Below are 55,856 nucleotides of genomic sequence, written 5' to 3' on the forward strand. Positions count from 1 at the left end.
CCCCCCCCCCCCCCCCCCCCCCCCCCCCCCCCCCCCCCCCCCCCCCCCCCCCCCCCCCCCCCCCCCCCCCCCCCCCCGCGACGATTTTAGGGACGCGATTCCCCAGCTATAAGGATCGCCCTCATGAGCACCCTCCCCGCGATCCTCCTGGCGATCCCGTATCCCGAGATCGACCCCGTCCTGGTCCAGCTCGGACCCTTCGCCATCCGCTGGTACGCACTGGCCTACATCGCGGGCCTGGTGATCGGCTGGCAGGTCATGCGCCGCGTCTGCGACCAGCCGCCCAAGGTGCTGTCGCCGCTCAAGATCGACGACTTCCTGCTGTGGGCCGCGATGGGCGTGATCCTGGGCGGGCGCATCGGCTACGTGCTGTTCTACAAGCCGGGCTTCTACATCGAGCATCCGCTGTCGGCGCTGACCCTGTGGGAAGGCGGCATGTCGTTCCATGGTGGGTTGTTGGGCGTGATCGCCGCCATCCTGCTCTTTGCGAGGCGCAACAAGGCCGATCCCTTCATGCTGTCGGACCTGGTGGCGCTCGTGGCGCCGCTCGGCCTGTTCTTCGGGCGCCTCGCCAACTTCATCAACGGCGAGCTGTGGGGCCGCATCAGCGACGTGCCGTGGGCGATGGTGTTCCCGAGAGGCGGCCCGCTGCCGCGCCATCCCAGCCAGCTCTACCAGGCCTTCTTCGAGGGCGTGCTGCTGACCCTGATCGTGGTGGCGGTGTGGAAGCTCACCGAGGGCCGCCGCCGGCCGGGCCTGCTGACCGGCGTGTTCTGCGCCGGCTACGGCCTTGCCCGCATCGTTGGCGAGATCTTCCGCGAGCCCGACGCGCATCTCGGTTATCTCTGGGGACCGATCACCATGGGCATGCTGCTGTCGCTGCCGGTGCTGCTGTTCGGCCTCTGGGTGATCGTGCGGGCCTATCGCAAGCCCGCCCTTCCGTGATCGAATCGCCGTGACCGAGCGCTCATGACCGAGTTGGGCGGGCTGATCGCGCGCCGCATCGCGCTCACCGGCCCGATCTCCCTCGCCGACTTCATGGCCGAGGCACTGGGCCATCCGCGCCTCGGCTACTATCGCCGCGCCGTGCCGGTGGGCGCCGCCGGCGATTTCACCACCGCACCCGAAATCTCGCAGATGTTCGGCGAGCTTTTAGGTGCGTGGCTGGCCGAGCGCTGGCTGGCGATGGGCCGGCCCTCGCCGGTGCGGCTGGTCGAACTGGGACCCGGTCGCGGCACGCTGATGGCCGATGCGCTGCGCGCGACGCGCGGCGTACCGGGCTTTCATGCCGCGATCGACTTGCATCTCGTCGACACCAACGCACCGATGCGCGAGGCCCAGCGCGTCGCATTGCAGGGCTACGTGCCGACCTGGCACGAGCGATTCGACGAGGTGCCCGACGGACCGCTGCTGCTGGTCGCCAACGAATTCTTCGACGCGCTGCCGGTACGCCAGTTCCATCGCACGGCGCAGGGCTGGCGCGAGCGCATGGTCGGCCTCGACGGGCAGGGCGCGTTGCGGCTGGCGCTCGCGCCGGGCGCCACGCCCTTCGCCCCGGTGTTGCCCGAGGCCGGGGAAGGCGCGGAAGCCGAATTCAGCGAGGCGGGCCGCGCGCTGGCCGGCGCGATCGGTGCGCGTATCGCCCGCGACGGCGGCTGGGCGCTGATCGTCGATTACGGCCTGGAGAGCGCGGGCCGCGCGGCATCGCTGCAGGCGGTACGCGGCCATCAAGGCGCAAGCATCCTCGACCGCCCCGGCGAGACCGACCTCAGCGCACATGTCGATTTCGTTGCACTGGCTGCGGCCGCGAAGGTCCCCGCCTTCGGACCGGTCGGCCAGGGCGACTTCCTGCGCCGGCTCGGCCTGTTCGAGCGTGCGCAGGCGCTGAAGCAACGTGCAAAAGCGGCGCAGGCCCATGCAATCGATGCGGCATCGGCCCGCTTGATCGCGCCCGATCAAATGGGCACCCTCTTTCGCGTGCTGGCCCTCGGCGACGGCAAGAGCGCTCCACCAGCCGGTTTCACGGATGCCCCCTCGGACGCGTAAATGATTCAGGCCCAGACACTCGCCGCCCTCGACGGGGTGCAGCATCGCTTTTTCACCCGCCGCGGCGGCGTGAGCACCGGTCTCTTTTCCTCGCTCAACTGCGGCTATGGCTCGGCCGATGCGCCGGAGAACGTGCGCGAGAACCGGCGCCGCGTGGCCGAGCAGTTCGGCCTCGACGAGCCCGACCTTCAGACCGTGCACCAGATCCACTCGACCGACGTGCTCACGGTCGCCGACGAACGCTGGACGTCGCCGGGCGCGCCTCGCGCCGACGGCCTTGTGACCGACCGGCCCGGCGTCGTGCTGGGCGTGATGGCGGCCGACTGTGCACCCGTGCTGCTGGCCGACGGCGATGCCTCGGTGATAGGCGCCGCGCATGCCGGCTGGAAGGGCGCGCTGGGCGGCGTCGTCGACACGACGATCGCGGCGATGGAGAAGCTCGGCGCGCGCCGCGAACGCATAAAGGTCGTGGTCGGTCCCTGCATCGGTCCGGCCTCGTACGAAGTCGGCCCGGAATTTCCCGCGCCGTTCCTCGCGCAGGACGAAGCCAACGCGAAGTTCTTCCGCACCGCCACGCGCGCCGGTCACTTCATGTTCGACCTGCCGGGCTATCTCGTGCACCGCATCGCGCTGAACGGCGTCACGGTGAGCGCCACCGGCCACGACACGCTGACCGCCACCGAGGATTTCTTCAGCTACCGCCGCAACACGTTGCAAGGCGTGCGCGACTACGGGCGCGGCCTTTCGGCGATCGCCCTCGCGGACTGACGTGCCCTACTTCGTCATCCTGATGTTCTGCTGCCTGCTCGGAGTCATCGCGACATGCGCCATGTTGTGATGCTGCTCTGCCTGCTCGCCCTCGCGGCGTGCGGTGGAACGCCGAGACCCTTCGAGCACGATTCATCGCAGGTCTCCTACGGCCGCCAGTTGCGCGACAAGGTCGAGGTCGCGATCAGCCCGCCGCGCAACATGCCGGCGGAGATGGGCGAGCGGGTCGCCGCATCCCTCGCGATGGAACTCCAGTCCTACGGCATCAATGCCGCCGTCGCGCCGGCGGAAGCGCCGATCCAGGTCGACGGCGTGATGAGCACGCGCGACGCCAGCATGTCGATCGAGGTCCAGGTCGACTGGCGCGTCCGCGGCCGGCCCCGCACCGACGAGCCCGCGACCGTGAAGACGCGCGCGCCGCCCGAGGACTATGCCGAGCAGGCCGAGCGACTGGTCTCGCGCATCGCGCAGCAGGCCGCCCCTCGCGTCGCGACCTTGATCGGCAAGCCGCCGAACTTCATCCCGAAGGCGCCGGGCCAGGTCGCCGCGGGCGTGACCATTCCTTACGAGTTCCCGCCCGATCCCGCCGCCCCACCGCCGCCGGACGGCACCGTGCCGACCAGCACGACGACCCCGACGCCGGTCGCCGCCAAGCCCTCGGAACCGCAGGTGAAGGTGTTTGTGGCGCAAGTCACAGGCGCGCCGTCAGACGGCAACCGCCAGCTCACCTCCGGCATGCGGCGCGCACTGGGCTCCAGCAAGCTTGTGATCGTCGACCAGGCAGACGGCGAGGCCTTCACCATCGTGGGCACCGTGAGCCTGACGCAGATCGACGAACGGACCGGCAGGCTCGTCGTCAAATGGCTGGTCAAGGACCCCGCCGGCAAGAGTGTCGGCGACATCGAGCAATCGAACCCGGTGCCGATGGCGGCCGCGAAAGGCTCGTGGGCGGGGTTCGGCGACATCGTCGCCTCCGCTGCATCCGAGGGTGTGCTCGAGCTTCTCGAGAAGGCGATCAATAAGACGCGCTGAGCTGCGCGGTTCGTGAATCGGCTTGTCAGAGGGGGGTTCCCGGCTGCTACTGTCCGCACGGGGCGGCTCGATTCTTGCAAGACTTCACAACGCACGAACGGGGCGCGCGACAGGGAGTAAAAAAAGCATGTTCTCATTCAAGAAATCGGCTTTGGCGATCGTCGCCGCGGCGGGCGTCAGCGGGCTGTTGGCCGCTGCACCGGCGGAGGCGCAGACGCTCAAGGTCGTGATGCATTCGGACGTCAAGATCCTCGATCCGATCTGGACCACTGCCTACATCCAGCGCAACCACGGCTACATGGTGTGGGACACGCTCTTCGCGATGGACGAGAAGTTCGAAGTGAAGCCGCAGATGGTCGACAAGTATGACGTGTCGGCCGACAAGCTCACCTGGACCTTCACTCTGCGCGACGGACTCGAGTGGCACGACGGCAAGCCCGTCACCGCCGAGGACTGCATCGCCTCCATCAAGCGCTGGGCCGCGAAGGATTCGATGGGCCAGAAGTTGATGGCCTCGGTCTCCGACCTCAAGGCCACCGACGCCAAGACCTTCGTCATGACGATGAAGGAGCCCTACGGCCTCGTCCTGCAATCGCTCGGCAAGCCGAGCTCGAACGTCCCGTTCATGATGCCCAAGCGCGTCGCGGAGACCGACCCCAACACGCAGATCAAGCTCGAGGACGTGATCGGCTCCGGCCCGTTCATCTTCAAGGCCGACGAGTGGAAGCCCGGCGAGAAGACGATCTACGTCAAGAACACCAAGTACAAGCCGCGCGCCGAGCCGCCCTCGGGCCTCGCCGGCGGCAAGGTCGTCAAGGTCGACCGCGTCGAGTGGGTCTGGATTCCGGACATCCAGACGCAGATCGGCGCGCTGCAGAACGGCGAGATCGACATGCTCGAAGCGCCAGGTCACGACCTGCTGCCGATCCTCGCCAAGGACAAGAACATCACGCTGCTGAACTTCAACCCGACCGGCAACCAGTACGCCTTCCGCTTCAACTCGCTGGCCAAGCCGTTCGACAACCCGAAGATCCGCCACGCCGTGTTCGTCGCGTTCGCCCAGGAGGATTTCCTCAAGGCCACGATCGGCGATCCGCAGTGGTTCAAGGTCTGCAAGGCGCCGTTCGTGTGCGGCACCCCGCTCGCCACCGACGCCGGCATGGCCGACGTGCTGAACGGCAATGCCGCCAAGGCCAAGCAGCTCCTCACCGAGGCCGGCTATGACGGCACGCCGATCGTGCTGATGCAGTCGACCGACCTGCAGGTCCTCACCAATCTCGCGCCGGTTGCCAAGGCGCAGATGGAGAAGGCCGGCTTCAAGGTCGACATGGTGTCGATGGACTGGCAGACGCTGGTCGCCCGCCGAGTCAAGAAGGACCCGCCGAGCCAGGGTGGCTGGCACGCGTTCCTCACCTCGTGGGTGGCCGCCGACATCCTCAACCCGGTGATGGCCGGCTACTTCAACGCCTCCTGCGACAAGGCGATGTTCGGTTGGCCGTGCGACGCCGAGATCGAGAAGCTGCGCGATCAGTTCTCGAAGGAAACCGACCCGGCCAAGCAGTTCGCGATCGTCGAGGCCCTGCAGAAGCGCTGGGTCGACTATCCGACTCACATCAACGTCGGTCAGTGGTACGCTCCGCTGGCGCGCCGCAACAACGTCGAAGGCAACCTGGTCGCCCCGGCGCCGGTGTTCTGGAACGTCACGAAGAAATAGCTCGATCCGCGCGCGGGGCCTTTGGCCCCGCGCGCCCATCGACAAAGGCGGGCGATCCCTGCCTTTCTCGATGGGGAAGAAACCCGGAGGGGGCGCTATGAAAAAAGTAATGAGGCGTACGCTCGCGGCCTTGGCCGCTGGTGCAATTCTATCGAGCGTCGGGCCGGTGATGGCCCAGGGCAAAGTCGTCAAGTTCGTGCAGAACGGCAACCTGACGATCCTCGATCCGATCTGGACGACGGCCTACGTCACGCGCAACCACGGTTACTTCATCTACGACACGCTGTTCGCGGCCGACGAGAACAACGCCGTCAAGCCGCAGATGGTCGACAAGTACGACGTCTCCGCCGACAAGACGGTCTGGACCTTCACCCTGCGCGACGGCCTGGAATGGCATGACGGCAAGCCGGTGACCTCCGAGGACTGCATCGCCTCGATCAAGCGCTGGGGCGCACGCGACGCGATGGGCCAGAAGCTCATGGACTTCGTGAAGGAGTTCAAGGAAGTCGATCCCAAGACCTTCCAGATGGTTCTGAAGGAGCCGTACGGCCTGGTGCTCGACTCGCTCGGCAAGCCGTCGTCGCAGGTTCCGTTCATGATGCCGAAGCGGGTCGCCGACACCGATCCCTTCAAGCAGATCGACAGCCAGATCGGCTCCGGCCCGTTCATCTACGTGAACGCCGAATCCAAGCCCGGCGAGAAGCACGTCTACAACAAGAACCCCAAGTACAAGCCGCGCGCCGAACCGCCCTCGGGCCTGGCCGGCGGCAAGGTGGTCAAGGTCGATCGCGTCGAGATCATCGAGATGCCCGATCCGCAGCAGCAGGTGAACGCGATCGCCGCGGGCGAGATCGACGTCATCGAGCAGCCGCCGCACGACCTGATCCCGATCCTGAAGAAGGAAAAGGGCGTCACGCTCTTCAACTGGAACCCGCTCGGCCACCAGTTCATCTACCGCATGAACTGGCTTCAGCCGCCGTTCAATAATCCGAAGATCCGCGAAGCAGCGCTGCTGACCATCCGCCAGGAGGATTACCTCAAGGCAACCGTCGGCGAGCCGGAATTCTATAAGGTCTGCACGGCTGCCTTCATCTGCGGCACGCCCAATGCCGTCGATGCACCCGGCGACCTTCTGGTGAAGCCGAACTTCGAGAAGTCGAAGGCGCTGCTCAAGGAAGCCGGCTACGACGGCACGCCGATCGTGCTGCTGCAATCGACGACCTTGCCGGTGCTGACCAACGTGGCCCCTGTGACAAAGGCGCTGCTCGAACAAGGCGGCTTCAAGGTCGACATGCAGTCGATGGACTGGCAGACCGTCGTGACGCGTCGAACCAACAAGGGTCCCGTGAGTCAGGGCGGCTGGAACATCTTCCACACTTTCTCGGTGGCTGCGGACATCCTCAATCCGATCTCGACCTCCTACATGGTCGCGAACGGCGACAAGGCATGGTTCGGCTGGCCGACCGATCCGGAAATGGAGAAGTTGCGCGACGACTACGCGAAAGAAACCGATCCGGTGAAAAATAAGGCGCTCGCCGCAGCCGTTCAGGCCCGCGCCTTGCAGACGGCCCAGTATGGCTGGATCGGTCAGTGGTACGGACCGGGCGCCATGCGCTCCAACATCTCGGGCTGGCTGAAGGCGCCGGTGCCGGTGATGTGGAACATCGAGAAGAAATAACAGCGAGGCCATCTGGCCAAGCTGTGATCCCGAGCGGAGCGCCATGCCTCGCTCGGGGTGACACGTAGAGGGAAAATGCTCGACTTTATTGCCCGTCGTCTCATAGCCATCATCCCCGTACTGGCGGTGGTGGCTATCTTCGTCTTCCTCATGCTGCGATTGACGCCGGGCGATCCCGCCGCGGTCATCGCCGGCGACAATGCCACCTCGGACCAGATCGCCGACATCCGCGCCAAGCTCGGCCTCAACGAGCCCATCTGGACGCAGTTCGCCATCTGGATCGGCAATATCCTCCAGGGAAATTTCGGCGAGAGCTTCTTCTTCAAGAAGACCGTCGCCGAGCTGATCGCCCAGCGCGTCGAGCCGACGCTCGCCCTCGCGGTCTGCACCCTGCTGTTCGCCGTCACCGTCTCCGTGCCGATCGGCGTCATGGCCGCCTACCGCCAGGGCTCGCTGCTCGACCGTGCGGTGATGGGCTTCTCGGTATTGGGCTTCTCGGTGCCCGGCTTCGTGATCGGCTACTGCCTGATCTATGTCTTCGCCATCGAACTGGGCTGGCTGCCGGTGCAGGGCTATGTCCGCATCGGCGTCAACTTCTTCCAGTTCCTCGAACGCATGGTGCTGCCGTCGCTCACGCTGTCGGTCGGCTTCATCGCCCTGATCTCGCGCATCACGCGCGCTTCGGTGCTCGAAGTGCTGAACGAGGATTACATCCGCACCGCCCGCGCCAAGGGCCTCAGCAACCGCGTGGTGCTGATGCGCCATGCGCTGCGCAATGCCGCCGTGCCGATCCTCACCGTGATCGGCCTCGGCATCGCCATCCTGATCGGCGGCGCGGTGGTGACGGAAAGCGTGTTCGGCCTGCCCGGCCTTGGCCGTCTCACGGTCGAAGCGGTGCTGAGCCGTGACTTCCCGACCATCCAGACCGTCATTCTTCTCTTCTCCGTCGTCTATGTCGTGATCAACCTGCTCATCGACATCAGCTACACCCTGTTCGACCCGAGGATCCGGTATTGAGCGCGATCACCGAAGAAGTCGTCGATTCCGCCTCCATTGCCGCGGCGTCGACCAAGCGCAAGAGCCTCTGGCTCGTTGCTCTCCGTAACCCGAACGTGATCTTCGGCGGCGTCATCCTGTTGACCATGCTGATGATCGCCATCCTGGCGCCGTTCCTCGGCACCGTGGACCCGACTCGCATCGACCCGGCGGCCCGCAACAAGAAGCCGGGCACCGAGATCACCTACCGCCTCGACGACGGCCAGACGGCCAAGCGCGTGGCGATCATGGGCACCGACAGCCTGGGCCGCGACGTCTACAGCCGCGTCCTCTACGGGGCGCGCGTGTCGCTGGCCGTCGGCGTCGCCGTTTCCATCATCGCGGTCGCCATCGGCATGGTGATCGGCCTTGTGTCCGGCTACATCCGCTGGGCTGACGGGATAATCATGCGTGTCATGGACGGATTGATGGCGATTCCGGGCATATTGCTCGCGATCGCCCTCGTCTCGATCTGGCGCGCCGGTCTCATCACGGTGGTGTTCGCCATCGTCGTGCCCGACGTCCCAAGAGTCGTGCGCCTGGTGCGCTCGATCGTGCTGACGGTGCGCGAAGAGCCCTACGTCGAAGGCGCGATCTCGGTCGGCACGCCGACCTGGGTGCTGATGTTCCGCCACATCCTGCCCAACACCGTGGCGCCGCTGATCGTGCAGGGCACCTTCCTGGCCGCCGCGGCGATCCTGACCGAAGCCGCGCTGTCGTTCCTCGGCATCGGCATCCCGCCGGAAATCCCGAGCTGGGGCAACATCATGGCCGAGGGCCGCACGCTGTTCCGCGTGTTCCCGCACAACATCCTCTATCCCGGCATCTTCCTTGCCTTGACGGTGCTGGCCATCAACATCATGGGCGACGGTCTGCGCGACACGCTCGATCCGAAGATGAGCAAGAAAGTCTGATGTCGACCGAAACCAAGAAACCCGTCCTCGAAGTCCGGAACCTCAGCGTCGCCCTGCCCAAGGGCGGTGACCGTGTCCATGCCGTCGAGAAGGTGAGCTTCACCGTCAATCCCGGCGAGATCGTCTGCCTCGTGGGCGAATCGGGCTCGGGCAAGTCGGTGATCGCCTTCACGGTGATGGGCCTGCTGGCCAAGGCGCTGAAGCCGACTTCGGGCGAGATCCTGCTGCAGGGCGAGAACATCCTGACGGCCAGCGAGAACCGTCTGCGCGAGCTTCGCTGCACGCGCATGTCGATGATCTTCCAGGAGCCGATGACGGCGCTCAATCCCGTCATGACCTGCGGCGACCAGATCGACGAGGTGCTGAGCACGCACACGCAACTCGACGCGGCGGCGCGCAAGGCCAAGATCATCGCCATCCTCGCCCGCGTGAAGCTGCCGGAGCCGGAGCGCATCTACGGCTCGTTCCCGCATCAGCTCTCGGGCGGCCAGCGCCAGCGCATCATGATCGCCATGGCGCTGGTGCTCGATCCGGTGCTGTTGATCGCCGACGAGCCGACCACCGCCCTCGACGTCACCACACAGGCCGAGATCCTGAAGCTCGTCGCCGAGTTGCAGACGGGCCAGGGCACCGGCGTGCTGTTCATCACCCACGATTTCGGCGTCGTGGCCGAGATCGCCCATCGCGTGGCCGTGCTGCGCTGGGGCGAGTTGGTGGAGATGGGTCCGACCGAGCAGATCCTGTCGCGGCCCGTGCAGGGCTACACCAAGATGCTGATCTCGTCGGTACCGTCGATCACGCCGGCCCATCGCGGCGTGCGACGTGACGGCACCACGATCCTGCGCACCGAGAAGCTCGGCAAGACCTACTCCGGCAATGCCTTCTTCCAGAAGGCGCGGGTCGTGAAGGCCGCCGTCGATGTCGACCTCGACATCCGCCGCGGCGAGACGCTGGGCATCGTGGGTGAATCCGGCTCGGGCAAGTCGACCGTGGCGCGCTGCATTGCCCGCCTGATCGATCCGACCGAGGGCAAGGTCTATATCGGCGATACCGAGATCGCGACCATGTCGGCGAGCAAGCTGCGCCCGCATCGCCGCCGCGTGCAGATCGTCTTCCAGGATCCCTACCGCTCGATGAATCCGCGCATCACCGTGGGCGATTTCATCATCGAGGGGCCGATGAACTTCGGCATCAGCCGAAATGAAGCGATGGCGCGCGCGCGCAAGCTGATGGAGACGGTGCGCCTCGATCCGAATGCGCTCGACCGTTACCCCCACCAGTTCTCCGGCGGCCAGCGCCAGCGCATCTGCATCGCGCGCGCGCTTGCCATGGAGCCCGAACTGCTGATCGCCGACGAGGCGGTCTCCGCACTCGACGTGTCGGTGCAGAAGCAGGTGCTGGAGCTGCTGGACGAGATCCGCGTCCGCCTGAACCTCGCCGTGCTGTTCATCACCCACGACCTGCGCGTCGCCGCCCAGATCTGCGATTACGTCGCGGTGATGAGCAAGGGCCGCGTCGTCGAATACGGCTCGGCCGAACAGGTCTTCGGATCGCCCCAGGCCGACTACACCAAGGCGCTGTTTGCCGCCGCGCCCGGCCGCCACTGGGAATTCGGCAAGTTCGCCGCCTGATCTTTGGCGCTCCTCTCCGCCGCAAGGCGGAGAGGAGCGCGAAGCGGCTTATTTCTTCGCGAGAACGCCGGCCAGGCCGGTATAGGTTTCCGGCCGCAGCACGCGCAGCCGGGCCTTGAGTTCGGCATCGACCTCGAGCCCGTCGATGAAGGTCGCGAAGTCCTCGAGCGTCACCTGCCGGCCGCGCGTCAGCGCCTTCAGCTTCTCGTAGGGCATCTCGACTTCGGCGACGCGCAGCATCGTCTGGATCGCCTCGGCCAGCACCTCGGGATGTGCCATCAGCGCCTCGGTGAGCGCTGCCTCGTTCACGCTCACCTTGCCGAAACCGCGCAGCAGCGCGCCGTAACCGATCAGCGCGTGGGCGAAGGCGGTGCCGAAGGTGCGGGCGACCGTCGAATCCGAAAGGTCGCGCTGCAAGCGTGAGATCGGCAGCTTGCGCGACAGATGCTCGAACAGCGCGTTGGCGACGCCGAAATTGCCCTCGGCATTCTCGAAGTCGATCGGGTTCACCTTGTGCGGCATCGCCGACGAGCCGATCTCGCCTTCCTTCGGCTTCTGCGTCACCCAGCCGTCCGAGATGTAGCGCCACATATCCTGCGACAGGTCGATCAGGATGGTGTTGATGCGGCGCAGCGCATCGAACATCTCCGCAAACGTATCGTGCGGCTCGATCTGGGTCGTCACCTCGTTGAGTTCGAGGCGCACCCGATGCACGCCGCTTGAGCCCGGTGCATTCAGCCGCTCGACGAAAGTGCGCGCGAAAGCCAGCCAGTCGACCTGCGGCAGCGACACCATCTGCGCATTGTAGTTGGCCGTGGGGCCGCCCCACTTCACCAGCACCGGATTGCTGCCGAGATAGGCGACCTGGCGGGCAAGGCGCGTCGCGAAGACGTTCATCTCCTTGCCGAAGGTCGTGGGCGTGGCGCTCTGGCCGTGCGTGCGCGCCAGCATGGCGGTGTCGGCGTGCTGGCGGGCGAGGCCCTCGATCGCCTTCGCGACCTTCCCGAGCGACGGCAGCATGACGCTCTCGACGGCGCCACGCAGGCAGAGCGCGTGGGCGGTGCTGTTCACGTCCTCGGAGGTGAGCGCGAAGTGCACCCATTCCAGCACGTCGGCGAGGCTCGAACCCTTGAGCTTCAGCTTGATGAAGTACTCGACCGCCTTCACGTCGTGGTTGGTGGCCGGGATGCCGGCATGGCCCTCGCGCTCGAACTTGCGGATGATCCGCGCATCCTCGACCGTGATGTCCGGCAGCGCCTTCAGCATCGCCGTCTCGGCCGCCGTGAGCGCGCGCATGCCGACGCCCTGGGTCTCCGCGAGGGCGGCTAGATATTCGCACTCTACGGTGACGCGCGCCTTCATGAGCGCGTATTCGCTGAAATAGCCGGCCAGCGCTTCGGAGGTCGTGCGGTAGCGGCCGTCGACGGAGCTGACGGCGGTGAGGGAATCGAGCTGCATGGCGGCCACATAGCACAGACGGCGGGCGGCTGCTTGCCGTCCCGGGGATGGCAGGTTCAGACTGGCCTCATGGCTTCCGGTTTCCTCGAAGACGCGTCCTTCAATCAGTCCCCCGCCCTCGGCGATCTCGACCTGTTCTCGGCCGACCGGCCCCTGGCCGACGCGGCCGGCCGGGCCGGGCTCGATCTCGCCGCCCTGTCGGCTTGTGGAAAGGACTACGGCGCCGCCGACACGCTCGATCTCGGCCGGATCGCCAACGAGAACCCGCCCCGGCTGCGCACCATGGACGGCAAGGGCAACCGGCTCGACCTGGTCGAATTCCACCCCGCCTATCACGCGCTGATGCAGAAGAGCATCGGCCACGGCATCCACGCCTCGGCCCATGACGGCAGCGACCCGCCGGCGCCGATGTCGGCACGCGCCGTGCGCCTCTATCTCGCGACCCAGGCCGAGAGCGGCCATATGTGCCCGATCACCATGACGCATGCCTGCATCGGCGCGCTCCGGTCCGAACCGGTGCTGCTCAAGAAGTGGCTGCCGAAGATCCAGACCCGCACCTACGATCCGCGCCCGCTGCCATGGTGGGAGAAGAACGGCGTGACCCTGGGCATGGGCATGACCGAGCGCCAGGGCGGCACCGACGTGCGCGCCAACATCACGACGGCCACGGCGCACGGTGATCATGCCGAAATCAGCGGCCACAAATGGTTCATGTCGGCGCCGATGTGCGATGCCTTCCTCGTGCTCGCGCAAACCGAAGGCGGTCTCACCTGTTACCTGATGCCGCGTTACCGGCCAGACGGTTCGCAGAACGCGATCCGCTTCCAGCGGCTGAAGGACAAGCTCGGCAACAAGTCGAATGCTTCCTCCGAGGTCGAGTTCCATGGCGCCTGGGCGGAGCGGCTCGGACCCGAAGGCGCGGGCGTGCGCACCATCATCGAGATGGTGAACCTGACGCGCCTCGACTGCGCCATCGCCTCGGCCGGCCAGTCGCGCATCGCGCTCAGCCAGGCGCTGCATCACATTCGCAACCGCTCGGTCTTCCAGCGGCGGCTGGCCGACCAGCCCGCGATGCGCGCGGTCGCCGCCGACATGGCGCTGGAACTCGAGGCGCAGGTGGCGCTGGTGTTCCGCCTGATCCGCGCCGCCGAGCATGCCTCGCACGATCCGCGCGAGGCCGCCTATGCGCGGCTGCTGACGCCCGCGGTAAAGTTCCTCGTCTGCAAGAGCACGCCGCAGCTCGTCTACGAATCGCTCGAGTGCCTGGGCGGCAACGGCTACACCGAGGACCTGCCGATGGCACGCTACTTCCGCGAATCGCCGCTCAACGCCATCTGGGAAGGCTCGGGCAACGTGATGGCGCTCGACGTGCTGCGCGCCGCCGGCCGCCATCCCGAGGCCGCGACCGACACGCTTTCGCGCCTCGTGCGCACCGCCGACCAGGCTTTTAGAGCCGCACCGCTGGCTCAGGCGCTGGAGCAAGTGTTGAAATCGGGCGACGCCGAACGCCGCGCGCGCTTCCTGTGCGAGGGTCTGGCCAAGCTCGCCGCCGTCGCGGCATTGGTCGAGGCGGGCTCACCCTTCGCCGCGCTCTATGCCGAAACCCGCCTCGCCGGCTCGCCCTTCGCCCAGTTCGGCAGCGCCGATCTCGGCGGCAGCGAGACCGCGCTGATGGACCGCGCGCTGGCCGCGTGAGCGACACGCCGGTAGACTTGGCGCCGCAGTGTTTCTTCCCTTGCAGAGTATCCGGACATCTAGATGAAAAAGATCTTCACGGCGTGCCTCGGCACGGAGACCAATACCTTCGCGTCGATCCCGACCGGTCACGGCCTGTTCGAGGAGACCTGCCTGTTCCGCAAGGCCAGCTACGGCGACAAGGTGCCCATGTTCGGCGCGCCGCTCGACGTCTGGCGCAAGCGCTCCGAGGCCAAGGGCTGGCAGGTGGTCGAGAGCCTCTGCGCCTTCGCCCAGCCCGCCGGCAAGACCGTAAAGAAGGTCTATGAAGCCTTCCGCGACGAGATCGTCGGCGACCTCAAGGCCGCGATGCCGGTCGATGCCGTGTTCCTCTCCATGCACGGCGCCATGGTGGCCGAGGGCTATGACGATTGCGAAAGCGACCTGCTCGCCCATGTCCGCAAGGTCGTCGGACCGGACATCCCGGTCGGCGTCGAGCTCGACCTCCATTGCAACATCGGCGAAGGCACGATGCGCGACGCGACGGTGCTGGTCCTGTTCAAGGAATACCCGCATGTCGACGTATCGGATCGCGCCGACGACCTTTTCAATGTCATGGAAGGCGCCATCGAGGGCCGCACCAAGCCGGTGATGGCGACCTGGGACTGCCGCATGATCGGCGTGTTCCACACCACGCGCGAGCCGATGCGCGGTTTCGTCGACAAGCTGATGGGCATGGAGGGCAAGGACGGCGTGCTCTCGCTCTCGATCGCCCACGGTTTCCCGTGGTCCGACATCAAGGAGATGAGCAGCCGCATCATCGCCGTCACCGACGGCGACAAGGCGAAGGCCGAGAAGCTCGCGAAGGAGCTGGGCCAGGAATTCTTCGCCATGCGCGAAGTCACCCAGCCACCCTATGTCACGCTGGGCGCCGCCATGGCGCGCGTCTCCTCGCACAACCTGCCCAAGCCGATGGTGCTGGCCGACGTCTCGGACAATGCCGGCGGCGGTGCGGCCTCCGACTCGACCTTCATCCTGCAGGCGCTGCTCGACGGCAAGGTGAAGGACGCGGCGATCGCCATGTTCTGGGATCCCGGCGCCGTGAAGCTCGCCTTCGAGGTGGGCGAAGGCGCCGAGCTCGACATCCGCCTCGGCGGCAAGCTCGGCCCGCAATCGGGCCCGCCGATCGACGCCCGCGCCAAGGTGCTGAAGCTCGAGAAGGACGTGTTCATCCAGTTCGGCGGCGCCCGCAAAGGCACCAACCCGATCGGCGACGTGGCGGCGCTGCAGATCGACGACGTCACCGTCATCGTGAACTCCAAGCGCTCGCAGTGCCACAGCCTCGACTGCTTCACGAAGCTCGGCATCGATCCCTCGACCAAGAAGGTCGTGGTGGTGAAGTCGATGCAGCACTTCCACGCGGCCTACGCGCCGATCGCCAGCGAGGTGGTCTATGTCGCCGCGCCCGGTGCGCTGGTGCCGGACTGGTCGCTGCTGCCCTACACCAAAGCCGACAAGACGCAGTGGCCCTTCGTCGCCAACCCGCACGCGTGAGGCTTTCAGCTCTCGCAAGCCTCGCGGTCGCGGCGACGACAAGCGTCGCGGCCGCGCAATCGCCGAACGGCGTTCGCACGCTCGATCCGCCGGGCGCCATCAAGGCCGAGGGCACCTGGAGCCTCGGCGCAAGAGCCGGCGATTTCGTCTTCGTCGCCGGCATGCAGGGTGTCGATCCCAAGACCAACAAGCTGGTCGAAGGCAACGAAGCGCGCATCCGCCAGGCCTTCCTCAACATTCAGCTGATCGCCAAATCCGAAGGCGCCACCCTGCAGGATTGCGTGCGTCTCACCATCTACGTGAGCGACCTCGCCACGATCGCGCCGCTGGTCGACAAGGTGCAGGCCGAACTCTGGGGCAAGCCGCCCTATCCGCCACGCACCATGTTCGAGGCGAAGAAGCTGTTCGACGGCGACATCATCGAGATCGATAGCGTCTTTTATGCGCCGCTGAAGAAGTAGCGACTACAAACACACCCGTCGTCTCGACCGAAGTGCCGTAGGCGCGTAGCGGAGAGACCTTCCCTCCACCAAAAGCCGGCTATGTGTAGAGAGAAGGTCTCTCCGCTACGCCTCGCTGCGCGAGGCTCCGGTCGAGACGACGGATTTATTTTCAGCGCGGCAGCGCGGCCTGCTCGACGGCGGGCAGGACGCCCGGCGCATCTTTCGTCGTCTCCTTGGCCTGCGCCGTCCGGGTCGGATCGTAGCGGCGTTCGAGCCAGCGTTGGGCGCGGTCCCAGAGCGTCGTCAGGACCAGGTAATAGACGGCGGCGGCGGCGAAGACTTCGAGCACGTCGAACTTGATCTGCATGATCATCTCGGCGCGCCGCATCAGCTCTTCCATCGAGATCACCGAGGCGATCGACGTGGCCTTCAGCAGGCCGTTCACCGAATTGCCCAGTGCCGGCAGGATGATCCGCGTGGCCTGCGGCAGCAGCACCTTGCGCAGCGCCAGCGAGCGCGAAAGGCCCAGCGCCTTGGCGGCGTCATGCTGGCCGGCCGGGATGGCCAGAAAGCCGCCGCGGATGATCTCGGCCATGTAGGCCGCCTCGTTCAGGATCAGCGTCACGATCACCGAGGTGAGCACGCCGAACTTGATGCCGAGCTGCGGCAGGCCGGAATAGATCATCACCATCTGGATCAGGAGCGGCGTGCCGCGGAAGAACCAGATGTAGCCCTGCGCGATTCTGCTGACCGCGCCGTTGTTCGAGGCTCGCATCAGCGCGATGGCGAGACCCAGGATCAGACCGCCCGCCAGGCCCGCCACGGTGAGACCGGCGGTCACCAGAACGCCGACCAGCAGGAACTGGTTAGTCAGCGCCGCATAGAAGTCACCGACGTCGAAGCCCCTCATGATGCGATCACTTCGATTTCAGTCAGGTCGGACCGGGGCCGCGGATGGCGAAGGTCTCGACCGGCAGCTTGGTGAGACCGTACTTGTCGAACAGCTTGTCGTAGTAGCCGTCCTTCTTGAGTTCGTTGAGTGCGCCCACGACCTTCTCCGCGACGTTCTTGTTGCGATACATCTGCGTGGTCGGCGCACTGCCGAGACCAGTCGCGGTGATCTCGATCAGGCCGCGACGCTTGATCTCGACCGCCGTCACGTCGATCAGGATCGCCGTCTCGACCTGGCCGGCGCGCAACGCCGCCAGCACCTCGGTGGCGGTCTTGAAGGTCAGGACCTCGATCGGCTTGGCGCCCTTGGCGACCTGTTCCTTGTCGACGCCGCGCAGCCAGCGCTCCTGGTAGGAGTTGACCTCGACGCCCGCCTTGCGGCCGGCGAGCGACTCCGCATCGGTGAGCTTCAGAGGCGAATTCGCGGTGACGGTGAGCGCGATGGTCTGCTGCGCATAGGGCACCGTGTAGGCGATCTTCGAGCGTTCCTCGGTCCAGAACATGCCGGTGTTGATGCCGTCGAAGCGGCCGCCCTGCATGGCGGGGATCATCGGCGGGAAATCCATGCGGATCAGCTCGAGCGGGATGCAGAGCTTCTTGGCGATCTCGCGCATCAGCTCGACGTTCAGACCCTGCAGCTCGCCCTTCTCGTCGACGAACTGTTGCGGCGGCAGGGTCGGGTTGATCGACATCTGCAGCTTGCCGGGCGCAACGAGGTCGGCGTCGGCAATGGCGGGCTTGCAGCTTTGCGCCGCGGCCGGGAGGGCGGCGAGGCACAGCGGGAGAAGCACAGCCGAGATCAGTGGAACACGCATGACATCCATCCTCGATAGGCCTGCCACCGCGAGGGTCCGCGGCACAGCGCTTGCAGTGGTGTTGGCCCAGAGGTCGGTCCAGGTCCGTGCCTGGGAAACTGCAATAACGGTGCCACTGAAGGAGTCCGCCATGCCCGCACAGGTCGATCAGTCGTTCGATTGGCGCAGCGCCGCCGCGGCGCGCGGGCTCGTCGTCACCGATCTCGCCGAGAACGTGGCGACCTCGATCGAGGGCATCGACCTCAGCGACGACCATGATGAGGAGATGATCGCCATCATCCGCGCCGCCTGCGTCGCACGAACCCTGCTGCTGTTCCGCGGGCAGGAGAAGCTGTCGCCCGCCGGCTATCTCGCCTTCGCCAACCGCTTCGGCGGCCGTCCCGACCTGCACTCGCTGCGGCACTACTGCCTGGCCGATCACCATGAGATCTTCGTGGTCGGCAACGTGCACGAGGAGCAGGCCAAGGTCGGCTCGCCCAAGGTCGGCCTCAACTGGCACACCGACCACTATCACCTGCCCGAGCCCGGCCTGTTCACCTACCTGCACGCGATCCAGGTGCCAGAGGGCCAGGGCGACACGCGCTACGCCAACGGCATCGCCGCCTACGAGGCCCTGCCCGACGCCAAGCGCGCCGAGATCGACGGGCTGAAGGTCCTGCACAGCCGGGCCCGCCTGTTCCGCAACCTCTTCCCCGAGGCGAGCGAGGAAGAAGCCGAGGCCGAGCGCCTGAAGATCCCCGACGTCGTGCATCCGCTGGTCCGCACCCATCCCGAGATCGGCAAGCGCGGCCTTTATCTCGGCGGCGAATGGGGTTCCTGCATCGACGGCATGGAGGCGGAAAAGGCGCAGGCGCTCTACGACGAGCTGCTGCACCACATGATCCAGGACCGCTTCTCCTATCAGCACCGCTGGCAGCCCGGCGACGTGCTGATGTCGGACAATCGCTGCAGCATGCACCGGGCCAGCGAATGGGACGAGGCGACCCAGGTCCGCCGCCTGCACCGCATCATCATGATCGACGACAAGGTCCCTTACTGAAGCGACAAAAAGCCCGATATTTCCGAGCGTTTACAGACCTCCGACTCATTGGTATGTTCCGCCCCGTCGCGGCCCGGGATGGCCGTTTTGTCGTTTTAGATCAATGACTTAACCAATCCCGCCCCGGCGCGAGGGACGCGATTCATGAAGATTCTCACCGGCAACAGCAATAAACCGCTGGCCGAAGCCATTTCCGCCAAGCTGGCCCTGCCGCTGGTGAAGGCCAATATTCGCCGGTTCTCCGACAACGAGATCTTCGTCGAAATCCTCGAGAACGTGCGCGGCGAGGATGTGTTCGTCATCCAGTCGACGAGCTTCCCGGCCAACGACCATCTGATGGAACTGCTGATCACCATCGATGCCCTGCGCCGCAGCTCGGCGCGCCGCATCACCGCGGTGATCCCCTATTTCGGCTACGCCCGCCAGGACCGCCGCACCGGCTCGCGCACGCCGATCTCGGCCAAGCTGGTCGCCAACCTGATCACCCATGCCGGCGCTCATCGCGTCCTCACGCTCGACCTGCATGCCGGCCAGATCCAGGGCTTCTTCGACATCCCGCTCGACAATCTCTACGCCGGGCCGGTCTTCTCGAAGGACATCAAGGAGACCTTCTCGAACCGCAGCCTGACCGTGGTGTCGCCCGACACCGGCGGTGTGGTCCGTGCCCGCGCGATTGCCAAGCGCATCGATGCCGACCTCGCCATCATCGACAAGCGCCGCGAAGCCGCCGGCGTCAGCGAAGTCATGAACGTGATCGGCGACGTGAAGAACCGCGACTGCATCCTGATCGACGACATCGTCGATTCGGGCGGCACGCTGTGCAACGCGGCGGTCGCGCTGATGGACCAGGGCGCCACCTCGGTTTCGGCCTACATTACGCACGGCGTGCTGTCGGGCGGCGCGGTTGCCCGCGTCGCGGCCTCGCCGATCGAGAAGATGGTCATCACCGATTCGATCATGCCCACCGAGGCGGTGCGCGTGTCGCCGAACATCCGGCCGCTCAGCATCGCGACGCTGATGGCCGAGGCGATGAAGCGCATCACCGACGAGGCATCGGTTTCGAGCCTGTTCGACTGAGAAATTTAGGAATTTAAGAGATCCGGCGATGGGCACCCCTGGAGGCCACGCCGCGATAACAGAGCAACCCAAGGAGATGTGAGATGGCAGAGACGACCAAAGTCGTCGCGAAGATGCGAGATCGGGCCGGTAAAGGGGGCGCCCGTTCCAGCCGTCGTGATGGACTGATTCCCGCCGTGATCTACGGTGACAAGCAGGCCCCGGTGATGATCGCCGTCGAACCGAAGACGATCGAGCGCGAGCTTCACAAGGAAGGCTACTTCAACCACCTCATGAAGATCGCCGTCGATGGCAAGGACTACGACGTCCTGCCGCGCGACGTGCAGGTCGATCCGGTGACGGACAAGCCCCTCCATCTCGACTTCCTGCGCATCGGACCTGAGTCGGTCATCACCGTGCAGGTGCCCGTGCACTTCCGCAACGAGCTGGCGTCGCCCGGCATCAAGCGCGGCGGCGTGCTGAACGTGGTGCTACACGAGATCACCGTGCGCACCAAGGCCAGCGCCATTCCGGAGTATTTCGAGGTCGACCTGACCGGTCTCGAAATCGGCCACTCGATCCACATGTCGACGCTCAACATTCCCGAGAGCGCGCGCGTGGTGACCCGCGACAAGAACGCCACCGTGGCGTCGATCGCCGCCCCGACCGTGGTCCGCGAGACGGCCACGACGGATGCTCCGGCCGAAGGCGCTGCGCCGGCGGCGGGTGCGGCCCCGGCGGCGGGTGCTGCGGCTCCGGCAGCGGGTGCGAAGGCTCCCGCTCCGGCGAAGAAGTAACGAGCGGGCGAAGGCTCGGCTCCGTCGATGCTTCTGCTGGTCGGGCTCGGCAATCCCGGGCCGCGCTATGCGGGGCACCGGCACAATGTGGGATTCATGGCGGTGGACGAGATCGTCCGCCGCCGTGTCTTCTCCCCCTGGCGTGCGCGTTTCAACGGCGAGGTGGCCGAGGGCCATCTGGGCGGCGAACGCGTCATCGCCCTGAAACCCATGACGTTCATGAACGAGTCGAGCAAGGCCGTGGGCGAAGCCGTGCGCTTCCTCAAGGTGCCGCTCGACCGTCTGGTCGTCTTCCACGACGAACTCGACATTGCGCCCGGACGGGTGCGCATGAAGAAGGGTGGCGGCGCCGGCGGGCATAACGGCCTGCGCGACATTGACGCCCATGTCGGCAAGGATTACCGCCGGGTCCGCATCGGCATCGGCCATCCCGGCCACAAGGACCTGGTGCTGCACTGGGTGCTGCGCGACTTCGAGCGCGACGAGCGCGACCCGAAGGACGGCTGGGTCCCGAAGGTGCTGAACGCGCTGGCCGAGGAATCGGCGCTGCTGATCGAAGGCGGCGCCAAGGCCGACGAGAAATACATGAGCCGGGTGGCGCATCTCGCGCCGCCTCCCGACCTTCCGGCCCGCCTCGACATCAAGGGCGCCCTGAACGGCAAAGAACACAGCAAAGAGTAGAACATGGGTTTCAATTGCGGAATCGTCGGCCTGCCCAATGTCGGCAAGTCGACCCTGTTCAACGCGCTGACCGCCACCCAGGCGGCGCAGGCGGCCAACTACCCGTTCTGCACCATCGAGCCGAACGTCGGCCGCGTCGCCGTGCCCGATCCGCGCCTCGAAAAGCTCGCGGGCATCGCGAGCTCGGCCAAGATCATCAACACCCAGCTCGAATTCGTCGACATCGCGGGCCTCGTGAAGGGCGCCTCGCAAGGTGAAGGTCTCGGCAACCAGTTCCTCGGCAACATCCGCGAGGTCGACGCGATCGCCCACGTGCTGCGCTGCTTCGAGGACGGCGACGTCACGCATGTGAGCGGCAAGGTCGATCCGGTGAGCGACGCCGAGGTCGTCGAGACCGAGCTGATGCTGGCCGACATGGACAGCCTCGAGAAGCGCCTGCCCAACCTCGAGAAGAAGGCCAAGGGCGGCGACAAGGATGCGGGCGCCGAAGTGCCGGTCGTGAAGAAGGCGCTCGAGGCGCTGCGCGACGGCAAGCCGGCCCGCGAAGCCAAGATCACCGACGACGAGCGCCTGATCTTCTCGCGGCTGCAGCTCATCACCGCCAAGCCGATGATGTACGTGCTGAACGTCGAGGAAGGCGCAGCCGCCACCGGCAACGAGCACAGCGCCAAGGCCGAAGCCTTCGCCAAGTCGCGCGGCATGCCGTCGGTCGTGATCTCGGCCGCCATCGAGGCCGAAGTGGCGCAGCTCCCGGCCGAAGACCAGAGCGACTACCTGTCGTCGCTCGGCCTCGAGGAGACCGGCCTCGCCCGCGTCGTGCGCGCGGGCTACTCGCTGCTCGATCTCGTGACCTTCTTCACCGTCGGCCCCAAGGAAGCCCGCGCCTGGACGGTGCGTCGCGAGGCCAAGGCCCCGGAAGCCGCCGGCGTCATCCATACCGACTTCGAGAAGGGCTTCATCCGCGCCGAGACGATCGCCTACGACGACTACGTCACGCTGAACGGCGAGGCGGGCGCGCGCGATGCCGGCAAGCTGCGGCTGGAAGGCAAGGAATACGCCGTCAAGGACGGCGATGTGTTTCACTTCAGGTTCAATGTTTAACGCGCCTGCGGCGCGCTAAACATTGAACCGGTGAGCGGCAGCGCTTGTAATCAAGCGCGAGAGCTCACACGGCGCAGAATAGATAAGAAAAGAAACTCGACGCTTCTCAACGGAGCGCGCCACTCCAGTGGCGCTCATATCTCGTTGCTTTAACGACGCATGAGCGCCACTGGAGTGGCGCGCTCCAATGAGTCCTATCCGCCGATCTGCCCCCCACCCTTCTTCGTGATCGCGATCACCGAAGGCCGCGGCGGCATGCCGTCCTTGAAATCCGGCCAGCGCGTAGAAGGCTTCTCGAAGGTCGAGTTGCGGTCTTCGCCGGGATGCTGGATCGACAGGAACAACGTGTTGTCGTCGGGCGAGAAGATCGGCCCGCACACTTCGGCGCCGGTCGGCGCCTGATAGAAGCAGCGCGTCAGCGCGCGGCCGAAGCCCGTCGTGTCGGCGCCGTACACGCCGTCGGCAACGCCGGCCGCCGACGGCGCCCCGTCGGTCACGATCCAGATGCGGCCCTTGCTGTCGAAGGCGATGTTGTCGGGGCAGCTCAGCCAGCCATTGTCCGAGGTCGCGCGATGATAGCGCGCGCCGGCATCCTGGCCCGGCTTCCCGGCCAGCAGGAAGATCGACCAGGCACCTTCGTTGGCGGCGTGGTCGCCGTCCTTCGGCGTGATCTCGAGGATGTGGCCGTGATCGTTGGTGGCGCGCGGGTTGGCCTTGTCGACCTGGTCGGCCTTGCGCGAGCCGTTGTTGGTCAGCACGACATAGACGCGGCCGTTGACCGGATTGGTCTCGATATCCTCCGGCCGGTCCATCGGCGTGGGCTTCAGCAGGTCGGCGGCCATGCGCGTCTTCACCAGCACGTCGCCCTGCGTCGCAAAGCCGTTCGCGGCGGTTAGCGGGCCCTGGCCCTGCACCAACGGCAGCCACTCGACCTTGCCGTCGGCATTGAAGCGCGCGACCGAGAGCGTGCCCTCGTCCAGCAGGTTCTTGTTGGCCGCTCGGTCGTTCGGGTTCCACGGCTTCGAGGTGACGAAGCGATAGACATACTCGAAGCGCTCGTCGTCGCCGCTGTACAGCACCACGCGGCCATCCTTGGCCAGCGCGTAGGTGCAACCCTCGTGCTTGAAGCGGCCCAATGCCGTGCGCTTGATCGGCGGCGAGTTGGGCTCGTACGGATCGGTCTCGACCACCCAGCCGAAGCGGTTGGGCTCGTTCGGCTCCTTGTCGAAGTTGAAGCGATCGACATGCCGCCCCCAGGCATTGGTCGCCCGCGCCACGCCGTAGCGCTTGCCGAGTTCGGTATCGGCCGCACGCGCGGCATCGCCGTCGAAGTAGAAGTGGAAGTTCTCCTCGCAGGTGAGCCACGTGCCCCACGGCGTGCTGCCGCCGGCGCAGTTGCCGAAGGTGCCCAGCACCTTGGTGCCGGTCGGATCGGCCGAAGTCTTGAGCTTGTCGTGACCGGCGGCGGGGCCTGAGAATTCCATCGGCGTCGTCGCGGTGAGTCGGCGCGCGAACTTGCTGTCGGGCACGACCTTCCAGCCGGCGTTATCCTTCATGATCTCGATGATCGCGCCGCCGACCGACGCCATCTCGACCGCGACCTGCTCCTTCGTGGCCTGCAGCGCCGCGTCGCGGCCGCTGCCGAGGCCGGCGAACATCAGGTTGGGGTTGGTGTATTCGTGGTTGGCGACCATCAGGAACCGGTCGCCGCTGCGGCTGCCGGCCGGCTGCGGATAGAGACCGAGATAGTCGTTGTTGTAGCCGAAGCGCTTCTCCTGCTCGGCGGCGGTCAGCGCCTTCGGATCGAAGTCGGCGCCGCCGCCGATGATCGGATCGCCCCAACGGATCAGCACCTGCATGTCGTAGCCTTCGGCGACGTGCTGGTTGGTGTCGAGCGTGTGGGCCAGCTCCTTGAAGGTAAGCGTCGAGGGACCGGCCGTCTGCGCCTCCGCATCGCTGCTGGCGAAGGGGCTGCCGAGCGACGCCGCGATGCCGACACCCGCGAGGCCCCGCAGCGCATCGCGCCGGCTGAGGCGGCGCTCGATCAGCTCGCCGATCGACGGCTCGGTGCTGGCGTTCACGCCGATATCGTCGGGATCCGTGTAATCGTCATTTTGAGCGGCGGCCATGCGATCTCCTGGAAACACCGCGTCTGGGTAGCGGGCAATAATGGCGTTTCCGTTACGATTTTGCGCGCGACCCCGCGCCGTCCACAAGGGACCGTCAGCAAACCGTAGCGCTCAGCCTGTAGCAGGCAGATGTCACAGCTAATGAAGAGACAGACATGAAAACACATCTGCTGCTTGCGACCTCTGCCGCTGCCCTGCTGCTGGCCGCGTTCCCCGCCTCTGCCCAGACCAAGTTTCCCGCCACCTTGGAAGGCCACGCGGTCCTGCCGGCCATGACCCTCGTGCCGGCCCCGGCCGACGCGCCGCAGGAGCTGCAGATTTCTGGCCGCTATGCCGGCCCGACCGGCCAGCGGGTCGACGCGCCCGAGAGCGTGCAGGCCTTCTCTGCCCTCTCCGATAAGGCCGCGCCGCGTCCCACCGGCCTCATGCTGCCGCTGAAGGGCCAGGCTGTGCAGGGCCTGTCCGGCATCAAGAACCTCAAGGACGGCACCTTCCTCACCATCACCGACAACGGCTTCGGGTCGAAGGCCAACTCGCCCGACTCGATGTTGATGTTCCACGTGCTGAAGCCCGACTGGAAGAGCGGCGCCGTCGAGCGCGTCTCGACCACCTTCCTCAGCGACCCGGATCGCAAGGTGCCGTTCCGCATCGTCAACGAGAACACGCCCAAGCGCTACCTGACCGGCGGCGACTTCGATCTCGAGTCGGTGCAGCCCGTCGGTGACTTCCTGTACTTCGGCGAGGAGTTCGGTCCGTTCCTGATCAAGACCGACAAGAGCGGCAAGGTCCTGCAGGTGTTCGAGACCAAGGTCGACGGCAAGGTCGTGCGCTCGCCCGATCATCCGTCGGTCACCATGCCGGGCGCGCCCGGTCCGGTGAAGTTCGAGGTCCGTCGCAGCAAGGGCTTCGAGGGCATGGCGCAGTCGCCCGACGGCAAGTTCCTCTATCCGTTGCTCGAAGGCCCGCTGGTCACCGAGTCCGGCGAGATGGAAGCCAAGGACGGCAAGCGCTACCTGCGCATTCTCGAGTTCGACGTGGCCAAGGGCGAGTACACGGGCAAGAGCTTCAAGTACACGCTCGAGGCGCCCGGCAACGCCATCGGCGACTTCAACATGATCGACGCCACCAGCGGCCTGATCATCGAGCGCGACGACACCGAGGGCGACGTGGCCCAGGCCTGCGCCGAGGGTGCGCCGAAGCCCGATTGCTTCAACGTGCCGGCCAAGTTCAAGCGCATCTACAAGATCGACCTCGCCCAGGCCGATGCCGACGGCTTCGTGAAGAAGGTCGGCTACATCGACCTGATGGACATCCAGGACCCGAACAAGGTCGCGCGCCAGGGCGGCAAGGACGGCAAGCTCACCTTCCCGTTCTTCACCATCGAGAATGTCGACCTGATCGACGCCGACCACATCATCGTCGGCAACGACAACAACCTGCCCTTCTCGTCGGGCCGCGCGCTCGGCAAGTCGGACGACAACGAGCTGATCCTGCTCAAGGTCACCGACCTCCTGAAGGCGAAGTAGTCCAAAGGGACAATGCACGCCCAAATTGCGTGCTAGGCTGCCGGTTCAGCGGACCCCACAAGGGGGTCCGCCTAGCCGGCAGGACAATCGAGTGCCCCTTCAAACCGCGTCGACGCAGACCATCGGGTTTCTTCGGATCACCATTGGCCTGCTGCAGGGGCTGGCGCTCTATCTCATCAATGAAGCGCTCCGGTCGTCGCATTGGCTCGCGGCCGACAAGGACCTTCTGAAGGCGGCGACAGCGGTCGTCGTGTTCGTTCCGACGATCGCCATCGTGAGCCTGGGCAACCTGCAGCGGCGCAGCCTGGTCGCCTGGTGTCTCGCAGCGACCTTGTTGTGCGCGTCTCTCGGCTTCTACGCCTCCTATCGCAATCCATATCCCGCGCCCAATTTCCTGTTCTCGTTCCTCCATGAAACGGCGGGCCTTGGCGGCCTGGCCGGCCTGCTTTTCGTCCTGCAGGCCCTGATTGCCTCGGGCGACAACGACCGCAAGCCGATCGCGTCCTTTGCCACCTATTTCGACACGACCTGGAAGCTGGGCGCCCAGATCGTGCTGGCGTCGCTCTTCGTCGGCGTGTTCTGGGCCGTGCTGTGGTTGGGCGCCGCGCTGTTCGAACAGATCAATCTCACCTTCTTCTCCGAATTGCTGCAACGTGCCTGGTTCGGCATACCCGCCACGACTGTGGCGGCCGGCGCCTCCCTTCACCTGACGGATGCGCGTGCGAGCCTCGTGCGCGGCGCCCGAACCCTGACCTTGAGCATGCTGTCGTGGCTGCTGCCGATCCTGACCCTGATCGCCATCGGCTTCCTGTGCGCGCTGCCCTTCACCGGCCTGCAGCCCTTGTGGAACACGCGACACGCCACGCTCAGCCTGATCGCGGCCTCGATCTTCCTGATCGTGCTGATCAACAGCCACTACCAGGATGGAGGCCCCGGCACCGACAGCCCCCGCGTGCTGGCCTATTCGAGAACCCTGGCCGCCGTCGTATTGATGCCGCTGACCGTCATTGCGGTGATCGGCTTGAACCTGCGCGTCCAGCAATACGGCTGGACCCCGAGCCGCGTGACGGCCACGGCGGCGCTGGTTGCCATCGCCTGCCACGCCGTGGGCTACACGATGGCGGCGCTTCGAAGCGGCCCGCGCCTCACCCTGCTGCCCGCGACCAACATCATGTCGGCCTTCGTCATGGTGGCGATAATGCTCGCGTTGCTGTCACCGCTCGGCGATCCGGCGCGGATTTCGGTGTCGAGTCAGGTGGCCCGCCTCGAGGCCGGCCTCGTGCCCGTCGGCAAGTTCGACTTCAATTTCCTGCGCTTCGATAGCGTCAGATACGGTCGGACGGCCCTGGAGAGGCTGAAAGAGAAGACCGAGGGCACGAATGCCCGCGAGATCGCGGCCAAAGCCGACGAAGCGCTCAAAACCGAAAACCGTTACGCATCGAGGCCAAGGACGGACGCGACCCCGGCCAGCCGCGTCGCCGACATTCAGGTCGTCCTGCCCGCCGGCGCCACACTGCCGCAGGCCTTCGTCGACAAGGACTGGAGCACCACGCCGCCGGCAACGCCCGTGCCAGCCTGCCTGCGCGAAGCCGAATCCCGGCAACGGTGCCAGGCGATGATCGTCGATCTCGACGACGACGGCCGGCCGGAGATCGTCATCATCGATGGCGTGCAGGTGGTGGTCTTCGCGACCGCCGCGGACGGTCAATGGGCCAACATCGGCCGCTATCAGGGGAACATCTATTGTTCAGGCGCCACGGGCGCGCTCCGGGCGGGCAACGTGCAGTTCGTCCCACCCAAGTTCAAATCGATCGATGCCGATGGCCAGATTCTGACCTACGTGCCACCCTGCGCGCCTGCCCGGCGTTGAGAGGTATCGCGAGATGACCATCACGATCACGGCCTTCGAGCGCTCGCCCGACGGCGGCCAGGGACTGGCGCGGGACACGCGCGTCCGCTGGGCGCTGGAGGAAGTGCGCCAGCCCTACGAGGTCCGGCTCGTTTCCTTCAAGGCGATGAAGGAACCTGCGCATCTGGCGCGGCACCCGTTCGGCCAGATCCCGACCTATGAGGAGGGCGATCTCGCCCTGTTCGAGACCGGGGCGATCGTCTTCCATATCGCGGAGTGCCATGCCGGCCTGCTGCCGGACGGCGCGACGGCGAGGGCGCGCGCGATCTCCTGGATGTTCGCCGCGCTCAACACGGTCGAACCGCCGATCCTCGAACTGCAGACCGCGAGAATCCTGGAAAACGACAAGCCCTGGACGCCTGAGCGCCTGCCGCTGGTTAAGGACCGCATCCGCGTCCGGCTGAAGCAGCTCGCCGCGCGCCTGGGCAGTGCCGACTGGCTCGACGGCGGCTTCAGCGCGGCCGACCTGATGATGGTGTCGGTGCTGCTGCGGCTGCGCCCGTCTGGCCTTTTAGACGAATTCCCGACCCTGGCCGCCTATGTCGCCCGCGGCGAGGCGCGGCCTGCCTACAAGCGCGCCTTCGCCGACCAGCTGGCGATCAACGCACCCCGCTGACAAACCCCCTCAGGGCAGGACGCGCTTCATCCAGTTGGCGGTCGCCTGCGCGTCCTGATTGTCGCTTTCTTCCAGCTTCGCGATCACGCGGGTCCGGTCCTCGAGGTCACGATTCTGGCTGAGCTTGATCTTGGTCTCGAGCCGGGTGAGCGGCATGCGGAAGGCGACGATGCCGCGTGTCTGGGCCTCGGCATTGCCCGGCGGCAATTTGTCGAGGTTCCAGGACGAGGGATCGACGCCCTCATAGACCGTCGAAAGCTTCGTCAGCACGTCGAGTGCACCCTGCGTGTCGGCGATGACCTGCGGCCGGCCGTAGGCATGCACCGTGACGTAGTTCCAGGTCGGCACCTTCGGTCCGGGCGCATACCAGGTGGGCGAGACATAGGCGTGCGGGCCCCAGAACAGCGCCAGCGACTCGGCCGGGCGCTCGAACAGCTTCCAGTGCGGGTTGGCGCGCGCCAGGTGGCCGACCAGCGAGCCATGCTCGCTGCCGTCGTCCTGCCAGAGCAGCGACAGGTGGGTGGCGAAAGGCGCGCCGGCCTCGTCGGTCGTCATCAGCAGCGCCCAGCTATGGGCCTGCATGACCTCCCGTCCGACCGCTTCATCGCCTGCGAAATGCTTAGGGATATACATGGCTTGGATTCCTTGAACGGCGCGGGCTTACCATGGTCCAATACTGGCCACAGAGGGAGGAATATTCATGGGCGAAGATATCCGTCTTAAGTCTGCCGCCGGCGAGATCGGCGCGTACCTGGCCACCCCGAAGGGCACGCCCAAGGGCGGCATCGTGGTCATCCAGGAGATCTTTGGTGTGAACCATCACATCCGGGCGGTAACCGACAAATTCGCAGCCGAAGGCTATCTCGCCCTCGCGCCGTGCTTCTTCGACCATATCAAGCCCGGCATCGAGCTGGGTTACACGCCCGACTCCATCGCCGAGGGCCGCGGCTACGTCATGACGCCGGGCTTCACCGACAAGGCGGTGCAGGACGTTCAGGCGGCGATGGACGAGCTGAAGAAGCGGGGCGTGAAGAAGGTCGGCGTGACCGGCTACTGCTGGGGCGGCACGATCAGCTGGCTGGCCGCGACCCGGCTCAAGCCCGACGCGGTCTCGGCCTACTACGGTGGCGGCATCCATGGCGCCAAGAACGAGAAGCCGACCGTGCCGACGCAGCTGCATTTCGGCGACAAGGACATGCACATCCCGATGGCGCATGTGAACGAGCTGCGCGAGCTGCATCCCAACATCGAGATCTTCGACTATCCAGCCGACCACGGCTTCCATTGCGACGAGCGCGGAAGCTGGGACGCGGCCGCCTCGAAGAAGGCGATGGAGCGCACGATGAAGCTGTTCGACACGTTCGTGGGCAACGGCTGACCTTGGCCAAGAAACCCGCGAAGAAGGCCTTCACCCCCGGGGCGCGCGGCCCCCTGAATGGGGTCCGCGTCGTCGACCTGTCGCGACTGGTTGCCGGCAACGTGCTGACCCTGCAGCTCGCGGACTTCGGCGCCGAGGTCATCAAGATCGAGCCGCCCGAGGGCGACACCCTGCGCTCGTGGCGGGTAAAGGGCGTCGAGACCGCCTGGAAGGTCTATAGCCGCAACAAGAAGAGCGTCGCGCTCGACCTGCGTTCCGATGCCGGCCGCACCATCGTGCGCGAGCTGGCGAAGACCGCCGCCATCCTGGTCGAGAGCTTCCGGCCGGGCGTCATGGAAGACATGGGTCTGTCGCCCGACGAGCTGCACGCGATCAACCCGAAGCTGGTGATCGTGCGCATCTCGGGTTGGGGCCAGGACGGGCGCTATCGCCACAAGCCGGGCTTCGGCACGCTGATCGAAGGTTACAGCGGCTTCGCGTCGATGAACGGCTTCGCCGACCGCGAGCCGGTGCTGCCGCCGATGTATCTGGCCGACTGCATGGCCGCGCTGAACGGCTACGGTGCCGTCATGGTGGCGCTGCGCGAGGTCGAGATGAACGGCGGCAAGGGCCAGGTGCTCGACCTGCCGCTGTTCGATCCGCTCTACTCGATGCTGGGTCCGCAGGCCGCCAACTACAAGCTGACTGGCGAGGTGAAGATCCGCACCGGCAGCCGCTCGACCAACGCAGCACCGCGCAACGTCTACCAGACCAAGGACGGAAGCTGGGTCTGCCTCTCGGCCTCGACGCAGGGCATGGCGATGCGCGTGCTGACCAAGATCGGTCGCCCGGAGCTGACCGAGGATCCGCGCTTCTCGACCAACATCGAGCGGGTGCGCAACGGGCTCGAACTCGACCGGATCATCGGCGAGTTCATCGCCGCCCGCGATCTCGACGAGAACCTGCGTTACTTCGACGAAGCCGGCGTCACCATCGGCCCGGTCTACGACATCTCGCAGATCATCCAGGACGATTACGTGCTGGAGCGCGAATCGCTGATCGAGATCGACGACGAGGACATGGGCGAGCTGCCGACCCATCCGGTCGTGCCGCGCATGTCGGGCACACCGGGCGCGCTGAAGAGCGCCGCGCCCAAGGTCGGCGAGCACAACGAGGCGCTGCTGAAGCCGATGCTGGGCGCCGCCGAATACGACAAGCTCTGCGCCGCGGGCACCATTTCGAAGGGTAAGAAGAAGTGAAGCGTCCCGTTCCGCCCGTCTGGCGTTCGATCCTCTACGTTCCGGGCAACGTCCCGAAGTTCATCGACAAGGCGCACGAGCGCGGCGCCGACTGCGTGCTGGTCGATCTCGAGGACAGCGTGCAGCCCGCCCAGAAGCCCGAAGCACGGGCGATGCTGCCGGAGACCATGCAGAAGGTAGCGCGCGGCGGCGCCGATGTGGCCGTGCGCATCAACCGGCCGCTGCGGCTCGCCATTCCCGACATCGAGGCGGCGGTCCGTCCCGGCCTTTCGGCGCTGTTCGTCACCAAGACCGAGGGCGTGCAGCACCTGCGTCTGCTCGACGAGATGGTGACCGAGCTGGAGCGCGAGCGCGGCATGCCGGTCGGCAGCGTCGGCTTCTCCGCCATGATCGAGCATCCGCGCGCGCTGCCCGAGCTGAACGACATCGCGGAGCGCGGCCCGCGCGTCATCGCCATGATGCTGGGCGGCGAGGATTTTGCGCTGGAGACCGGCTCGGTGCCGGGCGACGAGACGCTCGAACTGCCCAAGCGCATGGTGGCGTTCGCGGCCCAGGCGCACGGCGTGTCGATGATCGGCATTCTAGGCACGGTCGCCGACTACTCAGATCCGACGGCTTACAGAAAGAGCGCCGAGCGGGCGCGCCGCTTCGGCTTCTCGGGCGGCACCTGCATCCATCCCGGGCTGGTGACCACGCTGAACGAAGCCTTCACGCCCAGCGCCGACGACGTCGCCTACGCGAAGAAGCTGATCGCGGCCGACGAAAAAGCCGCGGCTGAGGGCCGCGGCTCGTTCTCGGTCGATGGCAAGATGATCGACATTCCGGTGATCGATCGCGCCCGCCGCCTGCTGGAGCGGCACGAAGCGATCGAACGGCGCCTCAAGAGATAGTCGGTTGAACGACGAGCCTTGCGGCCCGTCGTCCGACAATCAGTGCTTCTTGTCGGCCCACACCATGCGCTTCACGGCGTACATCATGCCGGCCAGCGCGATCAGGAACAGGATGACCCGCACGCCGGTGCGCTTGCGGTCTTCCATGTGCGGCTCGGAGGCCCAGGCCAGGAACTCGACGACGTCGGCGGCTTCCTGGTCGAGCGTGGCCTTGGTGCCGTCGGCAAAGGTCACCTTGTCGTCGCTCAGCGGCGGCGCCATGGCGATCTTGTGGCCCGGGAAGTACTTGTTGAAGTTGTCGTCCTTCTTGACGTCGAACTCCTTGATCTGCTCCGGCGTCAGCTTGTCGTAGGGCACGTAGCCCGTGAGGATGCCGTAGATGTAGTCCGGGCCTTCCTCGCGCGCCTTGACGATGACGCTGAGGTCGGGCGGAGCCTTGCCGTTGTTGGCGGTGGCCGCGGCGGCCTCGTTGGGGAACGGCTTCTTGAAGCGATCGGACAGGCGCGCCGGCCGGTCGGCGACCGCACCCTCGTCGTTGAGATCGGAGACGGAGATGTCCTTGATCAGGCCCTTCACCTGGTTCTCGGTCAGGCCGAGCTCGGTCAGGTTGCGGTACGACATCAGCGACAGCGAATGGCAGGCCGCGCAGACTTCCTGATAGATCTGGAAGCCACGCTGGGCGGCCGCGCGGTCATAGGTGCCGAACGGGCCCTGGAAGTGCCAGTGCTTGTGCGGCGGATGCTCGGTCCCACCGGCCGCGATGGCGATGGTGCCGGTGGTCAGGGCCGCGAGCGCGATGGCGCCAGAGACCAGGAGATTGCGGGCGAACGGCTTGCGCATGGCTCTTAGACCGCCTTCTTCTTGAGCACCGAGTCGGCGATGCTGGGAGGCAATGGCAACGGCCGTTCGATCTTGCCCAGGATCGGCAGCAGCACGAGGAAGTGGGCGAAATAGTAGAGCGTCGCGAGCTGCGACAGCGGCACCCAGAAGCCTTCCGGCGGCTTGGAACCGCAGATGCCCAGGACGATCACGTCGACCACCAGGAACATCATGAACCACTTGTAGATCGGCCGGAACGTGCAGGACCGGACGCGCGAGGTGTCGAGCCACGGCAGGATGAACAGCACCGCGATGGCGCCGAACATCGCCAGCACGCCGCCCAGCTTGTCGGGGATGGCGCGCAGGATCGCGTAGAACGGCAGGAAGTACCATTCCGGCACGATGTGCGCGGGCGTGACCAGCGGATTGGCCGGGATGTAGTTGTCCGGATGGCCCATGTAGTCCGGCGCGAAGAAGACGAACGCGGCGTAGACGATCAGGAAGCAGACGACGCCGAAACCGTCCTTCATCGTGTAGTACGGATGGAACGGGACGGTGTCCTGCGGGCCCTTCGGATCGATGCCGGTCGGGTTGTTCGAGCCGTGGATGTGCAGCGCCACGACGTGCAGCGCGACCACGCCCACGATCACGAACGGCAGCAGGTAGTGCAGCGCGAAGAAGCGGTTGAGCGTCGGGTTGTCGACGGCGAAGCCGCCCCACAGCCAGGTGACGATCGATTCACCGACCAGCGGGATCGCGGAGAACAGGTTGGTGATGACGGTGGCGCCCCAGAAGCTCATCTGGCCCCACGGCAGCACGTAGCCCATGAAGGCCGTCGCCATCATCAGCAGGAAGATTACGACGCCCAGGATCCACAGCAGTTCGCGCGGCGCCTTGTAGGAGCCGTAATACATGCCGCGGAAGATGTGGACGTAGACGGCGATGAAGAAGAACGACGCGCCGTTCATGTGCAGGTCGCGGATCAGCCAGCCCTGCGGCACGTCGCGGTCGATGCGCTCGACCGAGTCGAAGGCCATCAGCACGTGCGGCGTGTAGTTGGTCGCGAGCACGATGCCGGTGGCGATCATGAGGACCAGCATCACCGTGGCGATCGCGCCGAAGTTCCAGAAGTAGTTGAAATTCCGTGGCGTCGGGAACGTGTGATATTCCTTCTCGATATACGAGAAGATCGGCAGGCGGTGATCGACCCAGGCGATCACCTTGTTATTGAAGACCGGCGGCGTGCCGTGTGACGAGGCCATTCTGGAACTCCAGCGAGATCTGAGGCGGACGACCTGGGTCGATCAGCCGATGCGAACGAGCGAGTCGGAAGTGAACAGGTAGTCCGGAATCACGAGATTCTTCGGCGCCGGTCCTTTGCGGATGCGGCCCGCCGTGTCGTAGCTCGAACCGTGGCAGGGGCAGAACCAGCCACCGAACTCGCCCTTGGGGTCGCCGGGCTTGTTGCCGAGCGGCACGCAGCCCAGATGGGTGCAGACGCCGATCATGATCAGCCATTCCGGGCGAACCTTCTTCGCGGTGTCGGTGACACGCGCGTTGTCGGTCTGCGGGTCCGGAAGCTGCGACATCGGCACAGCCTCGGCTTCCTTGATCTCGGCCTCGGTGCGGTGCCGGATGAACACCGGCTTGCCGCGCCACTTCACGGTGACGGCCTGGCCGACGGCGATCGGGGTGACGTTCACCTCGATGGTCGACAGAGCCAGCGTATCCGCGGCGGGATTGAGGTTATTGATGAACGGCCACGCAACGGCCGCAGCGCCGACGGCGCCAAGAGCGCCAGTCGCGACCATCAAAAAGTCGCGCCGAGTCGGTTCGCCGTGCCCATTGGCCGGAATACTTGAAGAAGCCATGATTACTCTCTTCCGTCCCCCCGAGGAGATGGCGGGTATATAGCCGGGAAAGCCCCTTTTGTTTCAAGGCTCTGTTGGTCGCAGGGCCGATGCGCGGCATTCTGTGACGGCGTGCCGCAGAAGGAGCGTTCCGCGACGCGGACGGGAATGGTGAAGTTCATGCGGTTGGCCCTTTTTGAGCCCGATATCCCTCAAAATCTAGGGGCATTTATCCGCCTGTCGGCTGGGTTGGGCGTCCCGCTGGACGTCATCGAGCCCTGTGGGTTCCCGGTGGACGACAAGCGGATCCGCCGGGCGGCCATGGATTACTACGATCTGGCCACTCTGGTCCGTCACGCGTCCTGGGCGGCTTTCTGCCGGGATCGGCCGCCGGGACGGCTGGTTCTGCTGACGACGCGCGGCGCCGAACGCCTTCCGGAAGCGGTTTTCCGGCCCGACGACACCCTCCTGATGGGCCGGGAAAGCGCCGGCGTGCCGGAAGAGGTCCATGCGGCGGCCGATCTCAGGGTGCGGATCCCGCTGCAGGCTGGGGCAAGGTCGCTCAATGTTGCCGTGGCGGCCGCGATGGTATTGAGCGAGGCCCTTCGCCAGACCTCGGGATTCGAAAAGCTCGCATGACCGCCAAATCCGCCCGCACCGCCACCGGCCCCAACGGGCCCTCGCCCCTGCCCGACGAGGCCACCATCGCCCGGCAGAAGAAGGAGGCGCAGACCTGGTTCGCGGGCCTGCGCGACCGCATCTGTGCCGAGTTCGAGAAGATCGAGGACGAGTTGCAGGGCACGCATTGCGACAAGCCGGCGGGCCGCTTCGAGCGCAAGACGTGGGAGCGCGAGAAGGGACCGAACGGCGAGGATCGCGGCGGCGGCACGATGGGCCTGATGCGCGGCCGCGTGTTTGAGAAGGTCGGCGTCAACATCTCGACCGTGTTCGGCGAGTTCAGCCCCGAGTTCCGCAATCAGATTCCCGGCGCCGCGCAGGACCCGCGCTTCTTCGCGGCCGGCATCTCGCTGGTGGCGCACATGCAGTCGCCCAAGGTGCCGGCGGTGCATATGAACACGCGCTACATCGTGACGACGCGCAGCTGGTTCGGCGGCGGCGCCGACCTGACGCCGATGGTGCCGCACGAGCCCGACACGCGCGACTTCCATGCAGCGCTGCGCGCCACCTGCGACGCGCACGATCCGGCCTACCATCCGAACTTCAAGGAATGGTGCGACGAGTATTTCTTCCTGCCGCATCGCAACGAGCCGCGCGGCGTCGGCGGCATCTTTTATGACTATCTCGACAGCGGCGACCATGCGCGCGACTTCACCTTCACGCGCGCCGTCGGCGAGACGTTTTTGGACATCTATCCGAAGCTGGTGCGGCGCCACATGAACGAGCCGTGGACCGAAGCCGACCGCGCCCATCAGCTCGCGCGCCGCGGCCGCTATGTCGAATTCAACCTGCTGCACGATCGCGGCACGCGGTTCGGACTCATGACCGGCGGCAATGTCGAAGCGATCCTGATGTCGCTGCCGCCCGAGGTGAAGTGGCCTTAGTCATGCGGACCGCGGGCCTCCGGCCCGCTCATGATGCGGGCCTGGAGGCCCGCGGTCCGAAGAGATTAACGACCCGGCCAGTTCCACATCGGCCGCTCCTCGCCCTCGGCGATCGTCTCGCCGAGTTCCTTGGCCAGGGTGATGCGCCGACCGCCGGCTTCGGTCAGCGCGGAGACCAGACGCTCGGCGTGCGAGACCACGATGACCTGCGATCGTTTCGCCGCGTTCGCGATCAGTCGGGCAAGCGGCGCCAAAAGATCGGGATGCAGGCTGGTCTCGGGCTCGTTCAGGATCATCAGCGACGGCGGGCGCGGCGACAGGAGAGCGGCGACCAGTAGGAGGTAGCGCAAGGTTCCGTCCGACAGTTCGGTGGCCTTCAGCGGACGCAGCAGCCCGTGCTGCAGCATCTCGACTTCGAAATAGCCGTCGCTCACCGCGACATCGACCGAGCCGCCGGGAAAGGCATCGGCGATGGCGGTTTCGAGTTCGCCCTCGATGCCAATCTCCTGGATGGTCGCGAGGGCGGCCGCGAGATCGGCGCCGTCGCCCGCGAGCACCGGCGTGCGCGTGCCGACCTGACGACGACGGGCCGGCGCATCGATATCGGTGCGGAAGTGATCGTAGAAGCGCCAGTCGCGCAGTTGTTCGCGCAACGACAGCAGCTCGGCGCCATCCTCGGGATTGGCACAATGGGTCAGCATGCTGTCGAACGGCTGGAGATGCGTATAAGCCTGCCGGCGCTGGCCCTTGCGGTCGCGTAGCGTCACCGACGGGCCCAGCCGTTCGGCAAAGGCATTGGCGCGCTGCAGGACCAGCCCGTTCCACAGCGTCTCGGTCTTGATCACCGGATCGCGACCGAACAGCCCGCCCGGGATCGGCAGGCCGAGATCGATCGCATAGCCGTAATCCTCCGAGGAGAAGCCGAGCTTCAGGCTGACCGGCCCCTTGCGCACCGTTCCCTGCACCGGCTGCTCGCCGCGCTTCATGCCGCGCGAGAACTGTTCAGGTCCGGCCCACAGCACGGAGGAGATGCCGCCTTCGAGCGCCAGCGACGGGATGATGCGACCCTGCGCGACATCGGCCAGCAGTCGCAGGGCGCGATAGAGGCTCGATTTACCGCTGCCGTTGGCGCCGGTCACGACAGTGAGCGGCTCGACTTCCAACCGGACGTCGCGCAACGAGCGATAGCCCGACACGCACAGCCGCGTGACGATGCTCACGGACGCTTTGCCATCAGCTTGCCCGCCAGCAACGGCGCGGCGAACAGCACGAGCAGCAACAGCGGATAGGGCGCGCCCCACCAGATTCCGAAACGATCCAGGAAGGCTTCGGTGCCCTCTTCGTAGGCCAGGCGCGCATAGAGAAAGTCGGCCAGCGCCGTCGAGGTCGGCCACAGCAGCGCCGCCAGCAACGCCGCCTCGAACCAGTTGCCGCCCGCGGTGCGGCGCGCATGGAAGATCGCCATCATCACGACGTAGGGCATCGGCACCAGCGCCTTGTACCACTCGACGGTGCGCACCGAGAGCGTGGCCGCGATCCAGGTGTCGCCCACGAAATCGTTCAGCACGACGAGGATCGCGATCGCCAGCCACAGCGAGAAGGTGACAGCGGGGCGGATCATTGCGCTGCGCGCACCAGCCGTTCGAGCTCGGCGAGGCAGGCGGCGCGATCGGCGGCGAAGTCGCCGTCGATCCACCAGCGTTCGACCGTCTCGATCAACGCGCCGACTTTCGGTCCCGGCTTGAGGCCGAGCTTCAACGCATCGCCACCGCTCACCGGCAGTTCCGGCGGCGTCCACCCTCGCGCCATCGCCAGCGCCGCGCGCCAGTCGCCCGGCGCTTCGGTCGCGAGCAGCAGGCGGTCGGCATAGAGGCGATTGCCCAGCGCATAGATCTGCGCGCGCCACGCCTTGGGGCCACCGGCCACGTCGATGACGGGATCGGCCGCCAGCATGACTTCCAGCCGCAGCGATTCCTGCGTCGAGAGTTTCAGGCGCTTGCCGATCGCCGTCGCATCGGCGTCGGCCGACAGGGTCGATGCGAGGCGACGCACAGCCACGACCTCGTCCTCGCGCGCGATCAGCGCCCGCAGGCGGGCCACGCCGATGCATTCGGGCAACCAGTGATCGAGGATCGCGGCGGCGCGCATCGCCTCGACCGTGTCGGCCGGCGCCGGCGCTTCGAGCAGGCGCAGGAACTCGTTGCGCACCCGCTCGCCCGAGAGACCGCGCAGACCACCGGCATTGCGGCGGCAAGCGGTGAAGCCTTCGGCATCGAACGGCGGCCGTCCGTACCAGGCATGGAAGCGGAAGAAGCGCAGAATACGCAGCTTATCCTCAGCGATGCGCTGATCGGCATCGCCGATGAAGCGCACGCGGGCATTGGCGAGATCGGTCCGTCCGTCGAACGGATCGTAGAGCGTGCCGTCGAGATCGGCGTAGAGCGCGTTGAAGGTAAAGTCGCGGCGGCTGGCATCCTCCAGCCAGTCGTCGGTGAAGGCAACGACCGCATGACGCCCGTCGGTCTCGACGTCGCGACGCAGGGTGGTGAGTTCGTAAGGCGCGCCGCCGATCACCGCCGTCACGGTGCCGTGCTTCAGGCCGGTCGGCACGACTTTGATCTTGGCCGCCTTGAGGGCGAGCATCACGGTCTCTGGCGCCTTGTCCACGGCAAGGTCGGGCTCGCCGCGCAGCGGCGCGCCGCGCACGGCATCGCGCACCCAGCCGCCGACGAAGCGCGCCGAAATGCCGGCACCGCGCAGCACATCGAACAGCTTGCGGACGCCCGTGTCGTCTGCCCACGGCGCCGCGTCGAGACGGCCCGAGGGCGTCATGGCCGATGGCTTCATGGCGCGAAGAGTCCGCCGTAGCCCTGATTCTGGGTGAAGAACATGACGATGAAACCAGCGATGGCGCAGAGCAGCCCGATGATCCCGAGCCAGGTCATCGGCAGGTCCTGCCACTCCGGCAGGGTCCCGGCGAGCTTGCGCTCCTGTTTGATCTTCACCGCCCACGCCCACAGGAAGAAGGCGCAGAACGGCACCAGCACCAGGCCGACAATCATGAGGACGACGCGCATGGAAGGCTCCGGGCCTGCGTCAGGGGCTGGCGGTCAGGATGAAATGCAGGTTCTTCAGCATACCCGCCGTGGCGCCCCAGATGTAGCGCTCGCCGTAGGGCATCGCGTAGTAGCGCCGCTCGCGACCCTGCCAGACCCTGCTGTCGATGCGGTGATTGCGCTCGTCGAGGAAATGATCGAGCGGCACCTCGAAGACATCGGCGACCTCGCGCGGGTCTGCACGGGGCGTGAATCCCGGCGTCACGATGCCCACGATCGGCGTGATCTCGTAGCCCGTGCCCGTACGGTACTGGTCGAGCGGCCCGATGACCTCGATGAAATCGCGGGTAAGCCCGACCTCTTCCTCGGTCTCGCGCAATGCCGTGGCCGTCGCATCGGCATCTTCCGCCTGCCGGCGGCCGCCGGGAAAGGCGATCTGCCCGGCATGGCTCGGCATATCCTCGGTGCGCTGGGTCAGCAGCACCGTGATTCCCGGCTCGCGTCGCACCAGCGGCACGAGCACGGACGCCGGACGCCACACCTCGGGCATCGCCGTGACGCCGTTCAGCGAAAAGTCGCTCCCGATGGGTGGCGTAGCGACGGGCAAACCTGATGCCAAACGCCTGCTGCGCTCACCGACCCGCCGCACAATTTCGTCAACCGTCATGCCCTTGTTCCGGCCTCAATTCTGGGCTTCCCTCAATTATAATTCCCATCGACGACAGGAGCGCCCTGGTGGCCCCCGATACATCGACTGCTACCGACGCCGACGCCCAGGCCGCCCTCGCCGACATCGAACGGCTGGGCGGGCAACTTCGCGCAGCCCGCACCTCCATCGGCAAGGTCATTTATGGCCAGCAGGACGTGATCGATCAAACGCTGGTTGCTCTCCTGTCCGGCGGACACCTTCTCTTGATCGGTGTTCCGGGTCTCGCCAAGACCAAACTGGTCGATACGCTGGGCGTCGTGCTCGGCATGGAATCCAAGCGCATCCAGTTCACGCCCGACCTGATGCCGGCCGACATCCTGGGCTCCGAAGTGCTGGAAGAGAGCGACGGCGGCCGCCGCTCGTTCCGTTTCCTGCAGGGTCCGGTCTTCGCCCAGCTGCTGATGGCCGACGAAATCAACCGCGCCAGCCCGCGCACCCAGTCCGCCCTGCTGCAGTCGATGCAGGAGCGGCACGTGACGGTGGCCGGCAAGCGCTACGACCTGCCCGCGCCTTTCCACGTGCTGGCGACCCAGAACCCGCTGGAGCAGGAAGGCACCTATCCGCTGCCGGAAGCCCAGCTCGACCGCTTCCTGTTGCAGGTCGACGTCGGCTATCCCGACGAGGAGGCCGAACGCCAGATCATGATCGGCACCACCGGCGCGGAGCAGGCGGTCGCGACGCAAGCCCTGTCGCCGGGCGACCTGATGGCCGCCCAGGCCCTCGTGCGTCGCCTGCCGATCGGCGAGACCGTGGTCAACGCCATCCTGAAGCTGGTGCGTGCCGGCAGGCCTGAGCACACCGACCTCGATGTCGTGCGCCAGCGCGTCGCCTGGGGCCCCGGCCCGCGCGCCAGCCAGGCCTTCATGCTGGCCTGCCGTGCCCGCGCGATCATCCAGGGCCGCCTCGCGCCGTCGGTCGACGATGTCGTGGCGCTCGCGGGTCCGATCCTGCGTCATCGCATGGCCGTTAACTTCTCGGCCCGCGCCGAAGGCGTGACCGTCGAGTCCGTGATCGCCCAGATGTGCGCGCGCCTCGGATAAACCTCTGGCCTAGGCATTGCACAGCGGGAGTTCATGGCTGCGCCTTCAACCCTTCATCGTTCGCTCGAGCTTGCCGGCACGCTGCCCGCCTTGATGGTGGCCGCTGACCGCGTCGCTGCGACCGTCATCCAGGGCGTGCACGGCCGTCGCCGCGTCGGCCAGGGCGACGCCTTCTGGCAGTACCGGCCCTTCCGCGACGGGGACAGCGCCAGCCAGATCGACTGGCGGCAGAGCGCGCGCAGCCGCAACCTGTTCGTGCGCGAGACCGAATGGGAAGCCGCGGCCAGCATCTGGCTGTGGCGCGATGCGTCGCCGTCGATGCAGTACGCCTCGCTGAAGAACATCGACACCAAGGCGGTGCGCGGCGAGCTGATCACGCTCGCGGTCGCGAGCCTGCTGGCCGATGCCGGCGAGCGCGTGGCGGTGCTGGGCGGCGGCATGCGCCCGACCTCCGGCCGCGTTGCCGTGCGCCGCGTCGCCGAGACCCTGTTCGACGAGAGCCGCGACACGACCCGCACGCCCGCCAGCCTGCCGCCGATGGTGCCGCTGCCCGCACACGGCACAGTCGTGCTCGTCTCGGACTGGCTCGACCCGCTGGAGAAGATCGAGGAGATCATCCGCTACTACGCCAGCGTCGGCGTGCGCGGCCATCTCGTGCAGATCCTCGATCCCGCGGAGGAAGAGCTGCCGTTCGACGGTCATGTGAAGTTCGAGGGCCTCGAAGCCGAGGGCCAGCACACGATCCGCAAGGTCGAGGCCGTGCGCGCCGCTTACGGCGCCCGCCTCACCGCGCAGAAGGAAGGTCTGAACCGCCTCACGCGGCCGGCCAACTGGACCGTTCACCTGCATCGCACCGACCGCTCGCCGCAGACGGTGCTTCTGTCGCTTTACCTCGCCATGGCCGACATGGGTCGGCTGAACCTGGCCTGACCGCATGTTGAGTCTCGGCGCCTTCGCCTTCGCTGCCCCCGGCATGCTGGCCCTGCTTGTGGCTCTGCCGGCGATTTACTTCCTGCTGCGGCTGATGCCGCCGCTGCCTAAGCTCGTGCGCTTCCCGGCGATCCGGCTGCTGATCGGTCTCGAACCGGCCGAACAGACGCCGATGAAGATGCCGTGGTGGCTGTTGCTGCTGCGCCTGCTGCTGGCGACGGCGCTGATCCTCGCGGTCGCGCGCCCGCTGCTGAACCCGCAGGCCGAGCTGCCGGGCCGTGGGCCGTTGCTGCTGGTGATGGACGATGGCTGGTCGAGCGCCCCGGGCTGGGCCACACGCACCGCCCATGCCGAACGCCTGATCCAGCGTGCCGAACGCGCCAACCGCCCGGTCGTTCTCGTGGGCACCGCGCCCGCCCCGCTCGATGCGCCCGCAGTGCGTCGCGGCGCGATGCGTCCCGACGAAGCCCGCACGCTGCTGCGCGCCTTCCGTCCCAAGCCCTGGCCGACCGATCGCGCGGCTGCCGTCACCGCCATCGACCAGATGCAGATCGACCCCGGCGCTTATGCCGTATGGCTGAGCGACGGTCTCGAGGACGAGGGCGCGACGCGCCTCGCCGAGCGCCTGCGCCGCTTCGACGGGCTGCAGGTGCTGCTGCCCGATCAGGCGACGACTCCCCTGCTCCTGCTGCCGCCGGCCGCCGAAGGCCGCGACCTCAAGGTGCGCGCGCTGCGCGCCGCTGCCGACGGTCCGCGCAAGGTGGCGGTGCAGGCCGCCGACGAACAGGGCCGCGTCGTCGCCCGCATGGATCTCGATTTCGCCGCGACCGCGACGCAGGGCGAAGGCGTGCTGGCCGTGCCGCCCGAGCTGCGCAACCGCATGGCTCGCCTCGACATCGAGGCGCAGGGCGGCGCCGGCAGCACGATCCTGCTTGATGAGCGCAATCGCCGCCGTCCCGTCGCGATTCTCGGCGAACGCGCCACGGCGGGTAACCAGCCGCTGCTGCAGGAGATCTACTTCCTTGAACGCGCGCTCGATCCGTATGTGAGTCTCAGCATCGGCGATCGTGAATCGGTGCTGACGCGCAACACCGCGGTGCTGCTGATCCCGGACGGCTCCACGCCCTCGGCCAACGACCGCGAGGAGATCGCCAAGTGGATCGAGCGCGGCGGCATCGCCGTGCGCTTCGCCGGTCCCAATCTCGCGGCCGGCGCCGACAATCTGGTGCCGACGCCGCTGCGCCTCGGCGACCGCGCGCTGGGCGGCATCATGAGCTGGGGCCAGCCGAGCGCGCTGGCCGAATTCCCGCCCAACAGTCCCTTCCTCGGCATTCCGATCCCGAAGGACGTGCGCATCTCGCAGCAGGTGCTGGCCGAGCCGACGCCCGATCTCGCCGACAAGACCTGGGCGCGCCTTGCCGACGGCACGCCGCTGGTCACCGCCGAGAAGCGCGGCCAGGGCTATCTCGTGCTGATCCACACCACCGCCAACACCGGCTGGAGCAACATGTCCTTGTCCGGCCTGTTCGTGAACATGCTGCAGCGTCTGGTCACGCTCTCGCGCGGCGTCGCGGGCGACGGCGTCAACAAGGCACTGAAGCCGTGGCGCACGCTCGACGGCTTCGGCCGCCTCGGCGCCCCGCCCGCCGGCATCCAGATCCTGCCGGCCGATGCCGCCGAGACCTTCCAGCCCAAGCCTTCTTCTCCGCCGGGCCTCTATGGCGACGAGAATGCCCAGGTCGCCTTCAACATCGGCGGCCGCATTCCCGCGCCCAAGCCGCTGGCCCTGCCGAGCGGCGTGTCGACCGACAAGCTCTCCGAAGGCGGCGAGACGGACCTCTCGAAGTGGTTCCTGCTGACCGCGCTTCTGCTGCTGCTGGCCGACCTGCTGATCTCGCTGTGGCTGCGCGGCCTGCTGCCCAAGGCCGTCCGCTTCGGACGCGCGGCACCGGCCGCGATCCTGCTGGCCGCCACCCTCGCTTTCACCGGATCACCCGACGTCGAGGCGCAGCAGCCGGCACCGCCGCAGCGTCCCGGCACCGCCGCGACGCAACCTGCAGCCAAGCCCGGCCCGCCGCCCCTCACCGACGAGCAGGCGCTCAAGGGCTCGCTCGACATCCGCCTCGCCTACATCGTCACCGGCGACAAGGAAGTCGACGACATCAGCAAGGCGGGTCTCGAAGGCCTCAGCGAAATCCTGCGCGCCCGCACCTCCGTCGAGCCGGCCGATCCCGTCGGCCTCGATCTCGAAAAAGACGAGCCGCGCCTCTATCCGCTGATCTACTGGCCGGTGACCTCGACGCAGCCGGCGCTGTCGCCGCGCGCCCAGGCCAATCTCGATCGCTACCTGCGGACCGGCGGCATCATCTTCATCGACACGCGCGACCAGCAGATGAGCTTCGACCGTCCCGCCGGCGGCAACCCCGACCTCAAGCGCCTGCTGGCCGGCGTCGAGACGCCGCCGCTGGTCGCCATGCCGCCGGACCATGTGCTGAGCAAGGCGTTCTATCTTCTCTCCGACATGCCGGGCCGCTGGCAGGGCGGGACGCTCTGGATCGAGTCCGGCACCGGCCGCGTCAATGACGGCGTGACCACCATCCTGATCGGCTCCAACGACTATGCCGGCGCCTGGGCCACCGACCAGCGCGGTCGCGGCCTGATGCCGGTCTCGCCGGGCGGCGAGACGCAGCGCGAGATGTCCTATCGCTTCGGCGTGAACCTCGTGATGCATGCGCTGACCGGCAACTACAAGGACGACCAGGTCCACCTGCAGGACATCATGCAGAGGTTGAGGCGATGAACATGACATCGGCCGTTTCGGTCGCCTTCGATCCGCTGCTGCCGTGGACGGTGCTGGCCGTCCTGGGCGCGATCGGCCTCGTGCTGGTGCTGTTCGGCCTGCGCGCGGGTGCGCGCGGCACGATCTGGCGTTTTGGCTCGCTCGTCGTCGTGCTGGCGGCGCTGGCCAATCCCTCCCTGATCGAAGAGCAGCGCAAGCCCATCGCCGACGTGGCGCTGGTCGTGGTCGACGACAGCGATTCCATGGCGATCGGCGAACGACGCCAGCAGGTCCAGGCCGCGCGCGAAAGCCTGAAGCGCAAACTCGGCCAGCAGGACGGGCTCGAAGTGCGCGAGGTCGTGCTGCCGCCGTCGCAGATCCAGCTGGGTAGCGAGCGGCCGGGCGGCACGCGCCTGATCGACACGATGCGCTCGGCGCTGATCGAGATTCCGCCGGAGCGCCTCGCGGGCGTCGTCCTGTTGAGCGACGGCCAGGTCCATGACGTGCCGGCCGGTGTGCCGCCGGAACTGGGCGGCGCGCCCGTGCATGCGCTGATCGCCGGCAAGAAGAACGAGCGCGACCGGCTGATCGTGCTGGAGCAGTCGCCGCGCTTCGGCGTGGTCGGCCGCGAAGTCGTCGCCAAGTTCCGGATCGAGGATCCCGCCGGCGGCACCGCGCCGGTCACGCTGTCGGTCGGCGGCGAAGTCGTGAAGCGCATCGACGTACCGGTCGGCCGCTCGGTCGAGCTGCCGATCACCGTCGGCAATCCCGGCGCCAACGTCGTCGAGCTGGAAGTCGGACCGGGCACCAGCGAACTCACCCTCGACAACAACCGCGCGCTCTTCACCATCAACGGCGTGCGTGACCGTCTGCGCGTGCTGCTGGTCTCGGGCGAGCCCTACCAGGGCGAGCGGGCGTGGCGAAACCTGCTGAAGAGCGACCCCGCGGTCGACCTCGTGCACTTCACCATCCTGCGCACGCCGCAGAAGGACGACTTCACGCCGGTGCGCGAACTGTCGCTGATCGTCTTCCCGATGCGCGAGCTGTTCGAGCAGAAGCTGAAGGAATTCGACCTCATCATCTTCGACCGCTACGAGTCGGGAAACCTGATCACGCGCGATTACTTCCGCAACATCTCCGAGTACGTGAAGGGCGGCGGCGCGCTGCTGGTCTCGGTCGGCCCGGTGTTCGCGACCCAGCGCTCGCTCTACCGCACGCCGCTCGGCGCCATCCTGCCCGCCGCCCCGACGGGCGACGTGGTCGAGACCGGCTTCAAGCCCAAGGTCACCGAGATCGGCCAGCGCCATCCGGTGACGGCGAACCTCCCGCAGGCCGGCGATCCCAACAAGGAGCCCGAGTGGGGCCGCTGGTTCCGCCTCATCACCTCGCGCACCGAGCGCGGCAACGCCGTGCTGGCCGGCGCCGAGGAGAAGCCCTTGGTCATCCTCGACCGCGTCGGCGAGGGCCGCGTGGCGCAGCTGATGTCCGATCACCTGTGGCTGTGGAACCGCGGCATCGACGGCGGCGGCCCGCAGCCCGAGCTGGTGCGCCGCGTCGCCCACTGGCTGATGAAGGAGCCGGACCTCGAGGAAGAGGCGCTGCGCGCCACCGCCGTCGGCGGCCGCATCGAGATCACGCGCCGCACGCTCGCCGCCACCTTCCCGCAGGTCACCATGACCTCGCCCGGCGGCGCCACGCGCACCTTGGACCTGCGCCAGACCGCGCCGGGCCTCGGCTTGGCCGTGGTCGATGTCGACAAGCCCGGCCTCTACCGCTTCGACGACGGCACGCTGCGCGCCGTCGCCGCGGTCGGCAGTCCCGATCCGCTGGAATTCTCCGACGTGCGCGCGACCGACGCCAAGCTGAAGCCGCTGGTCGACGCGACCGGTGGCGGCCTGATGTGGATTTCCGACCAGTCCGAGCCCGACATCCGCACCGTGCGTCCTGGCCGTGCTGCCGGCGGCTCCGACTGGATCGGCCTGCGCCGCAACGAGGGCTACACGGTCGCCGGCATCAACCAGCTGCCGCTGCTGCCCGGCATCCTCGTGGCGCTCGCCTTCCTGATGGCCATCGCCAGCGCCTGGTGGCGCGAGGGTCGCTAGGGCTGAGCGAAGCTCAGCCCTAGGAGCGGCAGGACATTGCCGAAGGCAATGTCCGGGAGCGTCGAAGGCAGAACGGCCACACGCCCCGCCGGGGTCAGCCTCCGCCCGGCACGACCTGCGTGGGCTTCGGGGCGCTCGACGCGCCGAAGGCGTTCTCGAACTTGCTCACGAAGTCGGGCGCGAAGCGCTCGCTGAAACCGGCCAGGAAACCGATCACCCAGACCATGTATTCCGGCCCGTTGCCGACCGAGACGCCGGTGATCGTCAGGAAGCCGCTGGCCAGGATCGCGTAGATCGAGATCGCAAACAGGCTGGCGGCGATGGGCTTCAAGGTCGCGCTGACGAACAGGTGGAGCGGGTCGAAGATCGTCAGCTCCGCCACTTCACCCAATCGCGAGATGATGCTGACGGAGGCGCCGCCCATGGCGGCCAGCACGACCAGCCCGAGCGGCGACGCCTGCTCCAGATGCGCGAGATAGCGGCAGCCCGCCCAGATCGGAATGAAGATGAACGCCCAGGGGATGATGGAACAGAACAGCCCCGCCAGCATGGCGTTGATGGGTTGATCCCCGACCCAGGTCCGTATCCGGGCCGCCCAGCTCGTGCCCGACGACAGCACGCGGATCGTCAGCCTGTTGCGGATGCTGCGGGCGAAGAGAAGCTTCGGGTCCGTATCGGCCAGCGCTTTAACCGCGGCCTGGATCATCTGGTAGAAGCTCTGGTTCCTCTCCTCGTCGTCCACTTCCGGATACTGGATGACCAGCTCGACGAGACGCGCGAGCTCGAGCTCGACGTCGGGCAACAACTGGGACTGGTTGAACAGAGCCTGGATGTCGGCGATCAGTTTTTCCCGGGTCAGCCAGACCGGCGCCGCCCCCGCACCCGCATTCACATCGGTCATTTTTGCCCCCGCAAATCTGCCGCTGAGGGGATATTGAAGCGGCAGGCGGGCTTGAGTCCACAACCCATGATTGGCGCATCCGCATACCTGCGCACGCCGTCCCGGGGGAGGGCTTCGACGCCTCAGTAGGTCGCGCGGCCTCCCGAGATGTCGAACGTGGCGCCGGTCGAGAAGGAGCAGGCCGGCGAGGCCAGCCAGAAGGCCAGCTCCGCGACCTCTTCCGGCCGGACCATGCGCGCCATCGGCACGTTGGCCAGCAGCTTCGTCCGCCGCTCGTCGGTGAGCGGACCGAAGATCGCGGTCTCCGACGCCGAGGGCGAGATGGCGTTGACCAGCACGCCCGACGTCGCGAGCTCCTTGCCCATCGACTTGGTGAGCGCGATCACGCCGGCCTTGGACGCGACATAGGCCGCGACGTTGGGGTTGCCGTCCTTGCCCGCGATCGAGGCGATGTTGACGATGCGACCGTAGCCGCTCGCCACCATGTCGGGGACGGCCGCCTGGCAGCAGCGGAACGTGCCGTTCAGGTTGATGTCGAGCACGCGGTGCCACAGTTCCTCAGGGTACGAGGCGATGCCCGCCGAGGGGCCGAGGATGCCGGCGCTGTTGACCAGGATCGACGGCGTGCCCAGCGCGGCCTTGCTCGCCGACCACGCCGCCTTCACCGCCGCCGTGTCGGTGATGTCCACGGCGAAGGGCGTCGCGAGATCGCCGATCTCCCCGGCGACGCGCTGTGCGCCGCCGAAGTCGACATCCCACAGCGCGACCTTGAGGCCTTCCCTGGCGAAGCGATGCGCGATGGCGCGACCGAGTCCGCTGGCCGCGCCGGTGACGACGGCAGTCCTGCTCATGGCTTCACGTTGGCGGCTTGCGCGATCTTGCGCAGGGTCGCGATGTCCTTGGCCGTCTGCGCCTTGAGATCTTCGGGGCTGATCGTCGAGGCGGTCATGCCGAACTCCGCCCAGCGTTCCTTGACGTCGGGCATCGCCAGGATCTTCATCAGCTCGGTATGCAGGCGCTCGACGATGGGCTTCGGCGTGTTGATCGGGGCCATCAGGTCGTAGCGCCAGACGAAGTCGAAATCGACGCCCTGCTCGACGAAGCCCGGCACGTCGGGGAAGTTGATCGAGCGGCGGGTGCACGAGACCACGACCTTGACCTTGCCCGACTTCACCATCGGCACGGCCGACTGCACGTCGGAGAAGCCGAGCTTGATATGGCCCGCCGCCACGTCGTTCAGCACCGGCGCCGCGCCCTTGTAGGGCACGTGGGTCATGTTGATGCCGGTGCCGGCGCGGATGATCTCGGCGCAGAGATGCCCGGTGGAGCCGTTGCCCCAGGTCCCGTAGTTCACTTCGCCGGGCTTGGCCTTGGCGAGCGCGACCACGTCGCGCAGGTCCTTCACCGGATAGTCGGGGCTGGCCACCATCACGACGGTGGCCGAGCCGATGTCGGCCAGATGCTCGAAATCCTTCACCGGATCATACGGGAGATCGGGCATCACGGCCGGATTGACGACGACGGTGCTGGCCGATCCCAGGACCAGCGTGTAGCCGTCCGCCGGCGCCGTCTTGGCCGCTTCCATCGCGATGAGGCCGGACGCGCCCGGCTTGTTGTCGACGACCACGGTCTGGCCGAGCGCGGTGCCGAGCTTCTCCGCCAGCGCGCGCGCCACCAGATCGGTGCCGCCGCCCGCCGCGAACGGCACGATCATGCGAAGCGGCTTGGTCGGCCATTTGGCATCGCCCGTCTGTGCAAGTGCAGGTGTCGCGAGGCCCAAGGCCAGAGTCAGGGCAAACGCCCTCCGCAGCAGTTTCATTCTTTCCTCCACGTGGTTCTTGATTACTTGCCGATTACTTCCCGGGCGGCGGCGCGCAGGATTCGCGCAGCACAAGATCGACGGGCAGCAGCGCGCGCGACTGCCCCTCACCCGAATTCCCTTTCAATCGTTGCAACAGCAGCTCGGCCGCCGCGCGGCCGACATCTTCCAGGCTCCAGCGCAGCGCCGTGATCGCCGGCGCATGCACGGCGGCGAGATCGGTATCGCCGACGGCGATCACCGACAGGTCGGCCGGAATGGACAGTCCGAGGTCGCGCGCCGCCCGCAGCGCGCCCGCGAGGATGCGGGTGCCGAGTGCGATGATCGCCGTCGGGCGCTGCTCGCGCTGCAGCAGGGCGAGCGCGTCGCCTTGCGCGAAATCCATCGACGATTCCTGCAGACAGACCATGGCGCCGGCCGGATCGATGTCGGCCTCGGCGAAGGCCGCGTTGAAGCCCGCGATGCGCTCGCGACCCGGCCGCATGCGCGCGCCCGGCGTCAGCAGGGCGATGCGCCGATGGCCGAGGCCGATCAGGTAACGCGTCGCCGTCCGCGCGCCTTCGCGATGGTCGACCAGCACCGCGGGCCACGGCGTCTCCTCGTCCGGCGGCACATCGCGATCGAGGATGACGACGGGCGAGCCGCCGGTCGCAAGCTCGCGCCAGGCCCGGTCGTTCTCGTCGCTGCCCGGCGCGACCAGCATGCCGTCGAGCCGCCGGCTGCGGAACGCCGCCACCATCGCCCGCTCGCGCACGGGATCGTTCGCGGTGTTGGCCACGACCATCAGCAGGCCGGCGTCGCGCAGCCGCGCCTCGGCCGCCTGCACGATGCTGGCGTAAAGCGGATTGGCGACGTCGGAGACCAGGCAGCCGACCATGCCGGTCGTGCGCGTGCGCAGGCTGCGCGCCAGGAAGTCCGGCTGATAGCCGAGCTTCTCCGCCGCCGCCGCGACGTCGCGCGCCACCCTGGCGCTGACGTTCTTGCCGCCGTTCATTGCCCGCGACACCGACCCGACCGAGACTCCGGCTGTGCGGGCGACATCGCGGATGGTCGCTTTGGAAACGATTTCTGCCATACGAAGCGGCATATTTGACATCAATAGCATCGCTTGCAAGATTAATTTGGAAACGTTTCCAGTTTCAGGAGTTCGTAACGCCATGGCAGCCGTCCAGCAGCGCGCGAGCGCGGTCGAGACCGACACCGAGTGCGATGTCGTCGTGGTGGGCGCCGGCTTCGGTGGCCTTTATGCCCTGCACAAGCTGCGCGAGAGCGGCTTCTCGGTGCGGGGGCTCGAGGCGGCGCCGGACGTCGGCGGGACCTGGTACTGGAACCGCTATCCCGGCGCGCGCTGCGACGTGCCGAGCCTGTTCTATTCCTACAGCTGGTCGCCCGAGCTGCGCCGCGAATGGCGCTGGACCAACCGCTACGCCGGCCAGGAGGAAATCCTGAGCTACGCCCGGTTCGCCGCCGACCGGCTCGACCTGCGCACGTTGATCGAGTTCGACACGAAGGTCGCGAAGGCTACCTTCGATGAGAAGACCGAACGCTGGACCGTCGAGACCGACCGCGGCGGCCGCCTCAGCGCCCGCTTCGTCATCATGGCGACCGGCGGCCTGTCGATACCCAACACCCCGGACATTCCCGGCGTCGCCGACTTCGAGGGCGCGATCTATCACACCGCCCGCTGGCCGCAGGAGCCGGTCAGCTTCGAGGGCAAGAGGATCGGCATCATCGGCACGGGCTCGTCGGGCATCCAGGCGATTCCGATGATCGCCAAGTCGGCGAAGCAGCTCGTCGTGTTCCAGCGCACGCCGAACTTCTCGGTGCCGGCGCACAATCGCCCGCTGACCGACGAGGATCACAGGAGCTTCGACGAAGGCCTCGAAGCCTATCTCGCGAGCCTCGAGCAATCCGATTTCGGCCGCGTGCCGCCCACGGCCTTCACCGCCGAAGTGCCGCCGCGCGACGTGCAGTGGAAGCATTATGAGAAGCTCTGGCAGGACGGCGGCAGCGGCGGCTTCCTGAAGGCGTTCCCCAACATCCTGGTCCATCCCGAGGTCAACGAGGTCGCCGCCGACTTCGTGCGCCAGAAGATCCGGGAGACGGTGAAGGACCCCAAGACCGCCGCCGCGCTGTCGCCGTCGGGTTATCCGTTCGGCGTGAAGCGCCTGTGCGTCGATACCGATTACTTCGATACCTACAACCGCTCGAACGTCGAGCTGGTGAACCTGCGCGACGAGCCGATCGAGAAGATCACCGCCCATGCCGTCGACACGACGTCGCGGCACTTCGAGCTCGATGCGCTGGTCTTCGCGACCGGCTTCGACGCGGTGACCGGCGCGCTGCTGGCGGTCGATATCCGTGGCCGCAACGGCGCCCCCTTGAAGGATGCCTGGTCGGAGGGGCCGAAGACCTATCTCGGCCTGACGGTAAAAGACTTCCCGAACCTGTTCACCATCACCGGTCCAGGCAGCCCCTCGGTGATCGGCAACGTCATCACCAATTGCGAGTATCACGTCGACTGGATCGCCGACTGCCTGACGCACATGCGCCGGCGCGATCTCTCGACGATCGAGCCCGATGGCGAGGCCCAGGTCGCCTGGGGCAAGCATGTCACCGAGGTCGCAGACCGCACGCTCTTCCCCAAGGCCAACTCCTGGTATCTGGGCGTCAACATCCCCGGCAAGCCGCGCGTGTTCATGCCGTATATCGGCGAGGGCTATCGCACGACCTGCAAGGAGATCGTGGCCGACAATTATCGCGGCTTCAGGTTCGGTCCCTCGGCCGCACACGAACGGGCGGCCGCCGAATGAGCCGGCTGTTCGGGCCGATCCGTCAGAACGGCTATGTCGTGCGCGACATCGAAGCCGCGATGGCGCACTGGATCGACGTGCTGCAGGTCGGGCCGTGGTTCTACATCGATCGCGTGAAGACCGACTGGTTCCGCCATCGCGGCCAGGACTCTTCCGTCGAGATGAGCATTGCGCTGGCCAACGCCGGCGACCTGCAGATCGAGCTGATCCAGCAGCGCAACGACGCGCCCTCGATGTACAAGGAGTTCCTCGATAGCGGCCGCGAGGGGCTGCAACACGTGGCCTTCTGGTCGACCGACTTCCAGTCGCTCTACGACCGCGCGCTCGCCCAGGGTTATAAGCTCGGCCACGAAGGCCAGATCGGCGGCGAGCAGGGCCGTTTCGCCTACTTCGATACCGGCGCCCCGGCCGATCCCCATGCCGGCACCGTCGTCGAGATTTCCGACATCAGCGGCAACAAGGGCCGCTTCTTCGAGCACATCCGCGAACGCGCCCGCACCTGGGACGGGTCGGACCCGATCCGGAAGCCGCGCTAGGATTTCCTCCCCATTCAAATGGGGAGGTGGCCCGTAGGGCCGGAGGGGTCATGAGGCCCCGGGTGATCGTTCTTCCTTCGACGCTCCCGGACATTGCCTTCGGCAATGTCCTGCCGCTCCTGGGGCCGAGCTGCGCTCGGCCCACCGTTACCAACCAGAAACTTGATCCCCCTCCTTGTTGCGCCATTTTGGGAAGCACAAGGAGAACACCATGATCGAGCTCAGACCCTTCGATAAATTGGGCAAGTCGGACCACGGCTGGCTCAAGGCCAACTTCCATTTCAGCTTCGCGGACTACCGCAACCAGGACCGTGTCCACTGGGGAGCGCTGCGCGTCTGGAACAACGACCGCATTGCGCCGCAGTCGGGCTTCCCGCCGCATCCTCACCGCGACATGGAAATCGTGACCTACGTCATCAAGGGCGCGATCACGCACAAGGACCATCTCGGCAACGAGGGCCGGACCGAAGCGGGTCAGATCCAGGTGATGAGCGCGGGCAACGGCATCCAGCACGCCGAGTACAACATGGAGCAGGCCGAGACCGAGCTGTTCCAGATCTGGATCCTGCCCAACAAGCAGGGCGTGCCGGCACGCTGGGAGACCGTTCAGTTCCCGGCTGACGGCCGCGAGGGCAAGCTGGTGCCGCTGGCTTCCGGCCGCGGCGATGACGGGGCGATCCCGCTCTATGCCGACGGCTCGCTGATGGCCGGCACGGTGAAGGCGGGCCAGTCGACCCGCCAGAAGCTGAACGGCAAGCCGACCTACCTCGTGCCGGCCAAGGGCCGGATCGAGGTCCGCGGCAGCGACGGCAAGGTCGTGACGGCGAATGCCCGCGATGGAGTGGCCATCGTCGACCAAAACGAGATCGAGATCGTGGCTCTCGAGGATGCCGAGATTGTGCTGGTCGAAACGGACCGGCTCAACTGATCTCTCCTAAGATTGACGGTATGGACCGGGCGGGCTTTGATCCCGCCCGGTTTTCGTTTGGGAGAGACGCAATGGCCTACAAGGGCTTCGATCTGACGGGCAAGGTGGCGCTGGTGACCGGCGGCAACGGCGGCATCGGCCTCGGCATGGCCGACGCGATGGCCCAGGCGGGCGCGGGCGTCTGCATCTGGGGCACGCGCAAGGAGAAGAACGACGCGGCCGTCGAGCAGCTGAAGAAGCATGGCGGCAAGGTCCACGCCCAGATCGTCGATGTCGGCGACGAGAAGCAGGTCGCCGATGCCTTCGCCGAGACGGTGAAGGTGATGGGCCATGTCGACAACTGCGTCGCCAATGCCGGCGTCTCGGGACGCGGCAAGGGCTCGATCCTCGAGATGGACTACGCCGAATGGCGCCGCGTGCTGCAGATCAACCTCGACGGCGTTTTCTTCACGTTCCGTGCAGCCGCCAAGCACATGGTCGAGCGAGGCCAGGGTGGCTCGCTGGTCGCGATGGCCAGCACCGCGGCGATCGAGGGCGCGGCGCGCTCCAGCCACTACGGCGCCAGCAAGGGCGGCGTCACGGCGATGGTCCGCGCGCTGGCGGTCGAGCTGGCCCGTTACAAGATCACGGTGAACTCGATCCTGCCGGGCTGGATCGAGACTGAAATGACGGCCAACGCGGTCGCCAATCCGAAGTTCGCGGGCAACGTCCTGCCGCGCATCCCGACCCGCCGCTGGGGCACCGGCGCCGACTTCGGCCCGATCGCGGTCTATCTGGCGAGCAGCGCCTCCGGCTATACGACGGGGCGCGACTTCGTTATCGATGGCGGCTATACGTTGTTTTAGCCCGTCGCCACTTCAAATCAGCATCCTCCCGGGGGAACACTCATGATGAATCGGTTTGCCGCCAGCCTCGCCGTCCTCGTTGCTTTCGGCGCCCTGCCGGCGCTCGCTCAGCAGCCCAAGCCGGCAGCCACGCCGACCATGGCGGCGCCCAAGGCCAACCCGGATGAGGACCGCTACGTCGGCTACTACTATCCGAAGCCGACCGCGACCGAGACCTACACCTCGCCGATGCAGACGATCTCCGGCGCCGAGCGCGCCCAGCGCGTGCAGTTCGCCACGGTCGTGTCGCAGGGCACGATCCAGTCGGCCTACCGCGTTCCCTACTCGGTGTTTGTGAAGGGCGAGAAGGCCGACAAGATGATCATCGTCGGCCTGCAGCCGGGCGAGATGAGCACGATCTACCGCGCGCGCGCGATCCTCGCGAACATGACGACCATGTCGCGCCTGTCGCCGTTCTTCCAGGAGCGCACGATCGCCGAGGACGCGAACTTCTTCGACCTGCTGAAGCTGCTGGGCTTCCAGCAGGTCACGATCAGCGACGGCGACAAGTTCACCCACCAGGTGAACATCAAGTAATGGGCTGAGCGAAGCTCAGCCCGAGGAGCATCAGGACATTGCCTCTTGGCAATGTCCGGGAGCGCCGAAGGAAGAGCGATCAAATAGAGCACGCCGCGGGCACCAGCCTGCGGCGTGCTTTTTTGTTTGGCGTCATGCCGGAAGCGGCGCAGGCTCGCCCCAAGACACGGAGGAACACATGGCGCGCACCCTGGAATTCTATTTCGACTACGGCAGCCCCTACAGCTACCTGGCCGACACGCAGGTCGAGGCGATCGCGCAGCGCGCCGGCGCCGCCCTGGTGCGCAAGCCGATGCTGCTGGGCGGCGTGTTCAAGGCGACGGGCAATCATTCGCCCGCCGAGCTGCCGCAGAAATCGAAGTGGAGCAGCTTCGACATGCCGATGTGGGCCAAGCACTACGGCGTGCCGTTCGCGCGCAATCCGTTCTTCCCGGTGAACACGCTGGCGCTGATGCGCGGCGCGGCGGCGGCCCAGATCGACGGCACGTTCGAGCGCTATCATCCGGCGGTCTACAAGG

The 55,856-nt window shown here is 66.7% G+C and carries 52 protein-coding genes (1 of these 52 running past the window's edge); 35 read left to right on the top strand and 17 right to left on the bottom strand.

What is annotated here, in order from left to right; translation table 11 throughout:
- Positions 1–123 precede the first annotated feature (123 nt).
- The 9 genes from lgt (at position 124) to AC1RP5_RS00045 (ending at position 10,818) form a co-directional block, all read left to right on the top strand.
- Positions 124–945 carry a prolipoprotein diacylglyceryl transferase gene (gene lgt, locus AC1RP5_RS00005; RefSeq protein WP_493108504.1) on the top strand — a complete coding sequence of 274 codons (822 nt, stop codon included), beginning with the start codon at positions 124–126 and terminating at the stop codon, positions 943–945.
- Positions 946–969: 24 nt separating this feature from the next.
- Positions 970–2,046, top strand: coding sequence for a class I SAM-dependent methyltransferase (locus tag AC1RP5_RS00010; RefSeq protein WP_493108505.1), 1,077 nt, complete (start codon positions 970–972; stop codon positions 2,044–2,046).
- A complete protein-coding gene (pgeF, locus tag AC1RP5_RS00015; protein ID WP_493108506.1) occupies positions 2,047–2,814 on the top strand; it encodes a peptidoglycan editing factor PgeF in 768 nt (255 codons plus the stop codon).
- 54 nt (positions 2,815–2,868) lie between these two features.
- A complete protein-coding gene (locus AC1RP5_RS00020) occupies positions 2,869–3,846 on the top strand; it encodes a hypothetical protein (RefSeq protein WP_493108507.1) in 978 nt (325 codons plus the stop codon).
- Positions 3,847–3,973: 127 nt separating this feature from the next.
- A complete protein-coding gene (locus AC1RP5_RS00025) occupies positions 3,974–5,560 on the top strand; it encodes an ABC transporter substrate-binding protein (RefSeq protein WP_493108508.1) in 1,587 nt (528 codons plus the stop codon).
- A 109-nt stretch (positions 5,561–5,669) separates the two neighbouring features.
- Complete coding sequence (locus tag AC1RP5_RS00030; RefSeq protein WP_493108509.1) at positions 5,670–7,238, top strand: ABC transporter substrate-binding protein; 1,569 nt, start codon at positions 5,670–5,672, stop codon at positions 7,236–7,238.
- A 75-nt stretch (positions 7,239–7,313) separates the two neighbouring features.
- Positions 7,314–8,255, top strand: coding sequence for an ABC transporter permease (locus tag AC1RP5_RS00035; protein ID WP_493108510.1), 942 nt, complete (start codon positions 7,314–7,316; stop codon positions 8,253–8,255).
- A gap of 35 nt (positions 8,256–8,290) precedes the next feature.
- Complete coding sequence (locus AC1RP5_RS00040) at positions 8,291–9,187, top strand: ABC transporter permease (RefSeq protein WP_493113256.1); 897 nt, start codon at positions 8,291–8,293, stop codon at positions 9,185–9,187.
- A complete protein-coding gene (locus AC1RP5_RS00045; protein ID WP_493108511.1) occupies positions 9,187–10,818 on the top strand; it encodes an ABC transporter ATP-binding protein in 1,632 nt (543 codons plus the stop codon). Before AC1RP5_RS00040 ends, AC1RP5_RS00045 begins: the two co-directional genes overlap by 1 nt.
- 48 nt (positions 10,819–10,866) lie before the next feature.
- Here the strand turns inward: AC1RP5_RS00045 and purB are convergent, their stop codons facing one another.
- Positions 10,867–12,276, bottom strand: a complete 1,410-nt coding sequence (gene purB / locus AC1RP5_RS00050; RefSeq protein ID WP_493108512.1) for an adenylosuccinate lyase — start codon at positions 12,274–12,276, stop codon at positions 10,867–10,869.
- 69 nt (positions 12,277–12,345) lie between these two features.
- Between purB and AC1RP5_RS00055 the strand changes: the two genes are divergently transcribed.
- The 3 genes from AC1RP5_RS00055 (at position 12,346) to AC1RP5_RS00065 (ending at position 15,965) form a co-directional block, all read left to right on the top strand.
- Positions 12,346–13,971, top strand: coding sequence for an acyl-CoA dehydrogenase family protein (locus AC1RP5_RS00055; protein WP_493108513.1), 1,626 nt, complete (start codon positions 12,346–12,348; stop codon positions 13,969–13,971).
- A gap of 63 nt (positions 13,972–14,034) precedes the next feature.
- A complete protein-coding gene (locus tag AC1RP5_RS00060) occupies positions 14,035–15,504 on the top strand; it encodes a M81 family metallopeptidase (protein WP_493108514.1) in 1,470 nt (489 codons plus the stop codon).
- The gene (locus AC1RP5_RS00065) at positions 15,501–15,965 is read left to right on the top strand and encodes a RidA family protein (RefSeq protein WP_493108515.1); all 465 of its coding nucleotides are present in this window, start codon (positions 15,501–15,503) and stop codon (positions 15,963–15,965) included. The genes AC1RP5_RS00060 and AC1RP5_RS00065 overlap by 4 nt, the downstream gene beginning before the upstream one ends.
- A gap of 151 nt (positions 15,966–16,116) precedes the next feature.
- Here the strand turns inward: AC1RP5_RS00065 and AC1RP5_RS00070 are convergent, their stop codons facing one another.
- Both AC1RP5_RS00070 and AC1RP5_RS00075 read right to left on the bottom strand, forming a co-directional pair.
- Positions 16,117–16,857, bottom strand: a complete 741-nt coding sequence (locus tag AC1RP5_RS00070) for an amino acid ABC transporter permease (RefSeq protein WP_493108516.1) — start codon at positions 16,855–16,857, stop codon at positions 16,117–16,119.
- A 22-nt stretch (positions 16,858–16,879) separates the two neighbouring features.
- The gene (locus tag AC1RP5_RS00075; protein ID WP_493108517.1) at positions 16,880–17,713 is read right to left on the bottom strand and encodes an ABC transporter substrate-binding protein; all 834 of its coding nucleotides are present in this window, start codon (positions 17,711–17,713) and stop codon (positions 16,880–16,882) included.
- A 130-nt stretch (positions 17,714–17,843) separates the two neighbouring features.
- Between AC1RP5_RS00075 and AC1RP5_RS00080 the strand changes: the two genes are divergently transcribed.
- The 5 genes from AC1RP5_RS00080 (at position 17,844) to ychF (ending at position 22,387) form a co-directional block, all read left to right on the top strand.
- Positions 17,844–18,752: a TauD/TfdA dioxygenase family protein gene (locus AC1RP5_RS00080; RefSeq protein ID WP_493108518.1), complete on the top strand. Its 909-nt coding sequence runs from the start codon at positions 17,844–17,846 to the stop codon at positions 18,750–18,752.
- Between the two features lie 144 nt (positions 18,753–18,896).
- Entirely contained in the window at positions 18,897–19,829 is a 933-nt protein-coding gene (locus AC1RP5_RS00085) for a ribose-phosphate pyrophosphokinase (protein ID WP_493108519.1), read from the top strand.
- An 83-nt stretch (positions 19,830–19,912) separates the two neighbouring features.
- Positions 19,913–20,605, top strand: a complete 693-nt coding sequence (locus AC1RP5_RS00090) for a 50S ribosomal protein L25/general stress protein Ctc (RefSeq protein ID WP_493108520.1) — start codon at positions 19,913–19,915, stop codon at positions 20,603–20,605.
- Between the two features lie 27 nt (positions 20,606–20,632).
- Positions 20,633–21,286, top strand: a complete 654-nt coding sequence (pth, locus tag AC1RP5_RS00095) for an aminoacyl-tRNA hydrolase (protein ID WP_493108521.1) — start codon at positions 20,633–20,635, stop codon at positions 21,284–21,286.
- A gap of 3 nt (positions 21,287–21,289) precedes the next feature.
- On the top strand, positions 21,290–22,387 hold the full coding sequence (gene ychF, locus AC1RP5_RS00100) for a redox-regulated ATPase YchF (RefSeq protein ID WP_493108522.1): 1,098 nt from the start codon (positions 21,290–21,292) through the stop codon (positions 22,385–22,387).
- Between the two features lie 194 nt (positions 22,388–22,581).
- On the opposite strand, the gene AC1RP5_RS00105 is transcribed toward ychF, so the two are convergent.
- Complete coding sequence (locus AC1RP5_RS00105) at positions 22,582–24,516, bottom strand: PhoX family protein (protein ID WP_493108523.1); 1,935 nt, start codon at positions 24,514–24,516, stop codon at positions 22,582–22,584.
- Positions 24,517–24,671: 155 nt separating this feature from the next.
- On the opposite strand from AC1RP5_RS00105, the gene AC1RP5_RS00110 reads away from it, so the two are divergent.
- The 3 genes from AC1RP5_RS00110 (at position 24,672) to AC1RP5_RS00120 (ending at position 28,567) form a co-directional block, all read left to right on the top strand.
- Positions 24,672–26,042 carry an esterase-like activity of phytase family protein gene (locus tag AC1RP5_RS00110; protein ID WP_493108524.1) on the top strand — a complete coding sequence of 457 codons (1,371 nt, stop codon included), beginning with the start codon at positions 24,672–24,674 and terminating at the stop codon, positions 26,040–26,042.
- 91 nt (positions 26,043–26,133) lie between these two features.
- Complete coding sequence (locus tag AC1RP5_RS00115; RefSeq protein WP_493108525.1) at positions 26,134–27,912, top strand: DUF4153 domain-containing protein; 1,779 nt, start codon at positions 26,134–26,136, stop codon at positions 27,910–27,912.
- A gap of 13 nt (positions 27,913–27,925) precedes the next feature.
- Positions 27,926–28,567 carry a glutathione S-transferase family protein gene (locus tag AC1RP5_RS00120; RefSeq protein ID WP_493108526.1) on the top strand — a complete coding sequence of 214 codons (642 nt, stop codon included), beginning with the start codon at positions 27,926–27,928 and terminating at the stop codon, positions 28,565–28,567.
- A 9-nt stretch (positions 28,568–28,576) separates the two neighbouring features.
- Here AC1RP5_RS00120 and AC1RP5_RS00125 read toward each other — a convergent pair whose 3' ends face one another.
- A complete protein-coding gene (locus AC1RP5_RS00125; RefSeq protein WP_493108527.1) occupies positions 28,577–29,200 on the bottom strand; it encodes an FMN-binding negative transcriptional regulator in 624 nt (207 codons plus the stop codon).
- 67 nt (positions 29,201–29,267) lie between these two features.
- On the opposite strand from AC1RP5_RS00125, the gene AC1RP5_RS00130 reads away from it, so the two are divergent.
- Genes AC1RP5_RS00130 through AC1RP5_RS00140 form a run of 3 tightly spaced genes read left to right on the top strand, consistent with a single transcriptional unit; the run spans position 29,268 to position 32,073 of the window.
- Positions 29,268–29,945 carry a dienelactone hydrolase family protein gene (locus AC1RP5_RS00130; RefSeq protein WP_493108528.1) on the top strand — a complete coding sequence of 226 codons (678 nt, stop codon included), beginning with the start codon at positions 29,268–29,270 and terminating at the stop codon, positions 29,943–29,945.
- A 2-nt stretch (positions 29,946–29,947) separates the two neighbouring features.
- Positions 29,948–31,183 carry a CaiB/BaiF CoA transferase family protein gene (locus AC1RP5_RS00135; protein ID WP_493108529.1) on the top strand — a complete coding sequence of 412 codons (1,236 nt, stop codon included), beginning with the start codon at positions 29,948–29,950 and terminating at the stop codon, positions 31,181–31,183.
- A complete protein-coding gene (locus tag AC1RP5_RS00140) occupies positions 31,180–32,073 on the top strand; it encodes an HpcH/HpaI aldolase/citrate lyase family protein (protein WP_493108530.1) in 894 nt (297 codons plus the stop codon). Before AC1RP5_RS00135 ends, AC1RP5_RS00140 begins: the two co-directional genes overlap by 4 nt.
- 39 nt (positions 32,074–32,112) lie before the next feature.
- Here the strand turns inward: AC1RP5_RS00140 and AC1RP5_RS00145 are convergent, their stop codons facing one another.
- Genes AC1RP5_RS00145 through petA form a run of 3 tightly spaced genes read right to left on the bottom strand, consistent with a single transcriptional unit; the run spans position 32,113 to position 34,763 of the window.
- Entirely contained in the window at positions 32,113–32,913 is an 801-nt protein-coding gene (locus tag AC1RP5_RS00145; RefSeq protein ID WP_493108531.1) for a cytochrome c1, read from the bottom strand.
- A 5-nt stretch (positions 32,914–32,918) separates the two neighbouring features.
- Complete coding sequence (locus AC1RP5_RS00150; RefSeq protein WP_493108532.1) at positions 32,919–34,154, bottom strand: cytochrome b; 1,236 nt, start codon at positions 34,152–34,154, stop codon at positions 32,919–32,921.
- 42 nt (positions 34,155–34,196) lie between these two features.
- The gene (petA, locus tag AC1RP5_RS00155; RefSeq protein ID WP_493108533.1) at positions 34,197–34,763 is read right to left on the bottom strand and encodes a ubiquinol-cytochrome c reductase iron-sulfur subunit; all 567 of its coding nucleotides are present in this window, start codon (positions 34,761–34,763) and stop codon (positions 34,197–34,199) included.
- A gap of 147 nt (positions 34,764–34,910) precedes the next feature.
- Between petA and AC1RP5_RS00160 the strand changes: the two genes are divergently transcribed.
- The gene (locus AC1RP5_RS00160; RefSeq protein ID WP_493108534.1) at positions 34,911–35,381 is read left to right on the top strand and encodes a tRNA (cytidine(34)-2'-O)-methyltransferase; all 471 of its coding nucleotides are present in this window, start codon (positions 34,911–34,913) and stop codon (positions 35,379–35,381) included.
- Complete coding sequence (gene hemF / locus AC1RP5_RS00165; protein ID WP_493108535.1) at positions 35,378–36,304, top strand: oxygen-dependent coproporphyrinogen oxidase; 927 nt, start codon at positions 35,378–35,380, stop codon at positions 36,302–36,304. Before AC1RP5_RS00160 ends, hemF begins: the two co-directional genes overlap by 4 nt.
- A 65-nt stretch (positions 36,305–36,369) precedes the next feature.
- On the opposite strand, the gene AC1RP5_RS00170 is transcribed toward hemF, so the two are convergent.
- Genes AC1RP5_RS00170 through AC1RP5_RS00190 form a run of 5 tightly spaced genes read right to left on the bottom strand, consistent with a single transcriptional unit; the run spans position 36,370 to position 39,967 of the window.
- Entirely contained in the window at positions 36,370–37,518 is a 1,149-nt protein-coding gene (locus AC1RP5_RS00170; RefSeq protein ID WP_493113258.1) for an AAA family ATPase, read from the bottom strand.
- A 2-nt stretch (positions 37,519–37,520) separates the two neighbouring features.
- Entirely contained in the window at positions 37,521–37,925 is a 405-nt protein-coding gene (locus tag AC1RP5_RS00175; RefSeq protein ID WP_493108536.1) for a hypothetical protein, read from the bottom strand.
- Complete coding sequence (locus tag AC1RP5_RS00180; RefSeq protein ID WP_493108537.1) at positions 37,922–39,151, bottom strand: CCA tRNA nucleotidyltransferase; 1,230 nt, start codon at positions 39,149–39,151, stop codon at positions 37,922–37,924. Before AC1RP5_RS00180 ends, AC1RP5_RS00175 begins: the two co-directional genes overlap by 4 nt.
- Complete coding sequence (locus tag AC1RP5_RS00185) at positions 39,148–39,381, bottom strand: hypothetical protein (RefSeq protein ID WP_493108538.1); 234 nt, start codon at positions 39,379–39,381, stop codon at positions 39,148–39,150. The genes AC1RP5_RS00180 and AC1RP5_RS00185 overlap by 4 nt, the downstream gene beginning before the upstream one ends.
- A gap of 19 nt (positions 39,382–39,400) precedes the next feature.
- Positions 39,401–39,967 carry a CoA pyrophosphatase gene (locus AC1RP5_RS00190; protein WP_493108539.1) on the bottom strand — a complete coding sequence of 189 codons (567 nt, stop codon included), beginning with the start codon at positions 39,965–39,967 and terminating at the stop codon, positions 39,401–39,403.
- Positions 39,968–40,074: 107 nt separating this feature from the next.
- On the opposite strand from AC1RP5_RS00190, the gene AC1RP5_RS00195 reads away from it, so the two are divergent.
- The 4 genes from AC1RP5_RS00195 to AC1RP5_RS00210 are packed head-to-tail and all read left to right on the top strand — an operon-like array spanning position 40,075 to position 46,920.
- The gene (locus AC1RP5_RS00195) at positions 40,075–41,109 is read left to right on the top strand and encodes an AAA family ATPase (RefSeq protein WP_493113259.1); all 1,035 of its coding nucleotides are present in this window, start codon (positions 40,075–40,077) and stop codon (positions 41,107–41,109) included.
- A gap of 33 nt (positions 41,110–41,142) precedes the next feature.
- Positions 41,143–42,039 carry a DUF58 domain-containing protein gene (locus AC1RP5_RS00200; RefSeq protein ID WP_493108540.1) on the top strand — a complete coding sequence of 299 codons (897 nt, stop codon included), beginning with the start codon at positions 41,143–41,145 and terminating at the stop codon, positions 42,037–42,039.
- A gap of 4 nt (positions 42,040–42,043) precedes the next feature.
- Positions 42,044–44,839: a DUF4159 domain-containing protein gene (locus AC1RP5_RS00205; RefSeq protein WP_493108541.1), complete on the top strand. Its 2,796-nt coding sequence runs from the start codon at positions 42,044–42,046 to the stop codon at positions 44,837–44,839.
- 2 nt (positions 44,840–44,841) lie between these two features.
- A complete protein-coding gene (locus tag AC1RP5_RS00210; RefSeq protein WP_493108542.1) occupies positions 44,842–46,920 on the top strand; it encodes a hypothetical protein in 2,079 nt (692 codons plus the stop codon).
- 94 nt (positions 46,921–47,014) lie between these two features.
- Here the strand turns inward: AC1RP5_RS00210 and AC1RP5_RS00215 are convergent, their stop codons facing one another.
- The 4 genes from AC1RP5_RS00215 to AC1RP5_RS00230 form a co-directional block, all read right to left on the bottom strand.
- Positions 47,015–47,821 carry a hypothetical protein gene (locus AC1RP5_RS00215; protein ID WP_493108543.1) on the bottom strand — a complete coding sequence of 269 codons (807 nt, stop codon included), beginning with the start codon at positions 47,819–47,821 and terminating at the stop codon, positions 47,015–47,017.
- Positions 47,822–47,943: 122 nt separating this feature from the next.
- Entirely contained in the window at positions 47,944–48,672 is a 729-nt protein-coding gene (locus AC1RP5_RS00220; protein WP_493108544.1) for an SDR family NAD(P)-dependent oxidoreductase, read from the bottom strand.
- Positions 48,669–49,640, bottom strand: coding sequence for a Bug family tripartite tricarboxylate transporter substrate binding protein (locus AC1RP5_RS00225; RefSeq protein ID WP_493108545.1), 972 nt, complete (start codon positions 49,638–49,640; stop codon positions 48,669–48,671). Before AC1RP5_RS00225 ends, AC1RP5_RS00220 begins: the two co-directional genes overlap by 4 nt.
- Positions 49,641–49,674: 34 nt before the next feature.
- The gene (locus AC1RP5_RS00230) at positions 49,675–50,715 is read right to left on the bottom strand and encodes a LacI family DNA-binding transcriptional regulator (RefSeq protein ID WP_493108546.1); all 1,041 of its coding nucleotides are present in this window, start codon (positions 50,713–50,715) and stop codon (positions 49,675–49,677) included.
- 82 nt (positions 50,716–50,797) lie between these two features.
- Between AC1RP5_RS00230 and AC1RP5_RS00235 the strand changes: the two genes are divergently transcribed.
- The 6 genes from AC1RP5_RS00235 to AC1RP5_RS00260 form a co-directional block, all read left to right on the top strand.
- Positions 50,798–52,453, top strand: a complete 1,656-nt coding sequence (locus tag AC1RP5_RS00235) for a flavin-containing monooxygenase (protein WP_493108547.1) — start codon at positions 50,798–50,800, stop codon at positions 52,451–52,453.
- Positions 52,450–52,989 (top strand): VOC family protein, encoded by a 540-nt coding sequence (locus AC1RP5_RS00240; protein WP_493108548.1) that lies wholly within the window; start codon positions 52,450–52,452, stop codon positions 52,987–52,989. The genes AC1RP5_RS00235 and AC1RP5_RS00240 overlap by 4 nt, the downstream gene beginning before the upstream one ends.
- A 211-nt stretch (positions 52,990–53,200) precedes the next feature.
- Positions 53,201–53,917, top strand: a complete 717-nt coding sequence (locus AC1RP5_RS00245) for a pirin family protein (RefSeq protein WP_493108549.1) — start codon at positions 53,201–53,203, stop codon at positions 53,915–53,917.
- Positions 53,918–53,988: 71 nt separating this feature from the next.
- A complete protein-coding gene (locus tag AC1RP5_RS00250) occupies positions 53,989–54,762 on the top strand; it encodes an SDR family NAD(P)-dependent oxidoreductase (protein WP_493108550.1) in 774 nt (257 codons plus the stop codon).
- 42 nt (positions 54,763–54,804) lie between these two features.
- Positions 54,805–55,338 (top strand): hypothetical protein, encoded by a 534-nt coding sequence (locus AC1RP5_RS00255; protein ID WP_493108551.1) that lies wholly within the window; start codon positions 54,805–54,807, stop codon positions 55,336–55,338.
- A gap of 178 nt (positions 55,339–55,516) precedes the next feature.
- Positions 55,517–55,856, top strand: the 5' portion of a protein-coding gene (locus AC1RP5_RS00260; protein ID WP_493108552.1) for a 2-hydroxychromene-2-carboxylate isomerase. It continues 257 nt past the right edge of the window; the window shows 340 of its 597 coding nt (coding positions 1–340); it begins with the start codon at positions 55,517–55,519; its stop codon lies off the right edge, out of view.

Source organism: Reyranella sp. GW821-FHT12G01 (assembly GCF_058806575.1).

What these genes read in the sequence shown, in the direction of transcription:
- AC1RP5_RS00240 (WP_493108548.1), top strand. Translation starts at nt 52,450, where the DNA reads ATGAGCCGGCTGTTCGGGCCGATCCGTCAGAACGGCTATGTCGTGCGC.
- AC1RP5_RS00075 (WP_493108517.1), bottom strand. Translation starts at nt 17,713, where the DNA reads ATGCGTGTTCCACTGATCTCGGCTGTGCTTCTCCCGCTGTGCCTCGCC.
- AC1RP5_RS00200 (WP_493108540.1), top strand. Translation starts at nt 41,143, where the DNA reads ATGGCTGCGCCTTCAACCCTTCATCGTTCGCTCGAGCTTGCCGGCACG.
- pgeF (WP_493108506.1), top strand. Translation starts at nt 2,047, where the DNA reads ATGATTCAGGCCCAGACACTCGCCGCCCTCGACGGGGTGCAGCATCGC.
- petA (WP_493108533.1), bottom strand. Translation starts at nt 34,763, where the DNA reads ATGGCTTCTTCAAGTATTCCGGCCAATGGGCACGGCGAACCGACTCGG.
- AC1RP5_RS00055 (WP_493108513.1), top strand. Translation starts at nt 12,346, where the DNA reads ATGGCTTCCGGTTTCCTCGAAGACGCGTCCTTCAATCAGTCCCCCGCC.
- AC1RP5_RS00215 (WP_493108543.1), bottom strand. Translation starts at nt 47,821, where the DNA reads ATGACCGATGTGAATGCGGGTGCGGGGGCGGCGCCGGTCTGGCTGACC.
- AC1RP5_RS00120 (WP_493108526.1), top strand. Translation starts at nt 27,926, where the DNA reads ATGACCATCACGATCACGGCCTTCGAGCGCTCGCCCGACGGCGGCCAG.
- AC1RP5_RS00255 (WP_493108551.1), top strand. Translation starts at nt 54,805, where the DNA reads ATGATGAATCGGTTTGCCGCCAGCCTCGCCGTCCTCGTTGCTTTCGGC.
- AC1RP5_RS00105 (WP_493108523.1), bottom strand. Translation starts at nt 24,516, where the DNA reads ATGGCCGCCGCTCAAAATGACGATTACACGGATCCCGACGATATCGGC.
- AC1RP5_RS00245 (WP_493108549.1), top strand. Translation starts at nt 53,201, where the DNA reads ATGATCGAGCTCAGACCCTTCGATAAATTGGGCAAGTCGGACCACGGC.
- AC1RP5_RS00045 (WP_493108511.1), top strand. Translation starts at nt 9,187, where the DNA reads ATGTCGACCGAAACCAAGAAACCCGTCCTCGAAGTCCGGAACCTCAGC.
- AC1RP5_RS00175 (WP_493108536.1), bottom strand. Translation starts at nt 37,925, where the DNA reads ATGATCCGCCCCGCTGTCACCTTCTCGCTGTGGCTGGCGATCGCGATC.
- AC1RP5_RS00160 (WP_493108534.1), top strand. Translation starts at nt 34,911, where the DNA reads ATGGTGAAGTTCATGCGGTTGGCCCTTTTTGAGCCCGATATCCCTCAA.
- AC1RP5_RS00130 (WP_493108528.1), top strand. Translation starts at nt 29,268, where the DNA reads ATGGGCGAAGATATCCGTCTTAAGTCTGCCGCCGGCGAGATCGGCGCG.
- AC1RP5_RS00145 (WP_493108531.1), bottom strand. Translation starts at nt 32,913, where the DNA reads ATGCGCAAGCCGTTCGCCCGCAATCTCCTGGTCTCTGGCGCCATCGCG.
- AC1RP5_RS00235 (WP_493108547.1), top strand. Translation starts at nt 50,798, where the DNA reads ATGGCAGCCGTCCAGCAGCGCGCGAGCGCGGTCGAGACCGACACCGAG.
- AC1RP5_RS00035 (WP_493108510.1), top strand. Translation starts at nt 7,314, where the DNA reads ATGCTCGACTTTATTGCCCGTCGTCTCATAGCCATCATCCCCGTACTG.
- AC1RP5_RS00060 (WP_493108514.1), top strand. Translation starts at nt 14,035, where the DNA reads ATGAAAAAGATCTTCACGGCGTGCCTCGGCACGGAGACCAATACCTTC.
- AC1RP5_RS00205 (WP_493108541.1), top strand. Translation starts at nt 42,044, where the DNA reads ATGTTGAGTCTCGGCGCCTTCGCCTTCGCTGCCCCCGGCATGCTGGCC.
- AC1RP5_RS00080 (WP_493108518.1), top strand. Translation starts at nt 17,844, where the DNA reads ATGCCCGCACAGGTCGATCAGTCGTTCGATTGGCGCAGCGCCGCCGCG.
- AC1RP5_RS00030 (WP_493108509.1), top strand. Translation starts at nt 5,670, where the DNA reads ATGAGGCGTACGCTCGCGGCCTTGGCCGCTGGTGCAATTCTATCGAGC.
- ychF (WP_493108522.1), top strand. Translation starts at nt 21,290, where the DNA reads ATGGGTTTCAATTGCGGAATCGTCGGCCTGCCCAATGTCGGCAAGTCG.
- AC1RP5_RS00020 (WP_493108507.1), top strand. Translation starts at nt 2,869, where the DNA reads ATGCGCCATGTTGTGATGCTGCTCTGCCTGCTCGCCCTCGCGGCGTGC.
- AC1RP5_RS00180 (WP_493108537.1), bottom strand. Translation starts at nt 39,151, where the DNA reads ATGAAGCCATCGGCCATGACGCCCTCGGGCCGTCTCGACGCGGCGCCG.
- AC1RP5_RS00225 (WP_493108545.1), bottom strand. Translation starts at nt 49,640, where the DNA reads ATGAAACTGCTGCGGAGGGCGTTTGCCCTGACTCTGGCCTTGGGCCTC.
- AC1RP5_RS00210 (WP_493108542.1), top strand. Translation starts at nt 44,842, where the DNA reads ATGACATCGGCCGTTTCGGTCGCCTTCGATCCGCTGCTGCCGTGGACG.
- AC1RP5_RS00010 (WP_493108505.1), top strand. Translation starts at nt 970, where the DNA reads ATGACCGAGTTGGGCGGGCTGATCGCGCGCCGCATCGCGCTCACCGGC.
- AC1RP5_RS00220 (WP_493108544.1), bottom strand. Translation starts at nt 48,672, where the DNA reads ATGAGCAGGACTGCCGTCGTCACCGGCGCGGCCAGCGGACTCGGTCGC.
- AC1RP5_RS00085 (WP_493108519.1), top strand. Translation starts at nt 18,897, where the DNA reads ATGAAGATTCTCACCGGCAACAGCAATAAACCGCTGGCCGAAGCCATT.
- AC1RP5_RS00070 (WP_493108516.1), bottom strand. Translation starts at nt 16,857, where the DNA reads ATGAGGGGCTTCGACGTCGGTGACTTCTATGCGGCGCTGACTAACCAG.
- AC1RP5_RS00230 (WP_493108546.1), bottom strand. Translation starts at nt 50,715, where the DNA reads ATGGCAGAAATCGTTTCCAAAGCGACCATCCGCGATGTCGCCCGCACA.
- pth (WP_493108521.1), top strand. Translation starts at nt 20,633, where the DNA reads ATGCTTCTGCTGGTCGGGCTCGGCAATCCCGGGCCGCGCTATGCGGGG.
- AC1RP5_RS00025 (WP_493108508.1), top strand. Translation starts at nt 3,974, where the DNA reads ATGTTCTCATTCAAGAAATCGGCTTTGGCGATCGTCGCCGCGGCGGGC.
- purB (WP_493108512.1), bottom strand. Translation starts at nt 12,276, where the DNA reads ATGCAGCTCGATTCCCTCACCGCCGTCAGCTCCGTCGACGGCCGCTAC.
- AC1RP5_RS00110 (WP_493108524.1), top strand. Translation starts at nt 24,672, where the DNA reads ATGAAAACACATCTGCTGCTTGCGACCTCTGCCGCTGCCCTGCTGCTG.
- AC1RP5_RS00185 (WP_493108538.1), bottom strand. Translation starts at nt 39,381, where the DNA reads ATGCGCGTCGTCCTCATGATTGTCGGCCTGGTGCTGGTGCCGTTCTGC.
- AC1RP5_RS00150 (WP_493108532.1), bottom strand. Translation starts at nt 34,154, where the DNA reads ATGGCCTCGTCACACGGCACGCCGCCGGTCTTCAATAACAAGGTGATC.
- AC1RP5_RS00090 (WP_493108520.1), top strand. Translation starts at nt 19,913, where the DNA reads ATGGCAGAGACGACCAAAGTCGTCGCGAAGATGCGAGATCGGGCCGGT.
- AC1RP5_RS00250 (WP_493108550.1), top strand. Translation starts at nt 53,989, where the DNA reads ATGGCCTACAAGGGCTTCGATCTGACGGGCAAGGTGGCGCTGGTGACC.
- lgt (WP_493108504.1), top strand. Translation starts at nt 124, where the DNA reads ATGAGCACCCTCCCCGCGATCCTCCTGGCGATCCCGTATCCCGAGATC.
- AC1RP5_RS00125 (WP_493108527.1), bottom strand. Translation starts at nt 29,200, where the DNA reads ATGTATATCCCTAAGCATTTCGCAGGCGATGAAGCGGTCGGACGGGAG.
- hemF (WP_493108535.1), top strand. Translation starts at nt 35,378, where the DNA reads ATGACCGCCAAATCCGCCCGCACCGCCACCGGCCCCAACGGGCCCTCG.